This window comes from Rhizobium sp. 05L419 (assembly GCF_056397845.1).
This window is the reverse complement of record NZ_JBFTOF010000017.1, coordinates 1-57,671: the sequence shown is the minus strand read 5'-3', so window position 1 is coordinate 57,671 and position 57,671 is coordinate 1. Positions and strand designations below refer to the sequence as shown.

The following is a 57,671-nucleotide window of genomic DNA, read 5'->3' as shown; positions in this document are numbered from 1 at the left end:
CGGCTCGTCCATGAGCAGGATCTCAGGTTCGTTGATGAAGGTCTGCGCGAGCGAAACGCGCTTACGCATGCCGCCAGAGAGCTGGTGCGGATAGTGGTGGAGAAATTTCGACAAGCCGACGCGCGCAAGCCAATTCTTGGCGCTTGCTTCCGCCTCATTGTGGGTTTTGCCGCGGAACAGCGGGCCAGCCATGACGTTGTCGATAACATTCTTCCAAGGGAAAAGTGCATCCGTCTGGAAGACGAAGCCTACACGCGGGTCGATGCCGTTGACAGGTCCGCCCATCAGCCGAACCTCACCTGCGCTTGGTCGCGCCAAACCGGTCACCAGATTGAGCGTGGTAGATTTGCCGCAGCCTGTCGGGCCAACCACGGCGACAAACTCGCCACACTCGACCGACATTGTAAAGTCACGAAGTGCCGTCAGCGACTTTCCGGTTGGAGATACAAAGCGTCTGCTGACATTGAGAAGCTCGATTGCGGGCCCCTGAACGGATGTGTTTGACATTGGGTTTTCCTGACGCATGAAACTTGGCTTGCACGCAAAGCCGGAACGATGACCGCTTTCGGCGATCGCGCCGAAAGCGGGGCGCATGAGAGCTTACTTGGCGCTCTTCACGAATTCGGTCGTGTAGGTCTTGGACAGATCGATCTGCTTGCCCTCCATGTTCTTGGAGAATGCAGACAGAACTGCAAGAACCGTCTTCGGGCCATCGGCCGGCATTACACCGTCAGCCGTGAACATGGCCTTGCCGGCATCTAGTGCCTTGACGTACCCGTCTTTGTCGCCGACGTAGAAGTCCTTCGGCATCTTGTCAGCGATTTCAGCGCCGGTATGCGTGTTGATGTAGTGCAGGGTTTTGACAAACGCGTTTGCCAGCTTCTGCGTTTCTTCCTTATGCGCGTCGGCCCAACTCGTCTCCATGTAGAGAGAGGCGGCCGGATAGGTGCCGCCGAGAGCCTTGCGCGAGCCTTCCACCGTCCGCATATCGACGAGAACGGTCGCTTCCTTGGTTTTGAGGAGACGCGAAACCGTGGGTTCCGTCGTCATGCCGACCTGGATGGCATCCTGCTGCATGGCGGCAATGAACGTTGCGCCCGCACCCACTGGAACAGAGGTTACGTCGCCGCTCTTAAGTCCTGCCTTGGACACCATGTACTGCGTCAGGAAGTTGGTCGATGAACCGAGGCCCGTGACGCCTGCGTTGTGACCCTTGAAATCGGCAACTGACTTGATGTCCGGATACTTAGTCGACACCAGTTCCACTTCCCCCGGAGCCTGACTGAATTGAACGATCGACTCGACGAACTTGCCCTTGGCCTGGAGATCAACACAATGGTCATAGAAGCCGACGACACCCTGTACAGCGCCCGCCAGGAGCTGGTTCTCGGCGTCAACACCGGCAGGTTCGTTCAGGAGCTCGACGTCAAGGCCTTCGTCCTTGAAATAGCCGAGGCCTTCGGCAAGCTTGGCCGGCAGATAGATCTGCTTTTCGAAGCCGCCGACCATGAGTGTAATCTTGTCGGCGGCATGCGCTGCGTTTGTGCCCAACGACGAGCCAATGACGATTGCCGACAGTGCGACGGAATGAATAAGAGTGCGTGATGAGCGCATGTAGGTCTCCTCCATAAATTCTGTGCATTGCTTACCATCGTCCCTATGACGATGGCTCCTCCACAATGCACAGTGAACCTAGCGCATCGAAGCTTTCAACTGGCTTTCAGTGCAGGATGACGGCAATCGGTTTTTCGCTTGGCTGGCGCGGCCGTTCATCGGATGAGCTCCCACTCTGTCATCCGTTGGCCTTCCCTTCCATCATCTCTGTTCGCACCAACGCTAGGAACACCGGCGATACCTTCCACGACGGTGGCCCGGTATTGGAGGCGGTTCCGATCGTCCTCGCCTGCGTCGGGGCAAGGATGCAAATCTCCACCTGCATTTCAGGTTCCTGTCAGCGTCCTGCGGCATAGAGCTAGCCTCTTTGGTTTTTGCTTGGAGACGCGCGCGTGCAAGCATTGAAGCGATGTCGGGTGCGGCCAACGAGCACGGAGTCGTCATGCTTGGTCTCCGTCGTGACGAGCGGTGCCGCCCATCCGGCGAGGATGTTGGTCTCGTCCGTCAATGGATCGCAGAGGTGACACACCATCTCTAATTTCGATCGGCCTTCGCGGTGTAGCTATACAGCGTCCAGACGGTGCTCATTCTCATTCTAAGCGATGTATACGGATTTCGGCCTTAATCGCGGCGAAACACTCTTGATCGAAGCTCAAAACCGAAGGGATGGTAGTTTTGCGAATTCTTCTGGTGGAGGATGACGATATTCTTGGTTCGTCGCTAAAGAGGGCTCTAGAGAGACACGCTTATGGAGTGGACTGGTTCCGCGATGCGGAGTCCGCGCTAGAAGCGCTGCTAGTCAACGACTTTGCGTCGGTCGTTCTGGATGTCAATCTTCCCAAGGCAAGTGGTTTCGACGTCGTGCGTTCGGTTCGGGGGCGAGGGGACAATGTACCGATTCTAATGCTGACCGCGCTCGACGGTGTGCGGGATCGCGTCAACGGCCTGGACCAAGGGGCGGATGACTATCTTATCAAGCCGTTCGACCTCGACGAGTTGCTTGCGCGGCTCCGGGCCCTGGTTCGGCGGCGTCAGGGTCGCAATGAAAACATCATTCGGTGCGCCGATGTCGAGATTGATCCTGCGGCGATGGTCGCCCGTCGAAATGGTATCCCGGTCCACATGCCGGCGAAGGAATTCCACCTTCTACGCCTGCTGATGGAGCGAAGCGGGCGGTACGTCACGAAGAGTGATATTGAGTATGCGCTCTATGATACGGACGTTTCCGTCGAGAGCAACACGATCGAGGTGACCGTCTACAATCTGCGAAAGAAGCTTGGCACTGAATTCATCCGGTCGATCCGCGGCGTAGGCTACATGGTCGAGCGCCAGCTGTGACACTCAGCCAACGTCTGTTCCTTCGCATTTTGCCGACTCTGATCATCACGATCGCTGTCGTTGGCTTCCTCGCTTACCGCAGCGCGACGAGAGAGATCGACAACATTTACGATGCTCAACTGATCAACGATGCGAACGTGTTGTGGTCGGTGCTGAAGCACCCATTGACACAATCCGCGTCCAAGCCTACGATCAAGGTCCCCGACCTCGACTTCAATATGGACAATCAGCTTGCGCTGAACGAGGACGCCGATGACTACGCCGACGCGCATTCGTTTCGCGCTTGGAAGGGCGACGCACTTGCCATCGACAGTAGCAACGCTTTTCCCACCGAGATTAAACGCCTGAAAGCGGGCTTCTCCGACATAACCTATAGGAACGAGCTCTGGCGGGTTTACTCTCTTCCGATCCCGGACACCAACATCACCGTCGAGGTTGCCGAAAAAATCGTTCTTCGTGCAGGTCTCGTCCAAAATATCCTTCTCAACCTCGCCTTTCCGCTACTCGTTMTCGTTCCGGTCATCGCCATAATCATCTGGTTTGCCATCAGTAACGGCCTCGTCAATATCCGCGAACTCGTGTCGCAGATACGTGCGCGCACGCCGGATGATCTGTCGATGCTCGCGACGAATGAACTGCCGCGCGATCTCGCACCGCTTGTTCATGCGCTCAACAACCTGCTGCGAAAGCTCGGCCGTTCCCTGACGATGGAACGACGGTTTTCCGATCTTGCCGCCCATCAACTGCGTACGCCCCAGGCGGGTATCAAACTGCTACTGCAGCTATTCGACCGCACTGATTCCGAAGAGGATCGTCGAGCTTTGCTCAAGGACCTGGTGGTCAGCAACGATCGCGCGATGCATCTGATCGAGCAACTGCTCAGACTTGCGCGCGTGAGCCACCAGCCGCTTCGGTTTGACCGGCTACCACTGCGTGAAGTCGCGGCTTCTGCGTTGGCGGATTTCGGGGTCGTACTGAACAGCCGCGGCTTTGAGGTCGAGCTTGCGGGCGCGCGGGATGCCGACGTTCTAACCGACCCCGCCCTTCTACGCGTCATGATCGACAATCTCCTCGACAATGCGATCAAATATTCCCCTGACGGGGGTAAGATCGAGGTACGCATCGAGCCCAGTGCCCGGGGTTGGCGGCTCTCCATCATGGATAGCGGCCCAGGCATCGCTCCGGATCAACACGATGCGGCCTTCCAGCGCTTCAATCGTCTCGACGCTGACATACGCGGCGGGGCKGGATTGGGACTGCCGATCGTCGCCGATATCAGCAACCGGCTTGAGATAGGAATCACGCTCGGAACTCCCGCCTGGGGCCGCGGCCTGAAGGTTGATTTGGATATACCTCCAGCCTGAAACTGCGAATTCAGTTTCACTTAATTTTCATCTCATGTTGCCTTCAGGTCGCCGCGCTAAATGCTTCGACACAGTGCAGAAGGAGCATGCGATGCAGGTGTTTTGCGATTTCGACGGGACCATATCGAAGGAGGACGTGACCGATCTCGTCCTCGATCGGTTTGCGGCTCCAGAGTGGCGCGAGATAGAGGACCAATGGACAGGCGGCAAGATCACATCCGCTCAGTGCATGCAGCGCCAAGTCCGATTGATTCAGGCGAAGCGCGAAGAGCTGGACGCATTCCTCGACACGATCGAGATTGATAGCGCATTCGCAGCCTTCAAAGCTTTTTGCGAGGCCATGGGGCTTCGCCTCACCATCGTCAGCGATGGTGTCGATCACTTCATCAAACGCGTTCTTGCCAAGCATGGTTTGGCCGACATCCCCGTCGTCGCAAACAGGCTGGTCATCAGCCCTGGCGCTAGCGGGCCAGGCTTCGATCTCGTCTTTCCCCTCAAGAGCGGTACCTGCAGCGCTGGCTCCGGTGTCTGCAAATGCGGTGTGGTGAGGCCGTGCGGCGACCACATTTATGTCGGGGACGGCCGCAGCGACTTCTGCGTGTCACACGACGTTACGCTGCTCTTCGCCAAGTCGAAACTTGCCGACTATTGCGACGCACACCGCGTCCCTTTCATTCCCTATGACACCTTCGCCGACATCCAGGCGTCCGTCACAGACATCCTTGCCAACCCTTCGTGGCAGACGTTCGCGCTGCCCGTAGCCAAATCAGCATAAAAAGAGGACCTCATGCGTTCCAATCTGAAAATTGCCGACACGACGAATCCCGTCATTTCCGAAGGCGAGTTGCGCCTGTTGGAGGAGGCTTACTGCTCGCACGGCGACACCGTCCACTATACCGAGCATCCGAAATTCTTCGAATCGTGCGAGGGCTCCTTCGTGTACGATGCAGCCGAGACCCCGTTCCTCGATCTGCAGATGTGGTATTCGGCCGTTAATTTCGGTTATCGCAACGAGCGTCTGAACGACGTGGCCCATCGCCAGCTGGACCGCTTGCCGCAGGTCGCCTCGCAATATCTTCATCGCGAAAAGGTGGAACTCGCGGCTATGATCGCCAAGGATGCCGAAAGGAAATTCGGCTCCAAGGGCAGGGTTCACTTCAATGTCGGCGGTTCTCAGGCGGTCGAGGATTCGCTGAAACTTGTCCGCAACTATACCGGCGGTAAGAGCTTGATGTTTGCGTTTGAGGGTGGTTACCACGGGCGCACGCTTGGCGCGACCGCGATCACATCGAGCTATCGTTACCGGCGGCGCTACGGCCATTTTGGCGAGCGTGCCCAGTTCATCGAGTTTCCCTATCATTTTCGCGGCCCGAAGGGCATGTCGAAAGAGGAATATGGCCACCATTGCGTGCAGAAATTCGCCCGGCTCTTCGAGAGCGAATACAATGGCGTATGGGATCCGAAGGCCGGAAAATCCGAGTTCGCCGCCTTCTATATAGAGCCCATCCAGGGCACGGGCGGTTATGTAATCCCACCGATGAACTTCTTCGCGGAATTGAAGAAGGTGCTAGACGAACACGGAATCCTGCTTGTTGTCGACGAGATCCAGATGGGGGTCTACCGGACTGGCAAGCTCTGGTCGATCGAGCATTTCGGTGTGTCTCCCGACGTGTTGGTCTTCGGCAAGGCAATCACCAACGGCCTCAATCCGCTCTCCGGCATCTGGGCCAAGGAAGAAATGATCAACCCGACGATCTTCCCGCCCGGCTCCACCCATTCGACCTTTGCAAGCAATCCGATGGGTACCGCCGTTGCGCTTGAGGCCCTAAAGATGGCTGAGGAAGGGGATTTTGGCACGAGTGTCATGAAAAAGGGCGCACATTTCCTGGAGGGCCTTAAGGACCTGCAGTCGCAGCACGCCATCATCGGCGATGTCGATGGTCTCGGCCTTGCGCTGCGCATGGAGATCTGCAAACCGGACGGATACACCCCGGACAAGGCGACACTCGACTGGATGTCCGACGAAGGCATGAAGGGCGATCTAATCTTCGACGGCAGAAAATATGGGCTGGTGCTCGATGTCGGCGGCTACCACAAGAATGTCATCACGCTCGCCCCGAACCTGATGATCAGTCATGAGGAGATCGAGCTTGCGATCTCACTCCTCGGTCAGTTGCTAACCCGAGCGGAACGGAGATAGTTCCGTGCAACTCCTTCTCCTTCACCTTGACGATGCGTTGGAGTTGCAGCCGGACTTCGTGAACTCCTGCGTGATGGCGGGCGCGCACGAGCTCATCGACAACGAAGGTGGCCGCGCAATTAGGCTTTGGGGACGACGCAAGGCGCTCGACGCGGTCTGGCGAAACCTGGCAAAGGCGGAGCCGCGCTCCGGTGATGGATCGCGGCTCTGTTTCATGGGGTCGGGCGATTTCCATCATGTGACTGCGCTGCTGTTGTCCCTCGCCCTAGAACGCAACCGCCATCCGGTCACCGTCATCCACATCGACAACCATCCCGACTGGGTGCACTTCGACAACGGGATCCATTGCGGCTCCTGGGTCAACGAGGCACTCGAACAGCCTCTGGTCACGAAGGTGATAACGCTGGGCGTTTGCAGCCATGACCTCAGGTCGCCGGAGCGCAAGGGAGCAAACCTCGTGCCTTTATCCGACGGCCGCCTCGAGCTTTATCCCTATCAGCACCCGCCGAGCAAAGTGAAATCGGCCTACGGCTCTGGACCGAGCTTCAGCCAGGTGAACGGCATGTTGCATTGGCAAACGATATCGGAACTCGGTGAGTGCAATTTTCTCGACCGCTTGCTCGGGCGCATCCGGACCGAGGCGGTCTATGTCACCATCGACAAGGACGCGCTGTGCGACGCTGACGCCGTGACCAACTGGGATCAGGGCAGCATGCGACTGCCGTACCTACTTTGGCTCCTGAGCAAAATCGGCGAACGGCACCGCCTCATCGGCGCCGATGTCACCGGAGATTATTCGACGCCGCGCTACGGCGGCGATCTCTGCATGCAGGCGATGAAGAAAGCCGAGGTACTGATCGATCAGCCGCTCAGGCGCCGCGACCTCAAGGCGACCCGAAACATCAACAGTGCTGCAAATCACGCGTTGCTTGAGGTGCTGTCGGAGATGATGCCATGACGGGACTAAACGGATGGACGCTGGCCGTCATCCTTTTGTGTATTCTGGCAGAGACCGGGAGAGAGCTGTGCTTCAAGCACGGCGCGACGAGCGTGCTCTTCAAGACCCTGCAGCGACCGGTGATTTGGCTCGGCATTGCGTTCTGGGCTTTCGAACTGGTTATGTGGACGCGGGTGCTGGAGCACGTAGCGCTATCGGTTGCGTTTCCGCTTATGGCACTGAGCTATGCGTCCATCGCGTGCGCAGGTGCCGCCCTCTTCAAGGAAACTATCAATCCTCGCCACGCGCTCGGCATTCTTCTGGTGACGCTTGGTGTGGTCTGCGTTGGAGCGACAGGGCTATGAAAATCTTTGCGCATACGAAATGGGATATCGTGCCGGTCCTCGCCGCCACCGCACATCTGGCTTTCAACATCTATCTGATCGCAGGCTTTCAAAGCCGCCCGCTTTGGCTGTCCGCTATGCTCGGAGCGGTCTATGCCGTTTCGATATCGTGGAACATCAACAGCATATCCCACAACTTCATCCATACCCCGTATTTCAAGTCGAAGCGGATGAATTACGCATTCAGCCTGCTTGAGTCGGTGACGATCGGCTTCTCACAGGTCTATTATCACTGGATTCACATGCGTCATCATTCGGGCAATAGTGACCGCCCCAACGCGAGTGGCGACACGGTCGACCTTCTGTCGATTTACAGACACGGAAAGAACGGCGAGGCGGAGAATGTGTTTTCCTATACGTTCCTGAGCTTCTTCCGCGACGATATCGGCGATATCCACCAGGCGATTGCAAGCAAGAGGCCATTTGATGCCAAATGGGGGCGTATCGAGCTGATTTCTTTCGTGACCTTTGTGTTGTTGGCCCTTGTCTGGGACTGGAAGGCGGCGTTTTTCTTCCTGCCTTTCTACTATCTCGGCAACTGCCTCTCGTCTCTGAACGGTTACTATGAGCATTTGCACGGCGACCCCGATTTACCAATCGCATGGGGGGTCAGCAGCCACAACAGCCTCTACAACTCGCTGTGGTTCGCCAACGGCTATCATGCCGAACATCACTACCGGCCGAAGACGCACTGGACAAAGCTCAAGAATTTCCACGAGCAGATCAGGCAGGAGCAGGAGGACGCCGGCACCCATGTGATCAGCACGTGCCACGCCCTGGGCTTCATGGCAAAGGAAAATCGGCAGCAGGGAGAGATTCCGCATGCCGGCTAACGGGCTTTCTTTCTTCCTGGAGGGAACGAACGGGATGGGTGTCGTGCTCGTCCATGGATTAACAGGCGCTCCGAGCGAGATGCGGCTGGTGGCAAGACAATTCCATCGCCGTGGCTTCAGCGTGTTTGCACCGCTCCTTGCCGGACACGGTGAGGACGATGCGATGTTGCGCCGCTCGCGGTGGGAGGATTGGCTCGACAGCGTCGAGGCGGCAAGCGACTGGCTTTCGGAGCGCGCCGACGCCGTCTTTGCCGCCGGTATTTGTGTCGGCGGCAAGCTGGCGATGATGGCGGCAGACCGCAAGCCGCTGATCCGTGCGGTGGCCGTCTATTCGCCATGCTTCCACTATGATGGTTGGGATGTCCCGCGCTATTACTCGCTGTTCTCTCCGCATATTCGCTGGATCTCGCTCATTCCATTCATTGATCGTCTGAGTTTTCGCGAGACGGCCTCGCTCGGCATCAAGGACGAACGCATGCGCCGGTTGGTGGCCGGCATGATCGGGGAGGGCATGCTCGAGACCTTTCCGGGACGCGGCCTGATTGAGATGCACGAACTTGGTAGAAGGCTGAAAGCGCGCCTTCCGGAAATGCGGACTCCCACTTTGATTATGCATTCGCGCGAGGATGATCTCAGCGGCCCGGCGCATGCTCAGTATATTGCGGCTCATATTGGCGGGCGCAGCGAGCTCCGCTGGCTCGATGACAGCTATCACATGATCCACGTCGACCGGCAGCACCGGCAAGTTGCGGACAAGACAGCAGAATTCTTCGAGGCGGAATATGCAGCAGCAAGCGCTTGAAGTGCAGCCCCCCCAGGAGCTCGCGCCCGAGGCGGCAATTGTCCCGAGCATTCGCATGCTTGGCCGTGACGCCTGGAATGCATGCTTTCCCGAGGAGATAGAGACCTATGATTATCTGCTGGCCGTCGAGGAGGCCGGTATCCATGGGTTCGACTGGCGTTATGCAATCGTGCGCGAAGGCGCCGAGATTGTCGCCGCAATGCCGGCCTTCATCTGCCGTTATGCTTTGGAAACAACTTTGAAGGCCGGCCGCATCCGACGTGCCGTCGAAAGGACCCGCCGGCTTTTCGACGGATTTCTGACCGTCCGTCTCGCAAGCCTTGGCTCACCCTGCACTGAGACCGGCTCCGTCGGCTTTCTCCCGCAAATTGCGGAGGCCCGCCGCCCAGCGCTCTTTGCCCAGCTTCTGGACGTGTTCGAGGCGCATGCGCGCGCGGAAGGATGCTCGATCATGGCACTGAAGGACATCCCTGTGCTCGCCCCTTCAGGGATACAATTAATCCTGTCGTCCAAGGGTTACGCTGAGATCGAAAGCCTGCCGACCGCATCTCTCGACATCGGTTTCCGCACCATCGACGAGTATTTTGCGACCCTATCTTCGGGAACACGCAAGGATATGCGCCGGAAGTTGCGCGCCCAGGAAAAGGTGCGAGTGGAAAATCGTACCGAGTTCGGCGAGTTCGTGCCGCGCCTCCTGCAGCTCTATCTCGAGACCCGCTCGCGCAGTGAATGGCAGTTCGAAGAGCTTACGCCCGCCTATTTTGAGGGCATTCTCAAGGGCATGCCAGGGCACGCCTTCTGTACGATGTACTTCGTCGGCGACGAATTGCTGGCGGCCAATTTGCTGGTTCACGACGAGCATAGATTGATCGACAAATTCTTCTGCATGGACGCCGAAAAGGGCAGACCCTATAATCTCTATTTTCTCAGCTGGTTCAACAACCTCGAATATTGCCTGCGCCACGGCATCGCCCGCTATCAGAGCGGGCAGGCCTATTATTACAACAAGGTTCGCCTCGGCAGTCATCTGACTGCGAATGCGATGTATTTCCGCCATCGCAATCCGTTCTTCCAATTTGTCCTTAAAATGATATCGCCGCTGCTTGCTGCCGACGATGCGGCTGAGGGGGAGACATGAGAGCGATGCGGCCGATCTGGTTGGCGGTGCCGCTGCTTAACACGGCACAGCAGATACTCCTCAAGCGCGGTGCGGACGATGCCACCAATGCTGGCGGGGATTGGCTGATCCAGATCCTGTCCTCGCATTGGTTTGTAGCGGCGATCAGCGCGGAGATAGTCTGCTTTGCGATTTGGATGAGTGTGCTCTCCGAACTTGATCTCAGCCAAGCCTACCCACTCTCGGCTATCAGCTATGTCTTTATCATGGCTGCCGCATGGTTTTCCTTCGGCGAACCCTTGCCCATGCTTCAACTTGCCGGGAGTTTGCTGATCCTGATCGGGATCTGGTGCATCGCCACTGCCTCGAAGCATGCTACCTGAACGTCACCTTCGCGATTGATGAGTTTCGGTGGGCAGGAGGCAGATTAGTCTGCGTTGCCGGTACGGAGCGATACTGTGGGCGAGTAGCGGCGGGTGCTCGAAATCGTCACCGTTGCATGCAGATCGAACTCAGGTGCGCAACTTCCTTCGTGTGCGGAAAACTGGCGATTAGAAGCTGATATTAAACGATCTGCTGACAGAAATACCTATTACATTCTGATTTCTGCTCCCGAGAGCAGTGATCGGACTGTCGCCCGCATCGTTGACGAGGCGATCGAAGCGGTCGTAGACCTGAAATGTCCAGTCAGGCGTTAGGGAATAAGCAGCGGATACAAGGAACCCGATAGACGTTAGGCCACCGGATGCGTTGAAGGGGGCTATTGTGCCGCTGGTTGCGGACTCCCGAGCCGAAACTGAAAAATACTTGCCCATATAGCTGTCGCTGCCGAAGGACGCCCGCGGCCCTACCGTCCAGACCCAACGGTCGCCCACAGCCTGGAACCAGTCGGCACCCAGATCGGCGACGAGGCCGCTTCCGTTCGAGACTGCCTGGCGAATTTCGGCCCGAACCCTCATCTGGTTCGGAACGAACCAGTACTGCGCAAAAAGCCCGAGATCGACACCCCATTTGATCGATTCGAGGCCGCTAAGGCGGCTGTCGTCGGCCATCGACCGGCCGTCACGAAATCCAACGACCGGGCCAAGTTCCAGTCCACCGTAACTGAGCAATGCATAGTCCAGATTGTCGTCAGGGGCACCGTTCTCATCGGGTTCGCCGAAACGCCTGAAATCAAAGGACGGTATCGCGGAAAACCCACTACTTCCCGAACCGGGAAAGCGAGGCCCCCACTCGATGTTGGCTCCAAGCGTGACAATCCAATTGCTATCCTTCTCGGCGCCGTCTGTTTTCCCATCGGCGGCATCAGCCTGATGGGATGACAATGCCATTGACACTGCGATCATCGTCGCAGTCCGTGCAGACCAAACGTTTCCAAACCAAAGCTGAGAGAACAAGGGCAGACCAACTCGCGCCAAATCTGGAGCACTTTAGCCGGGAGCGACTTCAAGCTCAATCGCCATTGTAGGCTGGACGGTAGTTTGCGACGGCGCTCCCTTTGCAATGGCATTCGTTACTTTCGATAGGAGGCTCCAGACTTCATTCTCGCCTCATCTTGGCCTGCTAACTCATCAGGGCTGCGCGCCGCGATCTATCGTCGTGGCAGCATCAGTCATCGAGTTAAAAGACGAATACCGTACGGGGCGATCAATGGCAGATGCAATACCTCTCGGGCTGAGCGCGTCCCGTAGCAATTTAGTCGGCCGGTTTATCGTTGGATTCCTTTTTCTGGTAACGATGTCAGCGACTCTCGTTGAGAGCTACGCCTACAGATATTCGGGGTCTGCCCTTGCACTGATAGGCTTCATCCATTGGCTCAGGGCGCGACCAAGACCAGCGGTGGATTGGCAGAGTTGGCTTTGCCTGGGTTGGGGTTGCTACGTGATCATACGGTTTACCGGTCAGTATGCATTGGAACTCAACCATCCGATCGGCGATCGGGAGCTTCTCTTCAGCATGACACTGGCGTTTCCACTTATTGCCTCGGCATTGTTCCAAGCGTGGGACGATATCGAGCGCATAATCGCGAGCTACTTTGCGATTGCTTTGATCACGTTAATTGCGACCGCGCACTTCTCAGCGATCTTCGCAGGCGAAACCGTTCGTCCGCTTATCCAGCACAATCAGATTCACGGCGCGGTCAGCTGCGGCATCATAATGATTGCGGCTATATTCTGGGCAATCCACTACGCCACAACGAACTGTAAGAGCAGATTCCTAGCCGTATTCTCGTTTGTGGCCGCGCCTCTCATTGTGACGTTGTGTCTTGTGGCAATTTATGGCGCTAAGTCAAAGGGTGTATGGCTGGCACTCGCGCTGACTTTGCCGGTGATCGGAGCGGCAACGCTTAGGCACTTAATGCGGCGGAAAGCGATAGGCGCTGTCATTGTTTGTCTCCTCCTCCTTTTCTGTGCCCTGTATTCGGTTCGCGACAACATTTCGCGAACTGCTGGACCGACGCTTTTTTCGACCGTCTCGCTACTCGAGGCCATCAGCAATCGACAACCTCTCTGGCAGGCAGTCTCAGGAACGATCGGTGACAATGGCACGCCTCAGTCTATGAACGAGCGACTGCAACTTTGGCATGACGCAGCTGACATGATAGCTGCTGCGCCACTCATTGGTTGGGGGAATGATTGGCCACGACCGTGGAAGCAATCGACATACTCGCCGAAGTACATGCTGATGCACAACGGGTATCTCGAAATTCTCGTTCGCCATGGTACACTAGGGGCGATGCTTCTAGCGCTTATGTTGGTTTCGTTTGTGATCGCGGTATGTAAGGCATCATCTGAGTGTCTCGTTCCGCGAGCCGGCACGAATTGCTATGTCATCATATTATTTTACTTCTCACTGACCCTTCTTAGCAATTCAAACAATATTCTTGCGATCGGCGAAAGCCTGGCGACGTTGAGTGCTGTCTTTGCGTTGACCTGCAATCGGAAGACAACTCGACCGAAGCCCGCTTTTGTCTTAGCTGTCGGAGCCACCGATTCCCTTTCACCGTACTGATCCAAAGCTTCTCTTGGTGCACCGCTTCTGAGGACATCAGCAAGCGCCAATGACACCCCATCTAGCGTCATCAAAAGCATAGTGACAGCACTGTTTGTCGAGACGGGACGGTCGCGCTCGAAAGGGTATGAAAAGCGAGCGGAGGCTGGATTGATCGATTGATTAGCAGACGCTCCGAACCTGTTCTCAGGTTATTCTACGTAGGCATCCCGACGGGATTGGTTCTACTCGCCCGCGACAGCCCTCATCGGTTCGTTCGCCTGTCGTGCTGATGAAAGGATGCCATGAAATCCGGGATTATTGTCGGTTCAGTGATTTTTGTAGCCTTTGTATCGGCGCCGCTTTGTGCGGAGGACATAGTGGCGGTGCGACCGGCGGATATGAAGGCAATCACCGCCGTCACCAAATCCATCGCGGGAATGTTCAAGGTGCCTTCAACGTACTCTTCGCCGGAGTTCAAGCGGGCAGCCGAGCTTATTCGGGACAAGGCGGGCCAGACGCTGATCGACCATTTCGCGGTGGAAGCTGCATCCACGGCTTCGAAGGCGAAGCCCAATATCATCGAGGAACGCGAGCGTTTCGACCGTCTGGCGAATGACCTCAAGTCCTACGCGGCGGCGCTCGCTGTCGCCGCCGAGAAGAATCCGACGGCGATGACCGACAGCATGCGAATGAAACCCGGCGAGCCGACGGGCGGCGGGCCGCTCGGAACGCATGTCAAGAACGAGCCGCAGTTGTCCTCCATACCGGCCGAGCATGCCTTTCACCTTATGCTGCAAACCTGTACGACCTGCCATTCTCGATTCCGGATGGAATGAGAATGGCGGGGCGGGAAACAGCCGTCCTCAGAACCCAGGCGATGCCGGTTCATATGTCTCCCCGAACGGCCTGTTCAGCAGCTTAACCGCTTCTGGAGCGGTGAATATTCTGTTCCTGGCATAGCCAGTCTTCTCGACAAGTATACCGGTCTGAATAAGCCGTTCGACGGCTCCCGATGCCGCCGGAAAAGACACGCCCAACAGCTGTTCGAGCCTCCGTATCGTAAGCACGGGATACTCATGGAGAAGATTGAGGGTTGCCAATGCTGCCGAGCCAGCTCGGAAGCTGAACCTGGTCAGCCATTGGTCTCTGAGCGACTTTAGATCGCCTCTTAGGCGCTTGAACTCGTGAACGGTTTCGGTGACTGCGTCGGCAAGTAGGATCGTCAGGGGTGAATAGTCGCCAAGTGCCTGCGCCGCTTTCAGGGCGTCGTAGTATCGTTGCTTGCTTGCTTCGATGAACGGTGAAAGGTAGACCGGTTCATGGCCTTCGGCCGCCATCATGACGGCAAGCAGCAGTCTTCCCACACGCCCGTTACCATCTCGGAACGGATGGACGCCTTCAAAATGCGCATGGGCAATCGCCATGCGCGTAATGAAGTCTTGCGTCATCGCCTGCATGCCGTCAGCCTGCAGATAGGCAACATGTACCTGCATGCAGCTCTGGACGTATTGTGGCGCAGGCGGATTGTAGGTCGATTGAGCGATGTTCCCGTGTCCGATCCATACAACGCGTTTTCGGAACTCGCCCGGCACGTCCGGATACGCTTTGTCGGACTGCAAGGTGGCCGCATGAAGCTGAGAGATGAGGTCAAGAGTGAAGATTTCGCGCCCTTTCTTCCGGGCTAGTGGCAAAATTCTCTCAAGTGCGATTGCGTAGTCGCGGACCTGAGAGGCCGCATCAGTGGCATCGGCATCATCTTCTTCAACTTCGAGCAGTTCGTCCAAGGTACTGTTCGTGCCTTCGATAGAGGAACTGCTCAACGCTTCCATTCTCATCGGAATTCGGGAAAGGATGTATTGGTCTGGCAGCTCCCTCGCGAGTACCGATGCCTCCTTCAACGCCCCGTGGGCGTTCGCAAGCGGGACTGCGACCTTCTCAAGGGGGACGCTATCTTCAGGCGGCCTGGGGGGTAGAACGCCGTAATGTGCCTCGAACGGCGGATCAAAGCGGTGAAGCGACTGCCGGACAGATTCCGATAAATCATTCCTGTTCATCGCCTGGGCCCAACCTTTCATAAAACTCCCCAACACCGCGCCAAATTAAAGCTTACGGCTATAACCTTTAATAAGATAGCTACATGACGCGTCTTGTTAAAGGCTTTTAGGAGTTTGAGAGGTTGGATTGCGTACGACAACTAGCGCGATGTTTGCTCGGTTCTAAGGCCATTTACACCGAAGCGGGCGCTAATCGCGGGAAGTTCGCAGTCCGCATCCGCATTGGCGAATTCCTCGATGATCGGGCAAACTGGTCTGTCATCTMAGTGATTTGCAAGAAGTTTAAGCGTTTCGGTCATCGCTTGGATCGCGGCAGCCTTCCGCCCCAACGTGGAGATGGCCAGTATCACCGGGACGCTCGCCTGGAAAATCGACAAACCGTCCGTACATGCTCATGGGGTCGCGGCAGCGCGTGATTTTTCGGCGGTAGTCGTGCATCTCCTTGCGCTTGAGGTCGGCGCTGGTTCGTTGGAGCTCACGATCACCATCCATCAACGGAGATTGGAACGGCACGTTGATCCACGCATTGGCGCGAATATCCTATCAATCGGTGTTGAATAGGGGGCGCTCTTCCCTCCGTACGATATATTCACTCGTGGGGTCGACCCCGCCTGGAAGCCGGCTCGCAAGAGCGTCTATTCCGTTCTGATCCAGCATCGCTTCGTCCCAACGATCTTCGGGTGCGGACAATAGGAACCATGGCGTTGGATGCGCTGGGCCAGGTCGAAACCATTCCAGTCGATTTAGACAAGAGTTGCCAGCAATTCTAAATATGCTGGCTGCACCGTGGTGTCAGGGGCGCGACGTCGGTTGCCTCCGAAGTCATGCATCCTTGGGTCCTGAATCACAGACGCGCCTTGCCTCGGTATAACATTTTGGCCGTTCACCATTTTCGAGAACGGTGTGGGAGCTTGAGTGAGAGGCCGTTTCATGTCCCTAGTGCTGTTCGATGGTAACGCCCTGCTTTTGCGACTTGGGCTTCTTGCTCCACTACTTGGTTTATCCGCCTGCATCGCGCCGTCCGCCCGGGTTGCGATGACCGCGACCCAGCAAGAGACGGCGTATGCCGGTACCCCAAAGCTGGCTCGCTTCTGGGGCGACCAAGTGACACCGGAACTGCGGAGTGTCGTCGCCTTTCAGTTTCATCAGATTAGAGAGGCGGCGGCGAAAGACATAAGACCCGACTCCCTCAAGAAAGCCGACTATCTCGCTATTTCCGGCGGCGGCGGGAGCGGCGCTTTCGGGGCGGGTTATCTTAAGGGCTGGAGCGAGCGCGGCGATCGTCCTCAGTTTGAAGTCGTGACCGGCGTCAGCACGGGAGCCTTGGCGGCGCCGTTTGCATTTCTCGGTCAGAAGTATGATCAGCAACTTGAGGACATTTATACAAAGTATGGCGACAAGGACATCATGCGTAGCCGGGGCATCGCGGGTGTTCTAGGAGATTCTTTCTACGACAATTCGCCGCTCAAAGCGCTAATAACTAAATACGTCACTGACGAAACGCTGGCTGCCATCGCCAGGGAGTATCAAATCGGACGACGTCTGCTTGTTCAGACGACAAACATCGATGCCCAGCGACCGGCAATATGGGACGTCTCGGCCATCAGTGCGAGTCAACGTCCGGACCGTCGGGAGCTAGTTATCAATATCCTGCTCGCGTCGGCTTCAATCCCAGCGATGTTTCCGCCGGTACGGCTTCCTGTCCAAGCCAGTGACGGAAAGATCTATCAAGAATTGCATGTCGATGGCGGCGTGGCGGCACAAGCGTTCTTCGCACCACCGGAAATAGGCCTCGACGCGTTTGAACGAAAGGAATTTTCGCATACGCGGGCGAGAAGCCTTTATGTCATTCGCAATGGCCAGCTCCACACTACCTACGAACCTGCCGGGACCACGGTGATACCCCTTGCCCAAAGGGCAATTGACACAATGATCAAATATCAAGGCGTGGCGGACCTCAACCGATTGGAGGCGCTAACGAAGAAAGGCCACGCGCGGCTATTCTACACTTCGATCCCGAAAGACTTCGCTGACAAGAAGGAAACTCAATTCGATCCCGAATACATGCGGAGCTTGTTCAAAACTGGCTTCAGGGCGGGTGTCGCTGGACAGTGGCTTCAGGAAACACCTGACACGCCGGTCCTTGCTGTGAACTGAATCATTCGAACGCACAACACCACCGAATTCCTAACGCTTACCGGATGAAAGTGAGATTGGTACAATGGAACGTAGCAGCTTGATGGGTTTGATCGCTCCCGTGTTGGAGCCCTTGGCATCCCTCCTGGAGATTTTCGGTGTCGTGGTCATTGTGATAGGCGTCATATTGGCGACCATCCGCTACATTCGGGACGCTACGTTGCGCCGTCGCGAAGTTGCCTACGCACGGTATCGCGCCAATCTCGGTCGCGGAATCCTTTTGGGTCTCGAGATACTGATTGGAGCGGACATTATCGCCACGATCATTTCTCCGTTGACATGGGAGAGTGTCGGTTTGCTGGGGCTCATAGTTTTAATTCGTACATTCCTGAGTTTCTCGCTTGAAGCCGAAATCGATGGAGAGTGGCCCTGGAGAAAACAAGAGCGGCGCAAGCAGGCAGAATAGAATGGCGCGATAAGTCAGAGGCGGCGTCAACGTTACCTATTCCCATCGTTGACACTGACCCAATCGACCGCTTTCCCGCGATACTGTGAAGGCACGCTTGCGTTTGACTTGATCAGGAGGCCCGCCGGCAAGTGGATCGCACCCCGCTCAGCCAGGCTTTCCAGCCGTGCGGCGATGTAATACGGTTTCGTAAGATATTTACTCTCCCAACGGAACGGCGCCACAGGGTATGCCAAGCAACGCCGGAGCAGCATGCGACTGAATGGATGCTAACCGCGGCCGCCGTCCCCGTGGTCTGCATAGCTGGATTCTCCTGGCCCGGATAGCTCATGGGGGCATCCCAACATAGTAGTAGCTGACATTCGTACGCTCGGCATCGACATGACGGGCAACCTCTCGGCGCCGTTTAGCGTTGCATCTGGAAATCCGTATCAGACCTTCCGCATCGCCTGCGCGCCTCAGCCGGTTAGTAAAAAAAAGCAGGCCATTCAGGTAGGCGTCAGCTTTCAGTGGCCTTTTCGTGGTATATAAGTCGGACGTGTCAATAATAACGTTGACAGGGCCTTCTTTTTTATGGCTTGGGGGAATTCATGGCCGACAGCCCGACACGATTGGTCCTGCGCAAGGATCAAAAAGACGAAGTGTTTGCGAACAGCCAGGGTCCGGTTGGTGACTTCGCGTTCAATGCAACCGTTGCAAACGCTTTCGACGATATGGTCAGCCGGTCGGTGCCGTACTACGAAGAGATGCAGCGAATGGTCTGCGAATTGGCGCAAGACTTCGCGCAGCGGAACACCAACCTGTACGACATTGGCTGCTCTACTGCCACGACGCTGCTCACGCTCGACAATATGATAGCGTCGGACGTGCAGTTCATCGGCATCGACAATGCGCCTGACATGCTGGACAAGGCAGCGCAGAAGATCAAAGAATCTGGAACCAACCGCTCGATCGACCTTCAGGTTGTCGACCTGCATCGAGGGCTGGCGATCGAGAATGCAAGCGTGGTGACGATGTTGCTGACGCTACAGTTCGTTCGTCCGCTTTTTCGCGAACGCATCATGAAGGCGATCTATTCAGGACTGAACGATCATGGCTGCCTTTTGATGATCGAGAAGCTGACCAGCGAGGACACGACCTTCAACCGCCTCTTCATCGAGCACTATTACGATTTCAAGCGCCGCAACGGCTATTCTGAAATCGAGATATCCAAGAAACGCGAGGCGCTCGAAAACGTGCTGATCCCCTACCGGCTGGACGAGAACGTTCAGCTCTTGAAGGAGACCGGCTTCCGTAGCGTCGAGGTGTTTTTCCGCTGGTACAATTTCTGCGGCATCATTGCCGTTAAGTAAGCCGAGGGGCACATGAAGTCGACAATGATAAAGATCGGAAACTTCTTCTTCCGTTTCCGCAACCAGGTATTCCCGCTGCTGATCGTGCTACTATTCCTGCTCGCTCCTCCTCCACTGGAGGTCATGGGAAGTGCTACGACCGAGCGTGCCAAGGACCTTCTGGCGTTGCTTGTCATCATGTGCGGCCTGGCGTTGCGGGCAACCGTTATCGGCTTTGCCTATATCAAGCGCGGCGGTCTCAACAAGCGGGTGTATGCCAAGGATCTCGTGACCGAGGGGATGTTCGGCGTGTGCCGCAATCCCCTCTATGTCGGCAACATGCTCGTCTACATCGGGATATTCCTCCTCCACGGCGATCCGCTGGTCGCCGTGGCCGGCATCGCGCTCTTCGCCTTCATTTATCAGTGCATCGTCTACGCCGAGGAAGCATTTCTGGAGGCGAAGTTCGCCGACGCCTACAGGGCATACTGCCGCGACGTTCCGCGCTGGGGGCTGCGCCTTAGCCGATTTGCTGAGTCGACCCAGGGGATGACGTTCAACATCAGGCGTGTGATCGGAAAGGATTATTCGACCGTCGCGTCAACCTGCATCGCTGTCCTTGTGACCGAGATCTATCGGTTCGCCCCGATGGCTGATCAGATCGAGTATGTCCACTACCTGATTGTCCTGGGGCTGTTGATGGCATGTGTCGGAATTGCCACCGCCGTTGTCAGCCACCTCAAGAAACGTGGTGCCTTTCATGAACGCAGCGCTCTTCACTGATTGCAAAGAGTGGGCCTATAGGCGCTGCTTTTAAGACGACTTGTCACTCTTCCGGCGAACGGTAGCGCGCCAGACGGCCGCTTTCTCCAAGTCCGTTGGGTGAGATTTTTGATTTCGTGCTCTCAACCCCGGGAAATCCTAGCGAGGTCACGAAGCGGGAGTTAGACATCATCTGGACGGACCACGTAGTGAGACGAACAACTCTTTTAGCCCGGCCGAGAATTGGTAGCGTTACGCTATCTGTTCTCGTTTCTCTTTATCTTGTCATATTCGCCAACGCGACATTTTGGGCAAAGGCGGCGGCTCACCTAGCGCCCCATCCCAGCGCTATAGTGGCGCTCTATATCGCGATCACGATGTTATTCATCGCCGTAGCCACGAGTTTTTCAGCGAAGTACATCATCAAGCCATTTCTGATTTTCCTCGTGATGGCCGCATCGTTGGCTGCGTGGTTCACGGACACCTTCGGCGTCATCGTTGACAGCGATATGATCAGAAATGCGATGGAGACCACGCCTGCCGAGGCGCAGCATCTGATAACGGCCGGCTTTGTCGTTCACTTGCTACTGTTTGGCCTTGTCCCCGTCTTGCTGATCGCGTGGGTAAGGGTGGTCCACCGTACGTTCCTTCGAAAGCTACTCTGGAACAGCGTTACGGTATTCGCGTGCCTGGCGGTCTTCTCCCTTTCAGCGGTTGTTTTTTCGAAGGAGTATACGACGGCGATCAGGCAACACCGGGATATTGTTAAAAGCTTGAATCCGGTCACTCCAATCGTCAGCACTGCCAAATATTTCCTGCAAGCCGGCGCCGAGGCAAAGCTGGTCGTGCAATCCGTCGGTCTCGATGCGAAAATATTGCCTGCCCTGGGCGGCCTCCACAAACCGCGCGTAACAATCATTGTCGCGGGTGAGACCGCGCGAGCGATGAACTTTTCGCTCGGAGGATATCAGCGCGACACGAACCCGGAGCTTGCCAAACAGGACGTCGTATACTTTCCGAATACGACGAGCTGCGGGACAGCGACGGCCGCTTCGATTCCGTGCATGTTTTCCCAATTCACCCGGGCGACCTACACCCACAGCAAGGGCCTCGCGAATGAAGGTCTTTTGGACGTGCTCGCCCATGCCGGTGTCGATGTCGCCTGGTTCGACAACAACACGGGGAGCAAAGGGGCGGCGGCGCGGGTAAAATATGTCGATCTCGCGAAATCCGTAGACCCACGCTATTGCAAAGATGGAGAGTGCCAAGACGGCATATTCCTTGACAAGCTCGATGAATGGTTGGACGGCGTCAAACAGGACAGTGTCTTGGTGCTTCACCAGATGGGCAGTCACGGTCCTGCCTACTACTTGCGTTACCCTGATGCCTTCCGCAAATTTGAGCCCGAGTGCCAGACGGCAGAACTCGGAAATTGCAAAGATGCCGAGATTCTTAACGCTTACGACAATTCCATCCTCTATACAGATCATTTCCTCTCAGTGGTCATCGACAAACTCAAGCGCCGAAGCGGGAAGTTCGCTGCCGGATTGATCTATATGTCTGACCACGGAGAATCGCTCGGTGAGAATGGCCTATATCTCCACGGGGCACCCTATATGCTCGCCCCTGACGAACAGACACATGTTCCATTCCTCGTCTGGCTCGACGCGGATTTTTCAACATCGATGGGACTTCAGAAGGACTGCCTCGCTCAATCTACCGCACGGCCGACTTCGCATGACAATCTCTTTCCAAGCGTCCTAAGCATGATGAACGTCGCGACGTCGGTCTACGATGCAAAACTCGATGTATTCAGCGGATGCATCGCCGGCCGACCGTCCTAGGCTTTGAGAAGTTTGGACGCAGCCAAAACGAAGAAGCCCTTGCCGTGTCGTTTTGCAGTTAACCGTAAGACTCTCACGTCAATATTTTCAATAAGATAGCGGGGCACTTAATTTGATGCGAGCAGTTAACATGAGACTGTTATACGGGTTTTGGCACTTAGTATGAAAATCAGCCGCCGACGAAATCGACGATGTTCTTCAAATACTTCCCGATGACCCACGCGCGAGAATAGAGATTGCTTTGGCAGCATTTTCAACGACACCGAGGCCCGCGCAAGCCAATCGCGGGCGTCTCGGTAAAGGCATTTAATTTGAGATTCTCTTCGTCGCGAATCTCAAGTTATCTGCCAAACTAAATCCAAACAGCCGCATTCTTGCGATTTCGGCCCTGAGCTGAAAGGCCCCACAACCTCCCGCCCATTTGGTAAGACTGCTGAATTGAAAGATTAGCGGAGGGGTCGATGCGAGACTTGTCGCTCATAGGGGCCTCTAGACGAAAACAACTTGTTGCTGATCGCTTAAGTGTCCGCAGATCCTTGGTCGGCTTCACGCTCTGCCGCGGTCATTGCTGGCTCAATCGTCATGGCAGGCGATGCCTATCACCGCCTCCGGCGATAGGCACCTTATCCGTCTTGACGGGCATTAGATTGCCGAACTCCATCGGAAAGGGGAACAAGATCGTTGTGCTCTTCTCGCTGGCGATGACGTTCAAAGTGCTTAAATAACGAAGTTGCATGGCCTCTGGCTGCCTGGCTAGAATTTCGGCTGCTTCGAGCAGCTTCGCTGCGGCCTGCTGCTCGCCCTCGGCGTTGATGATTTTGGCTCGGCGCTCGCGTTCGGCCTCCGCCTGGCGCGCAATTGCGCGGATCATCGATTCGTTGATGTCGACATGTTTGATCTCGACAGTGGCGACTTTGATGCCCCACGCATCCGTTTGAGCGTCTAGGATCTCCTGAATATCCGAGTTGAGCTTGTCACGCTCCGCCAGCATCTCATCGAGGTCGTGCTTGCCAAGGACCGAGCGCAATGTCGTCTGGGCAAGCTGGCTTGTCGCCATCATGAAGTCCTCGACCTGTATCGTCGACTTCTCGGGATCTATGACCCTGAAATAAATCACTGCGCTGACGCGGACCGAGACATTGTCATGCGAAATGACGTCCTGGCTGGGGACATCGAGTACGCGCGTGCGCAAGTCGACCCGTACCATCTGCTGGACGTAGGGGATGAGGAGGAACAAGCCGGGTCCCTTGACGCCGGTAAAGCGGCCGAGTGTAAAAACGACACCGCGTTCATATTCCCGCAGGATCTTGACTGCGGATGCGATGAAAGCGAGCAAAATGACAATGGCCACAAGATAAAAGGCGAGATCTGCAAACATACCCATGACTTTTTCTCCTGCTTTCTCAAATCCGTTAGGTCTCTTTCGAGCTGGGGGCCACTTCGAGCGTCAGCCCATTCCTGCCGGTCACCCTGACGCCCTCGCCAGCAGTAAGCGGCTCAACGGAAACCGCCTTCCAGCGTTCGCCATGTGCTATGACGTAGCCCGTAGCCMCCACCCAGCTCTCAACCTGGCCCGAAATCCCGATCATCTGCTCTGCACCCGTGGCGACTTTGCGCCAGCGCGAACCAAATGCGAGGCGAGCAACGACAAGGCTGAAAGCAAGGCTCGCAAAAGCGATTGCGCCCAGTACAGGACGCGAGACTTCCAGGCCTGGTATATCCGTATCGAACAGAATGGTTGCGCCCAGGATCACGGCTACCCCGCCGCCAATGCCCAGGGCGCCGAAGCTTGGCGAATGCACCTCCGCCACCGTCAATCCCACGCCGAGGAAAATAAGCCCAACGCCGGCAAAAGTGACCGGAAGCAATGCCAGGGCATAGAGACCAAGAAGCAGGCAGATGCCGCCGATCGTGCCGGGAAGCATTGTCCCAGGTGCGAGAAATTCGAAGATCAGGCCATAGATACCGACCATCATCAGGATGATTGCGATGTTCGGATCGGTAATCACGGAAAGCAGCCGCGTACGCCAATCCGGCTCGAATTCCTGGACGACTAAACCGGTGGTAGAGAGCCGGACGTCCGCTTGACCGACCCGCACGATTCGCCCCTGTGCCTGGGCCAAGAGATCGCTGATATCAGCTGCCGCGAAATCGATGACATGTTCGCGCACGGCAGCAGTTGACGAAAGGCTTGCGGCTTCGCGCACGGCCCGCTCTGCCCAATCGGCGTTGCGGTTGCGCAATTCCGCAAGCCCGCGAATGTAAGCCACGGCGTCATTGACAATTTTTGCTTCGCTGGCGTTGCCTGGAGCCTCTGCCGGCTTGCCACCCGGTTCGCTCGGCTTTTTTTCGGGTTCCGTATCGCCGAAAGGCTTTACGCCGATCGCGATCGGTGTCGCAGCGCCTAGATTGGTGCCCGGCGCCATCGCGGCGATGTGGCTTGCGTAGAGAATATAGGTGCCGGCGCTGGCAGCCCGTGCCCCGCTCGGTGCGACGAAGGCCGCGACAGGTACGGGCGAGGCAAGGATCCCACGAATGATTTCCCGCATGGAGGTATCAAGGCCGCCTGGCGTGTCCATCTGCAGGATTATTAAGCCCGCTCCACCTTCGCCAGCACGCTGAAGGCCTCGTACCACGTAGTCCGCTGTCGCGGGTCCGATGGCGCCGTTCACTTTTAAGACGACGGCCGCGCGGTTGGATTCCGACGCCGATAGCGTGACGAAACCCAGAGCGGAGAGGAGCGAAAACAACGAGATCAGGATTGGCGGTAGCCACCGCCAATACCTTAATTCCCGCGCTCCAATCTGCGGAATGTGCATAATATCTAATGTATGTCGGAAATCTCAAAGAGAAAGGAATGCTCAAGAGGATACGGCCCAAAGCCGATCGCCAAGCTCATGGTTTTGCTTGAAGCGTCGGTTTAACCTTCGAGGATGCAACGCTTCAAGACTTCGCTGGGCTCTGGAGCGCAATGCTGAAGATTGCCGTTGCGCCTTCGTCGGACAAAGCCTTAGAAGCCGGAGAAGCCACCCCTGAACTCCGCTGATTGCAGGACAAGGATCCTTAAAATGCAAATATAATCGCTCTATATATTGCTCCCGTTGTGATAGAATTTGTGCCTCGCTCGAGGATGAGATGCCGGGCGACGTTTCGACTTTCCGCAGAGTGGTTTGGGTATCGAGGTAGCGTTTCCGCTGTGCCGGAAAGGGTGAGACCCCCGATGGAGAAGGCCTCGGGATAACATCTCGGAATGGGAGGTGTACAATGCTTCGCAGATTGTTTCTCACCTTGGCCATTGCGACGTCCGCGCTCGCGATCAATGGAGCCGCATGGGCCGACATCACGATCCTCGTACCATCTGGTAGCGAGGGCGACGGCCTTAGGGCCGCGGCCGCCGACTACGGAAAGCTGAAGGGCACGAAGGTCGAGGCCGTCCAGGCGCCCTATGCCAACGTGTTCGAGCAGGGCGCCAATGCCGGCGCGACCAAGTCCGGCGTCTTCGACATTATCCTCATGGACGATCCGTGGATTCCGTTTTTCGCCGAGAACGGACATCTGGAGGATCTGACAGCCTACTTCAAGAAGGCCGGCATGGAGGGACCGGATAGTGATTTCCTTTCGAAGTCGCTGGCAGTCTGCCGCAACCCCTACAATACCGGACCCTATGTGTGCCTGCCTTATGTGGGCAATGCGCAGATGTTCTTCTATGATGCGGCCAAGTACAAGGAAGCTGGCGTAGACGCCCCGAAGACCTGGGATGATGTGCTCAAGGCGAGCAAGATGCTGACCGAAAGCGGAGGCGGCCGTTATTTCGGCTACGTCTTCCGAGGCGGCCAGGGAAATCCGGTGGTTGCCGATTTCATGCCGATCTTCTGGTCCTATGGCGCTGATATGTTCAATGCCGACCGAACCAAGGTAACGATCGACACGCCGGAAGGGGCCGCTGCCATGAAGACATTCATGGCGCTGCGCGATGTCTCGCCGAAGGGCGTGGAGAGCTACAATGCCAATGAGGTTGGTACGGCGCTAGCCGCCGGTACGGCGGCTTCATCGATCAACTGGCCGAACTGGGTTGCGACCTTTGAAGATCCGACCCAATCGAAGATGGTCGGCAAGATCTCCTTCAGTCCCATTCCTGCTGGAACGAAACCGGGCAGTTCGGAGATCGGCCACTGGACCATGGGCATCATGTCGGCTTCCAAGAACAAGCAGGAAGCCTTCGACTTCATGCTCTGGGCGACGTCTCCTGAACAGATCAAGATTTCTGCCCAGCGCGGCAATCCGCCTGTCCGGACCTCAGTTTTCACCGACCCCGAACTGACCTCGCAAGAGAAGTTCCGGCACTATCCGGTGTTGATGGAGGCGATCCAAGCTTCTACGCCCCGTCCTCGTCATCCGAAGTGGCCGGAGATCGAGAACGCCTTTGGCATCGAGCTTTCCAAGGCGGTGGCGGGCACGATCACGCCTGAGGAGGCCTTGAAGAACTCGCAGGAGGCGGTCTCAAAGATTACGAACCTTTACTAGGCACGGCTATTGGGGGCGGCGTTTTCGGACGCCGCTCCTTTACGGTGAAGGCAATCGCACTCGGTGAGCTTGAAACCGACAATTCAGGCGCCGGGGCAGGGCTTCGCAGGAGAGGCTAATGGTCACGTCGCAAAGCGGCACTGCAGCCGCATCGCTTCGACCGGGTCGCGGTCTGGAGCGATGGACCGAGCTGCATTTGCGCTTTCTCATGCTTGCTCCGACAGTGCTCATACTGCTCGGGTTGACGATCTTTCCCAGCATCTACATGTTTTACGCGGCGGTTCACAAAATCAGCCCGAACCCCGATCTGCCCTGGACGTTCGTTGGCGCCGGTAATTTCGTGCGGCTTTTTTCCGACGCGCAATTTCACGTCGCGCTCTGGAACACCTCCGTATTTACGGTCGTGGCGGTGACGGCAGAATTCCTCCTCGGTCTTGGTCTGGCGTTGCTCCTCGACAAATTCATTCGCAGGTTGACCTTTCTGAAGACCGTCTTGATGATCCCCATGATGCTGCCGCCGATTGCGGTCGCGATCACATGGAAGCTCATTTACGAGCCCCAGTTCGGCGTTCTGAACGAAATCATGTTCCGCCTCGGTCTGCCATTGCAGGCATGGGCCGGCGACGTGCACCTTGCGATGTTCTCGATCATCGTGGCCGATGTCTGGCAATGGACACCATTCATATTCCTTCTGATGTTGGCGGGGTTGGCCAGCCTGCCGGTCGAGCCCTACGAGGCTGCTGCGCTCGACGGTGCCTCGTCCTGGCAGCAGTTCCGGGACCTGACATTGCCGTTCCTTAAGCCGGTTATTGCTATTGCGCTTCTCCTGCGTGTCATGGATGCGCTGCGTCTGTTCGATCTGGTCTTCATACTGACGGGAGGTGGGCCTGCTGACCGGACCAAGGTGTTGAGCCTCTACATTTATCAGGTCGCCTACCGCTTCGCCGATCCGGGCTACGCGGCGGCGATGTCGCTTTTCGTGTTGTTCGTAACGATCGTTCTGAGCACCTGGTTCATGAAACGCATGCAATTGGCGGATTGACGATGAGGATTGGAAAAACGATACGCACGCGCAGCCGCACCCGAGAGGTGCTCATCGACCTGTTGGCCTATCTCACGATCCTTGTAGCGCTCGTTGTCACGCTTTTTCCGATCTATTGGATCGCGACCAACTCGTTCAAATTTGATATCGACATTTTCGCAGTGCCGCCGGAGTGGTTGCCCCGCAACCCGACGCTAAAACACTATAACGAAGCGTTTATCCAGCGTCCGTTCCTGCGTTACGCGCTAAACAGCTTTCTCGTCGCCGCAGGAACGACCATCGTTTCCGTAACCTTCGGCACCATGGCTGGCTATGCCTTGGCGCGGTTCAGCTATCCCTGGCAATGGCGCAAGCAGATTTCGTTCTGGATCCTGTCAACGCGCATGATGCCGCCCATCGTCAGCATCATTCCGCTCTACCTATTCTTCAATTATTTCGACATGCTCAACACCAAGTCGGCCCTCGTTGTCGCTTACACCGCCTTCAATCTGCCCTTCGCGACGTGGATGATGAAGAGCTATTTCCAGGATCTTCCAATCGAGCTCGAGGAGGCGGCGATCGTCGACGGCGACACGCGGTGGGGCGCTTTCCTTCATGTGGCATTGCCTCTCGCCCGGCCCGGGCTTGCGGCCACCGCCATCTTCTGTCTGATCATCTCGTGGAACGAATTTCTGCTTTCCCTGATCATCACGCTCACCGAGCAGTCACAAACGCTGCCGATCGGTATTGCCGGGCGCGTCACGCAGTACAACACCTATTGGGGTGAAATCAGTGCGGCGGGTTTCATGGCGTGCGTGCCAATCGTCATCTTCGCCTTCATAGTCCAGAAACATCTCGTCCGGGGATTGTCCCTGGGGGCCGTCAAAGGTTGAGACCTATGGCATCCGTCACATTCAAGAATGTCTGCAAGAAGTTCGGCGAATTCGTTGCCGTTGACGATTTCAACCTCGAGATCAGGGACAAGGAGTTTCTCGTTCTGCTCGGACCTTCCGGTTGTGGCAAGACAACGACCATGCGGATGGTCGCGGGTCTCGAGGAGGCGACGTTCGGCGGCATCTACATCGATGAGGACCGCGTTAACGGTGTCCTTCCCAAGTATCGCGACGTTGCAATGGTGTTCCAGTCATATGCTTTGTATCCGCATCTCACCGTCGAGGATAATATCGGCTACCCGCTGAAGATCCGAAAAGTCGAGCCGGCTGAACGCAAGCGACGAATAGTCGAGGTCGCACGACGTGTGGAACTCGACACCATGTTGTCGCGACTGCCGAAGGAACTTTCCGGCGGCCAGCGCCAGCGCGTAGCACTTGCCCGAGCGATCGTGCGCACACCACGCGTCTTTCTGATGGACGAGCCGCTATCCAATCTCGATGCCAAGCTTCGCACACAGATGCGCGCCGAGCTGAAGCACCTGCAGCATGAGCTGCAGGTCACGACGATCTATGTCACTCACGACCAGATAGAAGCGATGACGCTTGCCCACCGCGTGGCCGTGATGAACAAGGGCGTGATCGAGCAGCTTGGGACGCCCCGGGAAATCTACAACGATCCGCGCACCCTTTTCGTTGCCGGATTTATCGGCTCGCCACCGATGAACCTCGTTCCGGGAGAAGTGAGAGACGGCGTGTTCGTTAGCGCCGGCCTCAGGGTCGGAGGTATCGGCCGGGCAAACCTCTCTCGAGCTGTCCTCGGCGTCCGCCCGGAGGACGTCCATCCGGCCAATCCCAGTGATGCAGATGTCAACCTCGTCGCGCCGATTTATTCGGTGGAACTTACCGGCGAGAATACGCTTGTGAGCCTGCGGTTGGGCGGTCAACTGATGACCTTGCGCGCCGACAAGAATTTCACCGGTCAGATCGACCAACAGATCGGCGTCAAAGTCGCGATTGATCGCGTCTTTCTGTTCAACGACGAGACGCAAGATCGTGTTGACTTCTAGCGTTTGGGCCGCAGTGATGGTTATCACCTTTGCAGTCCGTGTGGCTGCTGCCGATGGCGGCCCCATCGCCGGAAATCCGCTGATCGAAATTCCTGCGGGGACATTCATCTTCGGCCGCGACGACGGCCCCGAAAACGAACGCCCGCGGCGCGTGCTGGAGGGGCGGGCATTTGCGATCAACCGCACCGAGATTACAAACCGACAGTATGGGCTCTTCGTCAAGGAGACCGGTCATCGTCCGGGCTTCTACGCCAATCACCCAATCCTGGGATTGGACGACCGGCCGGTCGTCGGGGTGAGTTGGGCAGATGCCGATGCCTTTTGCAGCCACTATGGGTTAATCCTTCCCTCGGAACAAGAATACGAGCGCGCGGCGCGCGGAACAAAGGGCGACGCGTTTCCATGGGGTGAGAGGCCGCCGGACGAATTGCGGGCAAATTCGGGAGCGGATGTCTGTTGTTCAGGGGACGCGCGCGACGGCTACCCGATGACCGCACCAGCGGGGTCATTTGCCGATGGCGCAAGCAAAGAGGGTGTCCTCAATCTCGTCGGAAATGTCTGGGAGTGGACCCGCGACTTCTACGCGCCGTATGAAGGTGAGACCGTGGGAGGGAGCGCCGGACTGTACCGCGTGCTTCGCGGTGGCTCCTGGAACAGCGATCCAAATCACCTGACGACGACCTATCGCCTAGCTTATGATCCGGAATTCCGATTCTCAGCCAATGGTGGCTTCCGATGCGTCCGTTCTACGCCGTGATGATCGTCACCGGCCTTCTGCTTACGGCAGCCGGTGCCGGCGCTGAGCCGATAGCTGCGCCAGACTATACGCTTGCGACCTTCCACACGCCGGGTGCCGCCTTCGCCGGCCTTTCCCTGGACGCCGGAGGCTTGCTCGTGAGCGATCTTGCCAGCGGCAGGCTCTACCGGCGCGACGCGGACGGCAAGCTTGTTGCGTTCGGTCCGGTTTTTCCCCATGGCCTCGACGTGATCGGCGATCCAACGGGTCCCTACCGTGTCATTCGCGCCGGCGATAGCTTTGTCGTTGCCCAGGGATGGACTCCGGTCGATTCAGACGAGGGGCCGTTCGACCACGCCCTCGTTGTGCTCGACGCCGCCGGCAAGCTTCGCGTCATCACGAACGATTTCTGGAATCCGTTCGACTTCATCGTGGCAGGCGGAACCTACTACGTGATCGACTCCGCTCGAAATAGTGTCGAGCGCGTGCAGCCCGATGGCCGAAAAACAACGCTCCTGACATTCGGCCGCATGTGGCAGGCAGCCACGGCGCTGCGCGGCCTTTCACCGACAGAGTTCGCGGAGGGCAACAGCTATGAAACCGATGCGGTACCGACCGGCATCGCCCTTTACGGCGGGCGCCTCTATGTAGCGTTGTTCGGCGGATTTCCCTTTCTAGCCGGCGCCGGAAAGATCGTTTCGATCCCCGACGTCGGTGATCAGTCAACGCCGCAGGTTGACGTCGAAGCACTCAATGCGCCGGTGAGTATTGCCTTCGACGATGATGGAGCGATGCTTGTCCTTGAACACGGCCTCTACAGTCAGAAGGAAGGTTTCTTGAAGGGGAGCGGGCGATTGCTCAAGTTCAATAAAATAACACACGAACGAACGGTTATTCTCGACGGCCTGACCCGCCCAGTGTCGGTGCTCGTCTGGGGCGGGCGGCGGCCCGTCGTTTCCGACCTGGGCGGCAACCTTCATGTTCTGACACCGGAATCTGGTCGCTGACGGTGGTCCCGTCCGCTTTTGATCTTGTCGGAGTAGTAGATTGCCTGACCATGGGTCAGCGCGAGCACGAAGCCGCGACCGATGAAAAGCATCGTTTGCGTCGCGATGAAGGCCGGCACTTTCAAGAAGGTGACGAGCACGCCGTTGAGCAGGCCGATCACCGTGCCCAACAGCATGCAGAGGATCACCGACGGGATGACGCCGAAGTCGAGAAAGCTCGGGGCAAAAAGCCTAGCAATCTCGACCGAGCACCTTGGTGTAGACGCAAAGCTTGCCAGAGGGGTCATAGCCGTTGGCCCGGTAGTAGTCGGCGACACCCCCGGCCCGCTGCGACACCAACCATATGTGCACGTAGCCCAGCCTGAGGGCTTCATCTTCGATGCAACGGAGCAGGCCAGAGCCAATGCCTTGTCGCTGATATCGGGGTCGGATGGCGATTTCCGCTACGTGCAAACCACGGCCGGCGGCCGATGTGTGCGGCAAGCCAAAGGCATATCCGACAAGCTCGTGCTCGTCGAACGCGGCAAACGCGAGAAAGCCCGGCGTCGCCGTGAGTTCGTCAAGGCGTGACGTCGCAGTCTCGACACTCCACTCCTCGTGCCATGGAGGCTCAGCATAGGCCTCGACAATGATGCTTGCCCTGCGCAAGGCTTCGGAACGACTGACTCTCCTCAAGCAAACTGGCATGCGAACCTGCTGTAAACGCGACACTAGCTGGAAACGTTTGCGACACGCCATCAGATCCGATTTGTCTCAGCGCGCCCAGAGGGAGTTAAGCACACAATTGCGCGCAGATGCCGTGACTTCGTCGTGACACGCGTTTTGCGGGAGATCCAACGGACCTCCCGATCGCATTCGTTGCCGGCATGATCTTGATGCATTTGGAAATGAAGGTGTCTGGGTTCCGGTCAGAGCGAGCTCTGATGTCAGCCTTTTGTTTGCAGTTGGGGATACATTTCACGACGATGAATAATCTAATTGCTTCGAATCGCTGTCGGGACGGCGCCTCATCTCTCGAGCGGCCTAATAGCTGCAAGAGCGGCCATTGCTCGGCCTGAAACCGTCCGAACAGGCTCGATTCATCGAATCTCCCGGCTGATAGCCTGATGCGGAGCCCATTGAATTCGGGGGGGTCGCGCATGCCGCAAGGAACGAAAGACTGATCAGCGCTCCGCCTGCTACCAATGCCCGAAATTTGTTCATCTGGCTTCTCCTGCGTGTGTGTTCTGGCAGCAATCTATCACGCCGAAACAATAACATGCCAGCGTATCACACGCACTTGAGGGCATCGCGTTGAAAGCAGGTCGAATAACACCAAGGGCAACAAAAGGTGATTTTGCTGGGCGCGTGTTTTGAAGTGTGCCTTGGGCTGCTCGCAATCTGGGCGGCCTCACGCCGGGAGCGCGCATTAGCGGATTTCTGCAGGCCGTGCCGCCACAGAAACCCGCCATTTCGCCGGGCCCGCTTGCGCGTTGGCGCGGATTACATCGCATTCGGCCCGAGCTTCACCGTCAGCTTGTTGATCTTGCCGGTGAAGGGGAACGGCACCTGGTAGTCCTTGTCGTCGACCGACGTACCGGTGTCGATGCCCACGTTGAAGGTCTCGTCCCATGCGATAGCGATCGGCAGGCTCTTTGGCATGGGATGACTGTCGGCGACTTCTCCATCCACCTTCAGCGTGCCCGTTCCGCCCTTGCCGAGACCCGGACCGTCATACTTCCAGTCAAACTCCAGCGTGTGCTTGCCCGCTGTGAGCCCCGTCTTGCCCTTCCACTTGACGCGCTCAAGGTTAATCAAATCCCAGGTCAGCACCGGTACGCCCTTGAGCAGATAGAAGCCGTATCCGGCAAAACGGCCGCCGTCGGTCATCAGCATGCCTTCGCCGCCGCCTTCGGGTACCTCGATCTCGGCGGTGATCGTGTAGGACTTGTTGAGCAGGCTCGGCGCCGAGCCTGTTTCGGGGAACGGCACGTTCATGACCGTGCCCGAATAGGTGAATTCGGTGCGGCCAGGCGCGTAGCTCGGCTTTTCCGAGATGAACCTCGTCAGGCGCGTGTCATCGAGCGGGAACACGTGGTACTTGGCTGCCTCCATCGAAAACAGTTGCTGCATGTCGCGCAGCTTGTCCGGCATCTCGGCGGCCAGGTTGTGCGCCTGCGTCCAGTCCTTGTTGGTGTCATAAAGCTCCCACTTGAAGCCATTCATGACATCCTCTGGCGGCTTTTCCAGTGTAAGGATCCAGGGCGCACCGATCGGAGGCGCGCCGCCAATCCAGCCGTTGTTGTAGATGGCGCGAGAGCCGAACATCTCGAAATACTGGGTCGTATGACGGTCCGCCGCCTTGGCGTCGTCCCAGCTATAGGCCATCGAAACACCTTCGATCGGCCGCTGAGCGACACCGTTCACAGAAACGGGCTGCGGAAGGCCCGCCGCTTCGAGAATTGTCGGCACAATGTCGATCACGTGACTGAACTGGTTGCGGATGCCGCCCTTGTCCTTGATGCGGGCGGGCCAGGCCATGGCCATGCCGTTTCGTGTGCCGCCGAAGTGGGAGGCCACCTGCTTGGTCCATTGATAGGGCGTGTCCAAGGCCCAGGCCCAGCCCACAGCATAGTGCGGATAGGTCTGGTCGGTGCCCCAGGCGTCGTAGAACTTCATGTTCATTTCGACGGTTGGGCTCACGGCATTGGCGATGGCGAATTCGTTGAACAGGCCGTTGAGCGTACCCTCAGGGCTCGCGCCATTGTCGCCGCTGATATAGATGATCAGCGTGTCGTCGAGCTTGCCTTCGTCCTGGATCTCCTGGATCACGCGGCCGATCTCATGGTCCGTGTAGGCCAGATAGGCCGCATAGACATCGGCCTGGCGGATATAGAGCTTCTTGGCCTCGGGCGAGAGCGTATCCCGCTTCGGGATGGTGTCAGGCCAGGGTGTGATCTCGGCATCCTGTGGAATCACGCCAAGTTTCTTCTGGTTGGCGAAGATCTTGTCGCGGAGCTTGTTCCAGCCATCATCGAAGAGATGCATCGCGCTGATCTTGTCAACCCATTGCTTCGTTGGGTGATGCGGCGAGTGCGTTCCGCCGGGAGCGTAGTAGATCATGAACGACCGATCAGGCTGCACAGCGCTCAGCGTCTTGATGTGCTGGATGGCGTCATCGGCCATGGCGGTGATCAGGTTCCAGCCGGGCTTGCCGAGGTAAGGCTCGATCGGCGTCGTATTGCGGAACAGGTTGTTCGACTGCCACTGGCTGGTGTCGTCGCCGATGAAGCCGTAATAGTAATCAAAGCCCTTGACGGGCCCGGTCGGCCAATTGGTGAAGGGCCCCGCCTGGCTCGCCTCCCACTGCGGCACGTTGTGGTCCTTGCCGAACCACGACGTGTCATAGCCGTTCTGCCGGAGGATTTCGCCGATGGCGACTGCGTCGCGCGGGATGACGCTGTTGTAACCGGGGTAGCCGGTCGCCTGATCGACGACGACGCCGGTGCCCACAGAGTGGTGGTTGTGGCCTGTGAGGAGCGCGGCCCGCGTCGGCGAGCAGAGGGCCGTGGTGGGGAACCTTGTATAGCGCAGCCCTTCGGCGGCGACGCGATCGAGGGCGGGAGTGGGGATCACGCCGCCAAAGGTCGACGGTGCCGCAAAGCCCACGTCGTCGGTCATGATCAACAGGATATTCGGCGCGCCCTTGGGCGGCACGGTAATCGCCGGCCAATAGGGCTTCGATTGCGCAGCGTTAGGGTCAATCTCGCCGCCGAACGCCGCGGGCGGGTTGGGAAGATAGCCCCGTCGATCGTCGCCTTGGCGCCCGGCGAGCCGGGCTCGCCCGAGACTACCCCTTGTGCTGCCGACAGCGTCACGCCGGACAGGAGGGTCGCGAGGGACGCGACGATCCCAAGTGTTACTTTCCGAGTCGTTCTGCACAGGTCCATTTTCTCCTCCCGTGTGATTGCGAAATAGGGTGCGAGGTCAACCGCTCTGTCCTAATAGCAGGGCGGAGATGGGGAGTAGCCGCAGGCCGGCGGCGGGTATGGCGGGCGATAGTAAGGGGCAGCTCCGTAAGCGGCGCCCGCAGCCGCACCCGCATATCGGGCGCCGCGCCAGGCGGTGCGGCGGGCGACCCCGGAGAAAGAGCGCGGTGTGCGTGGCAGTCCGATGATGTCGATGAAGACTGATGCCGGGCCGTCGGCTTTCTCAATGTTACTTTCAAGAACCTCGACGGTGAAGTTGAGCTTGTTGCCTGAGCGCTTCGGGTCCTTGAGGACCTCGACCGCATCTTCAACGGCCGACGCCTCCTTGTCGAAGGCCGAAACCGTTGCGTTCGGCGGATCCTTCTCAAAACCGCCGCCCTGCGCCCATTCTTCCAAATGATGAGCGGTCGACGCGCGACCAGTCGACCGCACCGGACGATCGGAAAACATGATCGAGTTGGGCGAAATGCCGTCGAGTGCCGGCGTCGTTCCCGTCAGGTTTGCGCCATCGGAGTTCATCACGATCAAGGATGGAACGATCTCCCGCTTGGCCGTACCGATCGATTTCAGGGCAGGCGCCTTGATGGCATCTTCGCCAAGGGCCGAACCAGTCGGACCGAGCAAAAGGGCAATGGCCAGAACCGATGCAAATCGCAAAAGGGCTCTGATAGCCACCCGCGCGGCAATCGTTTCTCCGGTGATGTAGGTCAGGAAATTGCGAACCCTCTCGGGCACGACGAAATCGCGGCTCGCCACGATGCGACCACGTAGTGCGCACATGTCGGCCGAGGCGGGCAAAGTTGGCCCGTTCACCGACACTATCTTCTGGGTCGCACGGGTATGGAGCATGCCGTCCCCCCCCCCCAATCAAGCCACGGCAATCCTCAGTCGCCACGCRCTCCTTTACTTCCGAATAGCTTAGTCCCTGGCTTAGATCTGGGGCAATTCAGTAAAAATACGTAGCAATTGACTGGAGCCGTTTCGATGCCCATTCGAATCCCTGAAGGTCCCGTTCGGCCGAGGAGTTGCCTATGCGATCCGGTCATGCGGCGGGAGGCGGCGGGCTGCATGCGGCAGCACTTCGATATCCGGCACGTTGCAAAGATCAGGGAGCTGCTGGCCAGGGAGGAAAGCTCTCGAGGCATGTGCGAGGAACGTGCAGCGGCGGAACAGGCTCTCGGCACAGTCGATCAGCTACCGGTTCTGGTCCCGGGAGGAGCGCGGCACCGAGGGGCTCGTGACGGAGATCGAACAGGCGCTATGCCGGCCGGCTGATCCCTAGCCGGCGCATTTCCGAAAAACCGTGGAGCACCCAAGGCCGAGCTGTTTTGCCGCTTCCTGGAAAATCCTGCCCTGCGCCATCGCTGCCAAGGGGGCCTCAACAAAAGCGAGCAGCGCCATGCCCCCACACAGGCTATCTGCACATTCCGCCAGGACGGATCGTCGGTCGTAGTTAGGAGGCCCAGTAGTATCGGGCCTTCGCCGTCAATCTCGTCAACGCCCGCAATCGTCGTGGCGAAGTCATTGCGCATTTGCGTTCAGCCGCAAATAGCGTGACCGACGATCTCATGGCGCACACGTCTTCGTCGGCTGGGAGCACATTGCATTCTCGGGCGATTTCCTGTGGGATCGGGCCGCGCAAACAAAGGCGCGCAAATCACTCATCCTGCCGCGCAAGCCCCGAACCGCGCAGGATGTTCTCCCGCCGTTCGCCCTTGTTCCAACGCTATGGCCTCCACTTGACCGCTTTCATTTGACTGACCTCGCTTCCCACCCGTCGGAAGCATCCGACGGCCAAGGAAACAGTCGTCTCCACCGGGCAATCGCGGACATATGGCAGGCCCGATGGCGCAGACTGGAACGAGCAGCGGTCTCCTTGTCGCCCCGCACATGACGGAGGAGCGGATGTCATCGTAAGTGGGTCAATCTCGACCCGTCAAACTAGAGGTTGACATCCGGAGGCAAGATAAACTATAGATGGTCTATCGATATTTGCTTGCTGAGCTTTGGTTACCGCGCGATTTGCACCGCGCCCTGAACGAACCTTCCTTTCAAAAATCGCTATCATCCGCTCCTGCGCTGACGCGTGGGCGGTCCTTCAATATGCTATGAAAGGGTTCATCATGACCACTGGCACCGTTAAATGGTTCAATTCCACCAAGGGCTTCGGCTTTATTCAGCCTGACAACGGCGGCACCGACGCCTTCGTTCACATCTCCGCCGTCGAGCGCGCCGGAATGCGCGAAATCGTCGAAGGCCAGAAGATCGGCTACGAGCTCGAGCGCGACAGCAAGTCGGGCAAGATGTCCGCCTGCAACTTGCAAGCCATCTAATCGGTAACTGCTTTCCTTTGACCACGGATGTACTGGCACTGTCGAAAGCACAATTACCAAGCGAGGTCAGGCAGAACTGCCTGGCCTTTTTTTATCCCGTGCGACGCGCAACGCTGACGTAGCGCCACTCGCACCCGCGCGATCGTCGAGACTGACGGCAGGGCGCCACGAGCTCCAAGCTGCTGAAACCTGATCGCTTATACCCAAGCTGCTCGGCCTCGCCAGCGACCGACGCCAGAACTCCTCCCAAAAGATTGATGACCACAAGTCCGGCCGCGGCGCGACTGCGCGCGGCGACATCGAGCTGCCCGAGCAGTAAAGCGACGGTTATGGGGATGGCGGCGGCGGTCAGCCTGTCGCTCGTCAGGCAAGCCACGATGGCAGGGAGGATTGCTTTATTTGCCAAGGCTCGGAGCAGGGCCGGGGGCGCTCCTCGGCCGACACGGCTTCAATCTCCTGCGAAACCGGTTCAGGAAAATCGCGTGGGAAAGCCATTGTCGGAAACCGGCCGGACAACACGCCTGTGGCGAGGATGGAGAGAATGGAATTGGCGAGATCCCTGTTCAGGATGCTGAGCAGCGGCACGATGATCGCGACGACCAGCACCAGAAAAACCGCCGCCCGCCCTTACCGGTCGACTGGGCCGCAAAGGAACGGCGCAGCCAATCGCCGGGAAAATCCGTCAACACCATCATTGCGACGGCAACCAACATCACCGCCCGCCGCCGGGTGGGGAGATGGCATGACTTGCGATTGCATCTGATGGATCGCGTTGGAGGCTCGATCCGCACGGTCTGCGCAGAGGCGCAACCTAGGAGCCATGCCTCGGCCGGCGGATGGCTCTCACCTTTCCGCTGCTGGTGTCTCCGCAGAAGAGTTGATCGCCGCCGTCCGACTCAAGGCCCGAGACCCCCACACCTGGTGGCATTGCGAGCCGCTCCAGGACTTCCGCAGTTTGAGGATCGACCCGTCTCACCTCGCTCTCGTCGCCCTCCCAGGTGCCGTGCCAGAGTTCACCATCGACCCAGGTGACACCGGTGACGAAGCGGTTTGTTTCGATGGAACGAAGGATGTCTCCTGTATCGGGATCGATCTGGTGAATTTTCCGATCCCTGTAGTGCCCCACCCAGAGCGTCCCTTCGGCCCACGCAAGGCCCGAGTCGCCACCGCGGCCGGGAGCCGGGATCGTCGAGACAACGCTGCCGCTCTCCGGATCGATTTTCTGGATGCGATCTTCGGCGATCTGAAACAGGTACCGACCGTCGAAGGCCGTTCCTGCGTCGGCGGCAACTTCGATCGAGCGCACTGTTGCTCCGCTTACCGGATCGAAAGCGTTCAGCTTGTCTCCAGAGGCAAACCAGACATGCTGGCCGTCGAAGCTGACGCCATGCACGCGATCGATACCGGGGAATGGCCCGTATTCGCGCAGAATTTGAGCTGCAGATCTCTTCATCACTTCATCCTATCCTTTGATGCGTCCATCCTAGTCACCCGGCAGCGGTCCGGGGAGTAACAAGGTTGTCGGGAAACCCGGCACGAGCGGGGTCATCCAGCGACGCGCTCGCCCGCGGCCGAACGAATGCACTTTGCCGTCGGCTGCCAGTTGCAAGAGCGCCCGCTGCACCGTGCGTGGGCCTGCTCCCAGCGCAATCGCCAAGGCCGAGCTTGACCAGGATTCGCCGTCTGCAAGAAAGGCAAGCACCGCCGCGTACGGCTCCTCGACAGGCGGCGCCAGCACGACGACCTCGCGGGAATGGCCCGGCACCAGCGCGAAGCCTTGCTTCGTCGCCTTCACCTCGGCCACCTTCCGAAGCTCCGCGCGAAGACGTCCGATCTCGACCCGAAGCCGGGCGCGATGCGATTCATCGACATGCTTGGCCCTAAAGGCACGGGCAAGAAGCGTGATCCTTGGCACGTCCACGGGCCAGGCTTCGCCTAGCGCGCGGACAAGCGCGAACAAGACCGGACGCGTCGCAAGCGGCACCACCACGTTTCCATCCCGCACGACGTTGCGACATGCATCGACAACGAGTGCCCCTGACAGGAGGAGTGCCTCGACCTCTTCGAGCAGGATGAGGCGCGCCCCGCTCCGGCCAATCAGGCGGGCCGCGGGTGTCTTCAGCACGACGAATGCGTTTTCCACCTCCGTCGTCAGTGCGGGGATCCCCGCTTCGCGCGCGGCTATCGCGGCCCGTGTGAGGGCAGCGTCGGCCGCCTTCGTTTGCAAGCGCCGAATGGCGATCCCGGCTGCGACGAGTTCATGAGCGGTCTTCAATGCAGGCGGAAGCGGAGCAGGGGGGAGCTCGCAGAGCAGGCGCTCGGCCTCGTCAATCCGGCCAATCAGAAGCAGGCGCCGGAGCTCGAGAATGCGTGCATGGGCCGCGTTGACGTGGTCGCCATGGGCGTCAAGCGTTACCCGCGCCGCCTCGAGCGCCTTTGCGGGCCAGGTAAGGTCACGGCAGACGAGTGCTATTTCTGCCTCGGCGACGATACAGCGCGCGCGCGGCACGGCCTCTCTTGTGCCAAATGCACGCGCGGCACTTTTGAGGAGAGCCTTTGCCCGGACGAACTCGCCGAGTTGCGCCATGGCGATGCCCCGAAGTGCAAGAGCGGGTGCATCGTTCCGCAGCGCGACCCGTTTCAGTGCGCCGAGAGGATCACCCGCTGCCAGGGCGCGTGCCGCAGCTGTTATGAGAGAGTCCATCGAAATCCCGTCACACTTGTAACTCCCACCATCTCCAGGTCCGCCCTAGTCTGTTGTCGGTCGCCAAGCAAACGGCTCGCATCAAGCTTGATACGACAACAGGTCGCCAAAGGAGAAGATATTATGACGGCACATGCAACCGGGACGCGCCAGGAATGGTTGGCAGCACGGCTCGATCTACTCGAAGAGGAGAAGGAACTGACGCGGCAGAGCGACAATCTGGCACTGCGTCGCCAGGACCTTCCCTGGGTCGCCATCGAAAAGGACTATCGGTTCGAGACCGATCAAGGAAGCGCGTCCCTGGCAGACCTCTTCAAAGGACGCTCGCAGCTCCTCGTCTACCATTTCATGTTCGGTCCCGATTATACGGCAGGCTGCCCGTCCTGCTCATCGATCGCCGACGGGTTTAACGGCATCGTCGTTCATCTCGAAAACCACGACGTCGCCTTTACGGCTGTATCGCGGGCGCCGCTTCCAAAGCTGCAGGCGTTCAAGCGGCAGATGGGGTGGACCTTTCCCTGGGCGTCCTCCTTCAACAATGACTTTAACACCGACTTCAGTGTCTGGTTTAGCAAAGAGCAGCAACGTAATGGAAGTATTGATTATAATTTCCGTCGCGAGAGGCCGGCACCCGAGCCACTCGCAGGCAAGGCCGTTCAGGAATGGCAGCTGCGCGGCAGCGAAGGACCGGTCGCACAAATCGCGGCGATGACGGGAACCGATGTTCCCACATATACACGCGACCGGCCGGGGCTCAGCGCCTTCGTGCTTCAGGACGGTACCGTCTATCACAGCTATTCGAGCTATGCCCGCGGATTGGACGCGGTTTGGGGCATGTATCAATGGCTCGACCGCGCGCCGCTCGGGCGCAACGAAGACGGTGTCTGGTGGCGTCGCCACGACGAGTATGGCCGAGGGTGACATTGCAATGTCGCTTCACTCCAAGGCCCCTGTGAAGATGTCGACGCTCGGCAATCGATCCGGCGGCACTCCGACAGGCAGGCGTCTCCTTGGCGCTGCCGATCGGCTGCCTCTTGTTGCCGCGCCGACCTTCGCACTCATGGCGCTGCTTTCGGCTACCGACGGCGGCGTAGAGATGCTCTGCGCTTCCATGCAGGATGTCTCGCCGCTGAGTGGTATGGCCACGATGTACGCACTCATGAGTGTTTTTCACCTAGCACCTTGGCTGCAACTGATCTGCGGCCGCAAGCCCGGCTCCGGCCGGTCTTGATTGCCAACGTCGATCTGCCCGACCCCAGCCAGGGGCGTGCCGAAAGGGTGGACGCCAATGGTCCCTTGTTGAGGACGCGCGTTCCCCTAGATGCTGACATTGCGAGGCGAGGGCTGATGCACAACACGCCCCGCCCTCCCTCAGAAGCCGCGCCGGAGCAACCATAGGAGAGACAGATGCCAGAGCCCAACGTCGTCCGCCGCGAGATGCACGTCGCGGCGCCACCCGCCGCGGTGTTCGCCCTCCTGACCGATCCCGACAAGATTTTGCGCTGGATGGGAACGGAAGCGCAGGTCGAGCCGCAGCCCGGAGGGCTTTATCTCGTCAACGTCACCGGCGCACGATTTGCGCGCGGTTCCTTTCGCGAGGTGGTGCCGGTACACCGCCTGGCCTACAACTTTGGCTGGGACGGCAGCGAAGTGGTGCCCCCCGGATCAAGCCTGGTCGAGATCGACTTGATCGAGCAGCCGGATGGGACACTTTTGCGCCTCACCCACACCGGCCTGCCCGATGCGGCGCAATGTGACAGCCATGCGGAAGGTTGGGCACACTACCTCGGCCGTTTGAGCGAGGCCGCAGCCGGACGTGATCCCGGTCCCGACCCTTGGCATGGCCGAACCTGACTGCTTGCCCTTCCGAAATCTGCAGAACCTTTTGCGGGCTTGCGAGCGTGCCGGACTACCGTCAGGCGCATGGGCGGTGGAACGCATGTCGGTATGGACTGGATCGCCGCCATCCCCGGCTCGGATGACAGCTTGCGACCGCCGTGGCATGATCCAGTGATGGATCTGCCCGTCTCCCTCGCCTGGTTGATTGACGAGGCCTGTGTCTCGTCCAGCCCCGAATCGTTTCTGGCCGAGCTTGGCCGCCGCCTGCTGGCCGATGGCCTGCCGCTTGCTGGCGGATCACTGATGCTCGCGGTGCCGCACCCGATCATCGCCCGCCGCACCTGGCTGTGGCAGGCGCAGACGGGGACGGTAATCGAGGCGCTCGGCTTTGCCGGCCTTGCCGGTGGTGGCATTGCCGGCGGTGGGTCCAACCAGGCCGGGCACGACTGGCTGGCCGGACTTGGCCCGGTACACGATATCTCAGTCGGTTCGGCGCCTGACGGACCGGTGCTGGGCTGGGCCGGGGAGCGGGCGTTCGAGCCGAACGAAATCGCCAGCCTGCAGCTGGCGGCGCGTTTCGCCGCCGCGCCCTTGGCCGCCCTGGCCTCGCGAGTCACACTGACTGCGCTGCTTGAAGCCTATCTCGGCCGGCGCAGTGCCGCGCAGGTGCAGGCCGGCGCGCTGCGCCGCGGCACTGGCGAAACCATTCGGGCCGCACTCCTATACGCGGACCTGCGCGACTTCACCGCTCAGTCCGAAGTGGTGGAACCCGCAGCGATGATCGCAGCGCTCGACGCCTGGTTCGAGCGCGTCGCCGGCGCGGTGCATGCCTTTGGAGGCGAGGTGTTGAAGTTCATCGGTGACGGTTTGCTGGCGATTTTCCCGGTCACAGGCATAGTCACCGGCACAGTCACCGGCACACCAGGCGAAGCCTGCGAAGCGGCCCTGAGAGCGGTCGGCGCTGCCCGCGCCGGCATGGCTCATCTCGATGCCGTGCGACAGACCCAGGGGCTGCCGCCGCTGCCCTTCGGCATGGCGGTACATTTCGGCGAGATCCTCTGGGGAAATATCGGCGCTGCCGACCGGCTGGACTTCACCGCGATCGGTCCAGCGGTCAATCTGGTCAGCCGGCTCGAAGGGCTGTGCAAGCCGCTTGCATGCAGCGTGCTGATATCGGGTGAGGTCGCGGCGGAAACGACAACGGCGTTGATATCCATGGGTGAGCACATGCTGCGCGGCATCGCCAATCCCTGCACGGCCTTCACTCTGCCGGACAATTGATCCTCGGGGCAGGACAAGGCGGGCTTCTCCCTTTTTTGGGGGAAGAAAGTCCCGCGACGGCGCATTGATGCCCTCTTGTGACGCTTTTGCCTATCGAAGGTGTATCCATTTTGGGTGATGATCTTCGCTTCTCACCAATGGTGTCATCGATGGCCTCTCGCGATCCCTTACTTCAACCGTTCCAGCTGAAGCACCTGACGCTGAAGAACCGTATCATGTCGACAGCCCATGAGCCGGCCTATTCCGAGAACGGAATGCCGACGGATCGGTATCGTCTCTATCACCTGGAAAAGGCAAAGGGTGGCATCGCGCTGACGATGACCGCGGGCTCGGCGGTCGTGTCAGTGGACTCGCCTCCGGCCTTCGGCAATCTGCACGCCTATCGCGACGAGATCGTACCGTGGATGCGCAAGCTCACGGACGACTGTCATGAATACGGCACTGCCGTGATGATCCAGCTCACCCACCTTGGGCGACGAACCGGGTGGAACAAAGGCGACTGGTTGCCGGTGCTGGCACCCAGTCCAATTCGCGAAACCGCGCATCGAGCCTTTCCCAAGGAGGCCGAAGAGTGGGACATCGCGAGGATCGTCGACGACTACGTTTCGGCCGCCCAGCGCATGCAGGCGGCGGGCCTCGACGGCATTGAATTCGAAGCCTACGGACATCTGATGGACGGATTCTGGTCGCCGGCGACAAACACCCGCGACGATGAATTCGGCGGTGGGTTGGAAAACCGCATGCGATTTTCGATGATGGTCACGCAGGCGGTTCGCAAGGCTGTTGGACCGGACTTTATCGTCGGCATACGGATGGTTGCCGATGAGGATTGGGAAAAGGGCCTCACGCGCGAGGATGGCGTCGAGATCGCGCGCCGGCTGGTCGCTTCAGGAACGATCGATTTTCTGAACATCATCCGCGGCCATATCGATAGCGACGCGGCCCTCAACAATGTGATCCCGATCCAGGGCATGGCGTCGGCGCCACATCTCGATTTTGCCGGCGAGATCAGGGCGGCGACCAGGTTTCCCGTGTTTCACGCGGCCCGCATTGCAGATGTCGCCACGGCGCGCCATGCAATTGCCGAGGGCAAGCTTGATATGGTCGGGATGACACGCCCGCATATTGCCGATCCCCACATCGTTCGTAAGGTGGAAGCCGGCGAGGAGGCGCGCATTCGCCCCTGTGTCGGCGCCACCTACTGTCTTGATCGCATCTACGAAGGCGGCGAGGCATTGTGCATCCACAACGCTGCGACCGGCCGTGAGGGCGAGCTATCACATGTCGTCGAGAAGGCGCCGACGCCAAGGCGAGCGGTTGTCGTCGGCGCAGGGCCGGCAGGCCTGGAGGCCGCCCGCGTCCTGGCGGAGCGCGGACACAAGGTCGACCTCCTCGAGGCCAGTGGCAAGGCCGGCGGGCAGATAAACCTGTTGGTCCGCAATCCGCGTCGCAGAGAAATGATCGGCATCGTCGATTGGCGTCTCGATGAACTGGAGCGCCTCGGCGTGGCAATCCACTACAATGCCTATGCAGGGTTGGACGACGTCCTGGCCTTCGAGCCGGACCTGGTTGTCATTGCAACAGGCGGCATGGCTCAATCGCCCGTGCTCGACGCCGGAGACGACCTCGTCACCTCGTCCTGGGACATTCTTGCAGGGTCAGCGAAGCCTGAGAGGAACGTGCTGCTTTTCGACGACAATGGTGCTCACCCGGGAATGTCGGCAGCCGAGGTGATCGCCAATAGTGGCGCAGAGCTGGAGGTGGTCTCGCCGGAGCGTTTCTTTGCTCCCGAAATGGGCGGAATGAACCACGTGCCATACGCCAAGGTGTTCGCCGAAAGGGGCGTCAAGGTGACGATCAATACCCGCCTGAAGGCCGTCCGGCGGGATGGCAATCACCTCGTGGCAGTGCTCGGATCCGACTATGCGGAGAAGGCGCAATCGGAGCGTCGAGTATCCCAGGTCGTGGTGGAGCACGGGACGATGGCCAATGCCGACCTCTATTTCGAACTCAAGCCGCTTTCGCGCAATCTGGGAGCCGTCGATTATAGAGCATTGATCGCGCGGCGATCACCCCTTCCGATACGAAGTGCCGCCAGTCAATTTGACGTTTTCCGGATCGGAGACGCCGTTGCAAGCCGTAATATCCACGCAGCAATCTACGAGGCGTTGCGCATCTGCTCACTTCTGTAAAGCCATATCGCGACGGATCATCCGGATCGCGACTTGGTATCGACAAGGGCATTGAAAGAAAGCGCCTATGCGCCAGTTTTTGACGTAAACGGAATGGCGCGTGCCGGATCAATGACGGCTCAATGGGTATGCCGGCCGACGCGGTGCTGCCGGCGCCCGGGTTCACGTACACCGCGACCAGAGGGAACAAGAAAATGAAAGTGCTTTTGGCTTCCACCGTTCTTGCTGTCGGGCTTCTTGGTCTCGGCGGCGCCGCGTCCGCCGCTGAGTGCGGCGATGTCACGATTGCCAACATGAACTGGCAGTCCGCCGAAGTCGCCGCCAATATCGACAAATTGGTCCTCGAGACGGGCTACGGCTGCCACGCAGAGCTGGTCGTCGGCGACACGGTTCCGACCTTGACCTCCATGGCGGAAAAAGGCCAGCCGGACATCGCTCCGGAGGCATGGGTCAGCTTGCAGCCGGAAATCGTCAACCGCGGGCTATCCGACGGCAAATTCGTCAAGGCCGCAAAGATACTGTCGGACGGTGCCATCCAAGGCTGGTGGATCCCGAAGTATATTGCGGACGCGCATCCAGACATCAAGACGATCCCCGATCTCTTGAAACACCCGGAGCTCTTCCCGGCCCCTGAAGACAAGAGCAAGGGTGCCGTCTTCAACGGTCCGCAGGGTTGGGGCGGTACAGTGGTGACCGCGCAGCTCTTCAAGGCCTATGGTGGCGAGAAGGCGGGCTTCACACTGGTCGACACCGGCTCGGCTGCAGGTCTCGACGGCTCCATCGCCAAGGCTTACGAAGCCAAGCAGCCCTGGGTAGGCTACTATTGGGCACCGACCGCCCTGCTCGGCAAATACGAGATGGTCAAACTCGGCTACGGCGCTGAATACAACGCCGACGAATGGAAGCGCTGCACGTCAGTTGCAGACTGCGCCGACCCGAAGGAAAATGCCTGGCCGTCGGACAATGTCGAGACGCTTGTCACCAAGACATTTGCCGATCGCGCAGGTCCAGAGGCAATGGGCTATCTCAACAAGCGCGCCTGGACAAACGACACCGTCAACAAGCTGATCGCGTGGATGTCCGACAATCAGGCGAGCGGCGAGGAGGGGGCGAAGTACTTCCTCAAGAACAACGCCGACCTGTGGACGAAATGGGTGTCGCCCGAGGTTGCTGAAAAGATCAAGGCCTCCCTCTGACACCTGTGTAGAATGCGGGCGGTGATGCCGCCCGCCAACAACCCCGGCGCGACGGCCAAAAACAACAACGGCCGCCGCCGATTTTGCCATGGGGAACTGACATGGATTGGCTCTGGAAATTTCCGTCGATGAACGACGACACGCTGCGCGCCTTGAAAAAGAGCGTAGACGAAGGCTTTCGCGCCTTCACGCGCGGCTATGGCAGTAGCATCGAGACGTTGTTCAGCCCGCTGCAAGGCTTTCTGATCTGGGCCGAGCGCCTGCTGACGGGCGCGCCTTGGCCGCTGGTCATCGCCATCATCGGCCTGATCGCCTGGTTTGCAACCCGCAGCTGGCGGATCGTGGTCGGCTGCATGATGACGCTGCTCCTCATCGGCTATTTCGACATGTGGGAAGACACGATGAAGACCGTGTCGATGATTTTCGTCTGCACGGTGCTTTCGATTGCGATCGGCATTCCGATCGGCATCGCCATGTCCCGTTCGGACCGCCTGCAGAGTACGGTCAACCCTGTGCTCGACGTCATGCAGACGATGCCGAGCTTCGTCTACCTCATTCCCGTCGTCATGCTCCTCGGTATCGGTCGTGTCCCGGGCGTCATCGCCGTCGTGATCTATGCTTTGCCGCCGATGATCCGGCTCACAAACCTTGGAATCCGGATGGTCGACCGAGATGTGCTCGAGGCTGCCGATGCCTACGGTTCGTCAAGCTGGCAAAAACTGAGAAACGTTCAGCTTCCCCTGGCGTTGCCGACGATCATGGCGGGCATCAACCAGACCATCATGATGGCGCTTGCCATGGTGGTGATCGCATCGATGATCGGCGTTCAAGGTCTGGGTCAACCCGTACTGAAGGCGATCGCCAATCAGTATTTCACGCTCGGCGTATTCAATGGCCTCGCCATCGTCGGCATCGCCATCATCTTCGACCGCATCAGCCAGGCCTATGGACTGCGGCTGCAGAAGCACCGGGAGGTCATCCATGGGTAGCCGATCGATCGAGATCCGCCATCTCTACAAGATCTTCGGACCACGGGGCCGCGATTTCGTCGAGCCGGTGATGAAGGGGATGTCGAAGACCGAACTCAACCGTGAACACGGGCATGTCCTTGGGCTCAAGGACATCAACATCACGATACCGGGCGGCGGCATCACTGTCATCATGGGCTTGTCGGGGTCTGGAAAGTCCACGCTGATCAGGCACATAAACCGGCTGATCGATCCGACATCGGGGGAAGTGCTCTACGGAGCGGCCGATGTCTGCAGAATGGACCGGGAGCAACTGCGTCAGTTCCGGCAACAGAAGACCGCGATGGTATTCCAGAAATTCGGCCTTCTGCCTCACCGCGACGTGCTGCAGAACACCGTCTACGGCCTCGAAATCCAAGGTGTTGCAAAGGGCGAACGCGAGGAGCGTGCGCAGCACTGGATCAGACGCGTCGGCCTCGATGGCTTTGCCGCCCACTATCCCAACCAGCTGTCGGGCGGGATGCAACAGCGCGTCGGTCTTGCCCGTGCATTGACCAACGACGCTGAAATTCTACTGATGGACGAAGCCTATTCGGCGCTTGATCCATTGATCCGGGTCGATATGCAGACGGTCCTGCTCGATCTGCAAAAGGAGCTCAAGAAGACGGTGGTCTTCATCACCCACGACCTCGATGAGGCGCTCCGGCTCGGTGACCGCATTGCAATCCTCAGGGATGGGGAAGTCATCCAGCAAGGCACGCCTGCCGACATCGTCCTCAAGCCGGCGGACGACTACATCGCCGCCTTCGTCAAGGAGGTGAACCGCGGTCGGGTCATTCAGGTGGAAGCGGTCATGACCTCTCAGAAGAACGGGGCGGTCAAACAGGGGCTTCGCATCCCGGCAGGCACGAGCGTCGAAGCGGCGTTGCGGGAGATGTCGATTGGCAATGTGAGCGCGGCCACAGTCGTATCCTTGGATGGAGCCGAGGTCGGACGCGTATCCACAGACGACCTGATCCGCTGTCTGGTCGGTGAGGAGGCGGCGAAAGACGCGCGGTCTGACCCAGCGGCGGCCGCGGCCGTTTCGGCAGTTCCTTGAGGAGGCTCCCGGCCTAGGCGGATTCCCGCAGTTGCAGCTCCGCTGTCAGGACAATTCGGCCATCCGGCGGAAAATCGACCCGCCGGCCCTCGTCCTCGCCGAGCTTGTGAAGCAGGAGTTCGATCGCGAGGCGGCCAATATCGTTGTAGTTCTGGGCAACGGTTGTGATCGGCGGACAGGCGTAACGTGAAAGCGGATGGTCGTCGTGACCCGCCACACGAAGATCGCAACCCGGTGCATGGCCGACCTTCAGACCCACTTGGTAGGCGGCTGAGATGACGCCGAATGCAACGCGATCGTTCGCACAAAGCACGGTGCGCGTTGGAAATCCGCCGCTGCGCAGGATCCGTTGCGTCTGCTCGTAGCCGAACCGCTCGAAGTCCCAGGTGCGCTGCTTGTCGAGCGTCACAATGATCGGATCGAGTTTCAGCTGCGCCATGGATTCGCTATAGGCGCGCGCTCGCGTCACTGCATTGTTGTTGACCGACGGCATGGCAAAATAGCACGGCTGCTCGCCGGATCGAGACAGATAGTCAACGATCAGCTGGAAACTCTGCTGGTTGTCGGTACCGACGAAGGACGAGGTCGCATCCAACGGCGAATCGACATAGACGAGCGGAATGCTGTCGCCCAGGGCCGCCAGCGTCTCATGGTGACTATCGACCCCCAGCGGCGCGATGATTGCGCCAGCGACATTCAGCGATTTGAAGGTCTCGATCGCGCGGTCTTCCATCTCCGGCTTGCCGTCGGACGACAGCACGAAAGCAAGGAACCCGGCCTGGTTTGCGATCAACTCGATGCGCCGCGTCAGTGCCATGTAAAACGGGTCGGTCGAATTCGGGATGATCACGCCCAGAATGTTGGTTCGACGCCGGTTGAGATTGACGGCGAAAATGTTGGGACGAAATCCGGATTGCTTGATTGCGACTTCGATCAGGTCGCGGGTTTTGCCTCGCACGGATTTTGGATCGTTGAAGTATTTCGAAACCGTCGGCCGGGAGAGGCCGACGAATTCCGCGAAATCTTCCATCGTCTTGATTGGTTTATCCAATTCCATGTTCCCCGTGCTTCAGTCATATCCGTTGAAAACCGTCTCGACTGTCAACTGAAAAGAAGACACGATCCCCAACGGCGAGGATGTCGGGCCGGCCTAGCCACGGCATGCCTCGAAGTAGTCCTCGAGCACGACATCGATCGCTGCAATCGTCAGTCCCTTGGCGGTTGGAGACGCGGTTCGCGCGCGCACCCGCGGGTAAAGCCCCTGCAGATACTGGCTGATCAACGTCTCGGGAATTTCGGTATCACCGAAGAGCCCAAACAGGCTTTCGACGGCATCAGCGATGTCCTCCTCCGGCCAATAGTAGCGAATGCGGTCGCTATAGGAGAAGTGACGCTGCAAGTGCTGCTCGTCCGCAGTGCCGTGATAATACTTCCTCCAATTACCCGGTTCCCTGGTCATCACGCTTTCTGTGACCGCCATCAGGGTACCGGACCGGCTGCCGGGAAACAGAAATGCTGCAATCTGGTCGAGGCCATACAGCGCCTCGCGAAGCGCAAAGGTGAGGCCGGGGCCGACCTTGAGGATTGCAAAGCCGTCCATAACAAGCGCGCGGAGTGCGTCACGGGCTTGATAGTCAGTCGAATGGGCTTCAAACACGAGGCCCGGCAGGCGTTCCAAAGTGGCACTGAGCGCACTCGCCTTCGCGCGATCGTATGCGATGACGTTGTGGTTGCCGAATTCGACGCCCGGCTGCACGACCACGCCGACGACGCGCCCGAAGGCGTCTGCAGCGCCGGCTGCATCAAAGGCCTCTGCGTGGACGCTGACCGTCTCGAGCGCGGCTTCAGGCCGGGTGACCTCAAGGACGTCAAGCTCTTCCATCGCGCCGCCGGGGATCGGAACCTCCGTCCMGATGATGTAGACCGGTTTGACGATCGCGGTGCTTTCGATCTCATCTTCGGCGGCAGCGGCAAGCCGTGCCGCACGCGCCGCTGTGACATCGTCTGCAAGCGCCACCGGCTCGCCGGCACAGCCCATGCTGGTATCAAGGTGCAACTTGGTGAAGCCAGCCCGGGCATAGGCGCGGATCATTACCTCTGCCCTGTCCATGGCATCCACGGCATCAAGCCCCCTCCAGGGGTTTGGCCCAAGGTGGTCGCCGCCAAGGATCACCTTTTCCATCGGAAAGCCCGTCTGAACGGCGATTTTCTCGACGAAGGTGCGGAAGTCGGCCGGGGTCATGCCGGTATAGCCGCCATCCTGGTTTACCTGGTTGCAGGTCGCTTCGATGAGAAGCGGCGCATGCGCCCTCAGCGCGTGCAGCATGGCTGCCTCGATGACGAGTGGATGGGCAGAGCAGATGGAGGGGATGCCTTTGAAGCCGCTGCTTTGGTCGCGCCAGCTTGCGATGTCGAGGAGGTCGTTCTGCGTCATGTGTGTCGTCTCTCTATCGGGCTCGTTATCGGGCAAGCAAAGCATCGAGTTCGGCGCGGGTGGATGCACCTTCCATGGGACCGATCCGGGTGACCGCAAGCGCACCGGCGGCGTTGGCGTAACGCAACGCAACCTCGGGCGTAGCCCCCTCCAGCCAGAAGGCGACGAAGGTGGCACCGAAGCAGTCGCCTGCGCCCGTCGGGTCAATTTCCTCGACCGCAATGCTGGGCAGCGTCAGCGTCCGTTCGGCGTCATGATAGGTCGCGCCCGCCGAGCCATGCTTGAGCACGACCGCCTTGATGCCCTTCGCGAGCAGCTCCTTGACCGCCTCGGTTGCTGTCTTCGCCTGCGTGAAGAGGTAGAGTTCGTCGCCGCTCGGCAGGAAAAGATCGGTCTCTTCAATCACCTCCTGGAGCGCTTCGCGCATGCCGGGGCTGTTCAAGATCTCCGGCCGCAGGTTCGGATCGAAGGAAATGGTTCCGCCTTTTTCCTTGATCGAACGCATGGCTGAAAGAACCGTCTCGATGACGCTCGGCGCATAAAGCGATGTCCCCATCACGTGCAGATGGCTTGCCTCGTTCACGAGACGGGCCGCTTCGCCGGAAAGGTCGATCGTGCCGCAGGCGCTATGGCGAATGTTGAAGACAAAGGCTCTGCTGCCGTCATCGCGATAGCGCACGAAGGCGCTGCCGGTCGTTCCATTGGCGTCGATCCTGATGCCGGACACGTCCACGCCGTCGGCCCTCAGCCGGTCGAGATTGACGTGGCCGAAATCGTCATCGCCCACAGCCGAGATCATCGCGCAGTCATGGCCGAGCTTGCCAACCTGATCGATGAAGATGGCCGGTGCGCCGGAGGGAAATGGTCCGATCAAAGGGACGGCGGAACGGAAGCCGTCGCCGCGTTCGGTGGCTATGATCTCGACCAGAATTTCGCCGATCGTCAGAATCTTCTTCATGGCTATGCTCACCGGTCCCTAGCGTTTCGCCTGTTTGGCCCGCACATCGAGCCAGACTGCCACGAGTATCACGAGACCCTTGACAATCAGCTGGTAGAAGTACGGCACCGACAGCATGTTCATGCCGTTGTTCATCACGCCGATGATGAGGGCACCAATCAGCGTGCCGACCATCGTGCCCACGCCGCCAGCAAGGCTGGTGCCACCGAGAACGGCTGCTGCGATGGCGTCGAGTTCGTAGCTCGTGCCGGCATTGGTCTGCGCAGAAAAAAGGCGTGCCGAAAGCAGGACGCCGGATATCGCCGCCATCACGCCTGAAATGACGAATATGGTGATCTTCAACCGGTCAACTTTGATACCGGAATAAAGCGCTGCCTCACGATTGCCGCCTGTCAAATAGGCACGGCGGCCGAAGGTCGTCTTGCCAAGCAGGACCTGGTTGAAGACGAAGAGCACCAGCACGATCCAGATGATGATCGGAAGCCTGAGGAAGCTTTCAGTGCCGATCGCGGTCCATGTCTCGTTCATGATCATCGCCGGGGCACCGTTCGTCGGCAGACTGACCAGACCGCGATAGATACCCATTGTGGCGACCGTGACGATGAAGGACGGCAGCAGGAGTTTTGCTGTCAGCACTCCATTGATAAGCCCCATCAGCGCGCCGGCCAGAAGCGTCAGGAGGAGTGCCGGTGCAAAGCCCAATCCATAGGCGAAACACTGGGCTCCGACCATGCCGGCGACAGCGATGATGGAGCCGATCGACAGGTCAATCTCGCCAAGCAGGATGACCCAGGTCATCCCGAAGGCGGCAATTGCGATAACGGCAACCTGCTGCAGCACATTCATGAAGTTGGCGATCGACATGAAGCGCGGGTTCATGACCGAGAAGATCACGCACAGAATGATGAGGGAGAGAAAAATGCCGCCATACTGCTTGAAGATCTTCATCAGCAGGGCGTTGGAAGCCTGGTTCTGGCTCATGATGTCAAACCTGTCGCAAAAGCCATGATCTTTTCTGGGGTGAGGTCGGTTCCGGCTGCAATCGCGCCGAGGTCGCCTTCGTGCATGACGGCGACACGGTCGCTCATGCCAAGGACTTCAGGCAGTTCCGACGAGATCAGGAGGATGGCTGTGCCCTCCGCCGCCAGCTGGCGGATGATCTTGTAAATCTCGAATTTGGCGCCGACGTCGACGCCGCGTGTCGGCTCGTCGAGGATCAGCACCTTGGGCTTCGTCAAAAGCCATTTGGCAAGCACGATTTTCTGCTGGTTGCCGCCGGACAGTGCGCCGGCGGGGGTATCAAGCGATCGCGTCTTGATGGCCAGCCGTGAGGCTTCAGCCACGGCTGCCATTCGCTCGGAGCGACGACGCAGAAAGCCCAGCCTGCCGGCAAAGTCGTTGAGTGCCACCATCGAGATATTGCTCTCGACGCTGTGGCTGAGTACAAGCCCCTCTTCCTTGCGGTTTTCGGTCACGAAACCGAGACCGCTCGCAATCGCTTTGGCGGGCTTATCGATATGGACGGCCTTGCCGTTCAGCCGAACGGTGCCTCCAGCTTTTCGCATTCCAAAGAGCGTGTTCATGATCTCCGAACGGCCGGAGCCGATCAGGCCGAAGAAGCCGAGGATCTCGCCGGGCCTGACGTCGAAGGAGACGTCCGCGAACTCGCCGGGGCGTGTCAGGTTCTCGACCGACAGAACCGGTTTAACGGCGGGGCCTGGTGCAGGCACTGTACGGCGCGGGTAAATCTCGTCCATCTTGCGGCCGACCATCAGAGCGATCAGCTCGTCGATGGTGGCCGTTTCGCGCTGCCGCGTGCCAATGTACTCACCGTCCCGGATGACCGTGATGTCATCGCTCAATCGCATGATTTCTTCCATGCGATGCGAGATATAGATGACTGCCGTGCCTCGCTCTTTCAGACGATCGATGATCCGGAACAGGATTTCGGCCTCGCTGTCGCTGAGAGATGAAGTCGGCTCGTCCAGGATCACGACCTTGGCGTCCACGCTCAATCCCTTGGCGATCTCGACCAGCTGGCGCTGGGCAATCGAGAGGTTGCCGACCTTTTCCTCGACGCAGACCGGCAAGCCGAGCGCCTTGACGATATCGGCGGCCTTTCTTGTCAGTTTTCTGTCGTTGATGAAGCCAGCCGTTGCCGGTTCACGGGTGGCAAGGATGTTCTCACCGACCGTCATATTGTTGCAAAGGCTGAGTTCCTGGAAGACGATGGTCAACCCAAGTGCTGCCGCCTGCTGCGGGTTCGCCGGATGGTAGGGTTGTCCATCGAGCATGATGTCGCCGGATGTGGGCTGGTGGACGCCAGCCAGGATCTTCATCAACGTCGATTTTCCAGCACCGTTCTCGCCGAGCAGCGTGTGTACCCGCCCGCGCCTGACGTCGAGGTGCATGTTCTTTAGCGCCGCAACGGTTCCGAAAGTCTTGGAGATATCGTTGATTGCAAGAATGGTATCTGCGATGGGCGCATCCATGGCCGCCTCCTTGTCGGTCTTCGTCGGTGGCTCCGCGCATGGTCGCGCGCGGAACCACCTGACTTCAGCGGCCTCGCCTGAAGCGGCGAACCGTCTTGGGAGCAGACTACTTCTTGATGTAGACACCAGGCACGATCGGCTGTTCGGCCGGGACGTCTTCGCCGGCGATGACCTTGACGGCCGTGTCGACGGCAGCCTTGCCCATCTGGTCGGGGAACTGCTGGATCACGCCGATCATGACCGGGTTGTTGTCGACAGCCTTGCGAGCTTCTTCCATGCCATCAAAGCCGATGACCTTGACCTGCGACTCAAGGCCCGCTGCCTTGACGGCGACAGCTGCAGCAAGCGCTGCGTCGTCACCGAAGCCGAAGATGCCTGTAATGTCGGGGTTTGCCTGCAGCATGTTCTGGGCCGCAGCCAGAGCCTCGGCGCGGGTAATGCCGGTCTGTTGTGCAACGATCTTGATTTCCGGGTGGCCGGCGATCGACTTCTTGAAGCCCTCGATGCGGTTTACTACCGATTGCACTGTCGGGTAGTCGATGATCGCAACATTGCCCTTGTCGCCAATTTCCTTGGCCATTAGGTCGCCGGCCTTGACACCGCCGGTAAAGTTGTCGGTGCCGATATGCGACGTAACCTTTGCGCCTGCGGCCGGTACGTCGACCGTAATGACCTTGATGCCGGCCTTTTCGGCCTTGGCGATCGCCGCAACGACGCCCTGGCTGTCAACCGGCGAAATGACGATGACGCTCACTCCCTTGACGATGAAATCCTCAACGTCGGCGAGCTGCTTGTTCAGATCCTGGTTGGCGATCGACACCTCGAGCGCGACGTTCTTTGCCTTCGCTTCCGCCTTCATGGCGTTCGCAAGCTCGATGTAGAAGGGGTGCTGCTGGGTCAAAAGCGAGGCGCCGATACCATCGGCATAGGCCGCAGCAGCCGACAGGGAAAATGTGGCGGCGAGCGCAACCGATGCAATCAACTTCGTAATGGTCATGTTTCCTCCCGAGCTTTACTCGGCTTGGGCCTGCGTTGCGTTGGATCGATCGAGTAGGCCTCCCGAGCTCAATCGACGGCACCGATAAATCATTGTTGTTTACACGCGTCAAGTTTAAAGATTGTGTGCGACCATTAATTTGATACGCACGAAAACAATGGCCGATCCATGCCACAGACAAAGCGATAGCTTGTGAAGTGCCGATTTTCGTCCAGCACCGCGACGGCGAGCCCCCTGCATTCCAGGCGGACATATGTTCGGCGGCGACAAGTTGCGCGCAATCGATGCGATCCGAAATGAGTGGAGATACCACGTGTGGCAGCGTTTGACCGGCACGTCCGCCACTGCGGACACTCACACGTTAGACCGCGGGCATGTTGTCCCGGGAAAACCCTGCGAACGAGGACGCGGGAAGAGGGCCAGCCGTCATCAGGGTAAAATCGAAAGCCGAGCGAAGGTCCGAGCCGAGAACATACTGCCGATGCACGCGCAGGAAATCTCGCCTGATTTTCCGGTAGTGCTGCGGGGTCAGCATATGCCGCATGCGGATTGCGGTCACATGGGCCTGTGGCGCATCTGCGTGTCCTGCCAATGCGACGACACGAGACTTGTAGAAGTGAATGACATCCGTCAGGCAGTGCACCTCCAGCCAGAATACCTCCTTTGCGCGTGCTATCCTGCCGACGTGCGCCCGCATGGTGACTGCCGGTTTCAGCAAAGCGCACTGAAGAACCGCGCCGCCGAGCGTTGTGAACACGACGCGCTTTCCTTCAAACGCGCCCGGCTCCTCTTCCAAAAGCATGCCGATGACGTGGGTGGCGACGCTGGAGCCCATGCTGTGCGAACTGATAAGATACTCGTCGGCATCTTCGTTGATCGCCGTTCGAACAGCATCCTTGCAGCGATCGAGCCATCGGGTGACATCAGCGTCGTCAAGGTTCGCCATGGCGACCGCCAGCTCCCAATCGGCAAACAGATGCAACGTATGCAGCTTTTTCGAGAATGGGAGAAAGAGGCCGTTGAAGAAATAAGTCGCGAGCGGCACGCTCCCCAGAAATCCCCAGGGGGAAAGGCCGAGCAAGCTGGGCGAGGCCGCGATGACAAGGCTTGCCGCAGCTGCCAGCAAGACCAATAGGAATGGAAAGACGAAGAAGAGCCCGAACCGCCAGGCATGCCTGAAGTAAGCAGAACCGCCGCCCTGCCAAATCACCTGCGCAGCGCTATGGAAGCCGGAGAACAACCTCTGCGGCAGCGGTCTCCTGATCAACCGCTGGACGAGCTGGTTGTGATCAAGGATGAAAATTCGGCTGGATGTTTGCCCACTCGGCGCGCTGCAATCGATGTCGAAGGAGGATGCCATCTCGTTTTGACAAAGCGGGCCGATCTGCAGAGCGAGACCCCACACCTTCGCACTTTGATGTGCTGAACGAACATATCGCGCATAGTGCGCTTTCGCGTCCAACGGTTCGAAACCGGGAAAATGCAGAACGACTCTCGTTGCCACCCGGTTGGTCGCAGTCTCTTTACACAATTCTTGAAGGCCTCAAAAAGGGATAGAATCAAAATTCGATTCGAAAAATCGGCGGGGCGTTGAGTTGGATTCCCCTTCGTCTGCGGGATCGTGCCCCGCCGAGTGGTGTAGGTTCTGAGGAGTAAGGTGGCCATCAGTGTTTTCCGCTAGGGTCGGGTTGTTGAAGACCAACCTGACGGAAAGACCACCGATGACCAATGACATGATGGACGTGCGCTCGCTTGTTGAGAAGAGC

50 protein-coding genes and 3 pseudogenes (1 of these 53 running past the window's edge) are annotated in these 57,671 nt (G+C 58.7%); 32 read left to right on the top strand and 21 right to left on the bottom strand.

Annotated elements, in window-relative coordinates; all coding sequences use genetic code 11:
* Positions 1-507: the 5' portion of an ABC transporter ATP-binding protein gene (locus AC1DMK_RS20310; RefSeq protein ID WP_477861446.1), read on the bottom strand. 312 nt of this gene lie to the left of the window's left edge; 507 of the gene's 819 nt are visible here — the first part of the coding sequence; the start codon lies at positions 505-507; its stop codon lies beyond the left edge, outside the window.
* A 93-nt stretch (positions 508-600) separates the two neighbouring features.
* Positions 601-1,614, bottom strand: a complete 1,014-nt coding sequence (locus tag AC1DMK_RS20305) for an ABC transporter substrate-binding protein (RefSeq protein ID WP_477861444.1) — start codon at positions 1,612-1,614, stop codon at positions 601-603.
* Between the two features lie 675 nt (positions 1,615-2,289).
* On the opposite strand from AC1DMK_RS20305, the gene AC1DMK_RS20300 reads away from it, so the two are divergent.
* The 10 genes from AC1DMK_RS20300 to AC1DMK_RS20255 all read left to right on the top strand — a co-directional run bounded on the left by AC1DMK_RS20300 (position 2,290) and on the right by AC1DMK_RS20255 (position 10,992).
* Positions 2,290-2,952: a response regulator transcription factor gene (locus AC1DMK_RS20300; protein WP_477861442.1), complete on the top strand. Its 663-nt coding sequence runs from the start codon at positions 2,290-2,292 to the stop codon at positions 2,950-2,952.
* Positions 2,949-4,316: a sensor histidine kinase gene (locus AC1DMK_RS20295; protein WP_477861440.1), complete on the top strand. Its 1,368-nt coding sequence runs from the start codon at positions 2,949-2,951 to the stop codon at positions 4,314-4,316. Before AC1DMK_RS20300 ends, AC1DMK_RS20295 begins: the two co-directional genes overlap by 4 nt.
* Positions 4,317-4,407: 91 nt before the next feature.
* Positions 4,408-5,091 (top strand): MtnX-like HAD-IB family phosphatase, encoded by a 684-nt coding sequence (locus tag AC1DMK_RS20290; RefSeq protein WP_477861438.1) that lies wholly within the window; start codon positions 4,408-4,410, stop codon positions 5,089-5,091.
* A 12-nt stretch (positions 5,092-5,103) separates the two neighbouring features.
* Positions 5,104-6,516, top strand: coding sequence for an aspartate aminotransferase family protein (locus AC1DMK_RS20285; protein ID WP_477861436.1), 1,413 nt, complete (start codon positions 5,104-5,106; stop codon positions 6,514-6,516).
* 4 nt (positions 6,517-6,520) lie between these two features.
* Positions 6,521-7,474, top strand: coding sequence for an arginase (locus AC1DMK_RS20280; RefSeq protein ID WP_477861434.1), 954 nt, complete (start codon positions 6,521-6,523; stop codon positions 7,472-7,474).
* A complete protein-coding gene (locus AC1DMK_RS20275; protein ID WP_477861432.1) occupies positions 7,471-7,818 on the top strand; it encodes a DMT family transporter in 348 nt (115 codons plus the stop codon). The genes AC1DMK_RS20280 and AC1DMK_RS20275 overlap by 4 nt, the downstream gene beginning before the upstream one ends.
* Positions 7,815-8,690, top strand: a complete 876-nt coding sequence (locus AC1DMK_RS20270) for a fatty acid desaturase family protein (RefSeq protein ID WP_477861430.1) — start codon at positions 7,815-7,817, stop codon at positions 8,688-8,690. The genes AC1DMK_RS20275 and AC1DMK_RS20270 overlap by 4 nt, the downstream gene beginning before the upstream one ends.
* Positions 8,680-9,492 carry an alpha/beta hydrolase gene (locus tag AC1DMK_RS20265; protein WP_477861428.1) on the top strand — a complete coding sequence of 271 codons (813 nt, stop codon included), beginning with the start codon at positions 8,680-8,682 and terminating at the stop codon, positions 9,490-9,492. The genes AC1DMK_RS20270 and AC1DMK_RS20265 overlap by 11 nt, the downstream gene beginning before the upstream one ends.
* On the top strand, positions 9,473-10,630 hold the full coding sequence (locus AC1DMK_RS20260; protein WP_477861426.1) for a GNAT family N-acetyltransferase: 1,158 nt from the start codon (positions 9,473-9,475) through the stop codon (positions 10,628-10,630). Before AC1DMK_RS20265 ends, AC1DMK_RS20260 begins: the two co-directional genes overlap by 20 nt.
* Positions 10,627-10,992: an EamA family transporter gene (locus AC1DMK_RS20255; RefSeq protein WP_477861424.1), complete on the top strand. Its 366-nt coding sequence runs from the start codon at positions 10,627-10,629 to the stop codon at positions 10,990-10,992. Before AC1DMK_RS20260 ends, AC1DMK_RS20255 begins: the two co-directional genes overlap by 4 nt.
* 168 nt (positions 10,993-11,160) lie before the next feature.
* Here the strand turns inward: AC1DMK_RS20255 and AC1DMK_RS20250 are convergent, their stop codons facing one another.
* Positions 11,161-11,955 (bottom strand): MipA/OmpV family protein, encoded by a 795-nt coding sequence (locus AC1DMK_RS20250; protein ID WP_477861422.1) that lies wholly within the window; start codon positions 11,953-11,955, stop codon positions 11,161-11,163.
* A 535-nt stretch (positions 11,956-12,490) separates the two neighbouring features.
* On the opposite strand from AC1DMK_RS20250, the gene AC1DMK_RS20245 reads away from it, so the two are divergent.
* Together AC1DMK_RS20245 and AC1DMK_RS20240 are read left to right on the top strand one after the other, a co-directional pair.
* Positions 12,491-13,621, top strand: a complete 1,131-nt coding sequence (locus AC1DMK_RS20245) for an O-antigen ligase family protein (protein ID WP_477861420.1) — start codon at positions 12,491-12,493, stop codon at positions 13,619-13,621.
* Between the two features lie 284 nt (positions 13,622-13,905).
* On the top strand, positions 13,906-14,439 hold the full coding sequence (locus AC1DMK_RS20240) for a cytochrome c (RefSeq protein WP_477861418.1): 534 nt from the start codon (positions 13,906-13,908) through the stop codon (positions 14,437-14,439).
* A 27-nt stretch (positions 14,440-14,466) separates the two neighbouring features.
* Here the strand turns inward: AC1DMK_RS20240 and AC1DMK_RS20235 are convergent, their stop codons facing one another.
* A complete protein-coding gene (locus AC1DMK_RS20235) occupies positions 14,467-15,657 on the bottom strand; it encodes a Fic family protein (RefSeq protein ID WP_477861574.1) in 1,191 nt (396 codons plus the stop codon).
* Positions 15,658-16,587: 930 nt separating this feature from the next.
* On the opposite strand from AC1DMK_RS20235, the gene AC1DMK_RS20230 reads away from it, so the two are divergent.
* From AC1DMK_RS20230 to AC1DMK_RS20210, 5 genes are all read left to right on the top strand, one after another.
* Positions 16,588-17,814, top strand: a complete 1,227-nt coding sequence (locus AC1DMK_RS20230) for a patatin-like phospholipase family protein (protein ID WP_477861416.1) — start codon at positions 16,588-16,590, stop codon at positions 17,812-17,814.
* A 64-nt stretch (positions 17,815-17,878) separates the two neighbouring features.
* Positions 17,879-18,259 carry a DUF1622 domain-containing protein gene (locus AC1DMK_RS20225; protein ID WP_477861414.1) on the top strand — a complete coding sequence of 127 codons (381 nt, stop codon included), beginning with the start codon at positions 17,879-17,881 and terminating at the stop codon, positions 18,257-18,259.
* Between the two features lie 590 nt (positions 18,260-18,849).
* Positions 18,850-19,611 (top strand): carboxy-S-adenosyl-L-methionine synthase CmoA, encoded by a 762-nt coding sequence (gene cmoA, locus AC1DMK_RS20220; protein ID WP_477861412.1) that lies wholly within the window; start codon positions 18,850-18,852, stop codon positions 19,609-19,611.
* 24 nt (positions 19,612-19,635) lie between these two features.
* Entirely contained in the window at positions 19,636-20,373 is a 738-nt protein-coding gene (locus AC1DMK_RS20215) for a methyltransferase family protein (RefSeq protein WP_477861410.1), read from the top strand.
* A gap of 188 nt (positions 20,374-20,561) precedes the next feature.
* A complete protein-coding gene (locus tag AC1DMK_RS20210) occupies positions 20,562-22,196 on the top strand; it encodes a phosphoethanolamine transferase (protein WP_477861408.1) in 1,635 nt (544 codons plus the stop codon).
* Between the two features lie 580 nt (positions 22,197-22,776).
* Here AC1DMK_RS20210 and AC1DMK_RS20205 read toward each other — a convergent pair.
* Together AC1DMK_RS20205 and AC1DMK_RS20200 are read right to left on the bottom strand one after the other, a co-directional pair.
* On the bottom strand, positions 22,777-23,580 hold the full coding sequence (locus AC1DMK_RS20205; protein WP_477861406.1) for a slipin family protein: 804 nt from the start codon (positions 23,578-23,580) through the stop codon (positions 22,777-22,779).
* A 28-nt stretch (positions 23,581-23,608) separates the two neighbouring features.
* The gene (locus AC1DMK_RS20200; protein ID WP_477861404.1) at positions 23,609-25,015 is read right to left on the bottom strand and encodes an NfeD family protein; all 1,407 of its coding nucleotides are present in this window, start codon (positions 25,013-25,015) and stop codon (positions 23,609-23,611) included.
* Between the two features lie 445 nt (positions 25,016-25,460).
* On the opposite strand from AC1DMK_RS20200, the gene AC1DMK_RS20195 reads away from it, so the two are divergent.
* The 6 genes from AC1DMK_RS20195 to AC1DMK_RS20170 all read left to right on the top strand — a co-directional run bounded on the left by AC1DMK_RS20195 (position 25,461) and on the right by AC1DMK_RS20170 (position 31,444).
* On the top strand, positions 25,461-26,720 hold the full coding sequence (locus AC1DMK_RS20195; RefSeq protein ID WP_477861402.1) for an ABC transporter substrate-binding protein: 1,260 nt from the start codon (positions 25,461-25,463) through the stop codon (positions 26,718-26,720).
* Between the two features lie 118 nt (positions 26,721-26,838).
* Positions 26,839-27,762, top strand: coding sequence for a carbohydrate ABC transporter permease (locus AC1DMK_RS20190; protein WP_477861400.1), 924 nt, complete (start codon positions 26,839-26,841; stop codon positions 27,760-27,762).
* A gap of 2 nt (positions 27,763-27,764) precedes the next feature.
* Entirely contained in the window at positions 27,765-28,634 is an 870-nt protein-coding gene (locus AC1DMK_RS20185; RefSeq protein ID WP_477861398.1) for a carbohydrate ABC transporter permease, read from the top strand.
* A 5-nt stretch (positions 28,635-28,639) separates the two neighbouring features.
* A complete protein-coding gene (locus tag AC1DMK_RS20180) occupies positions 28,640-29,701 on the top strand; it encodes an ABC transporter ATP-binding protein (RefSeq protein WP_477861396.1) in 1,062 nt (353 codons plus the stop codon).
* A gap of 16 nt (positions 29,702-29,717) precedes the next feature.
* On the top strand, positions 29,718-30,458 hold the full coding sequence (locus tag AC1DMK_RS20175; RefSeq protein ID WP_477861394.1) for a formylglycine-generating enzyme family protein: 741 nt from the start codon (positions 29,718-29,720) through the stop codon (positions 30,456-30,458).
* Positions 30,437-31,444 (top strand): ScyD/ScyE family protein, encoded by a 1,008-nt coding sequence (locus tag AC1DMK_RS20170; RefSeq protein ID WP_477861392.1) that lies wholly within the window; start codon positions 30,437-30,439, stop codon positions 31,442-31,444. Before AC1DMK_RS20175 ends, AC1DMK_RS20170 begins: the two co-directional genes overlap by 22 nt.
* Positions 31,445-31,461: 17 nt before the next feature.
* Here the strand turns inward: AC1DMK_RS20170 and AC1DMK_RS20165 are convergent.
* The 5 genes and pseudogenes from AC1DMK_RS20165 to AC1DMK_RS20145 form a co-directional block, all read right to left on the bottom strand.
* Positions 31,462-31,692, bottom strand: a pseudogene (locus tag AC1DMK_RS20165) (ABC transporter permease subunit); the annotation flags it as partial.
* Complete coding sequence (locus AC1DMK_RS20160) at positions 31,676-32,131, bottom strand: GNAT family N-acetyltransferase (RefSeq protein ID WP_477861391.1); 456 nt, start codon at positions 32,129-32,131, stop codon at positions 31,676-31,678. The pseudogene AC1DMK_RS20165 and the gene AC1DMK_RS20160, both read right to left, overlap by 17 nt.
* A 336-nt stretch (positions 32,132-32,467) precedes the next feature.
* Entirely contained in the window at positions 32,468-32,647 is a 180-nt protein-coding gene (locus tag AC1DMK_RS20155) for a hypothetical protein (RefSeq protein ID WP_477861389.1), read from the bottom strand.
* 279 nt (positions 32,648-32,926) lie between these two features.
* A pseudogene (locus AC1DMK_RS20150) lies at positions 32,927-35,373 on the bottom strand (arylsulfatase).
* A gap of 51 nt (positions 35,374-35,424) precedes the next feature.
* Positions 35,425-36,261, bottom strand: a complete 837-nt coding sequence (locus AC1DMK_RS20145; RefSeq protein WP_477861387.1) for a hypothetical protein — start codon at positions 36,259-36,261, stop codon at positions 35,425-35,427.
* 1,274 nt (positions 36,262-37,535) lie between these two features.
* Between AC1DMK_RS20145 and AC1DMK_RS20140 the strand changes: the two genes are divergently transcribed.
* On the top strand, positions 37,536-37,745 hold the full coding sequence (locus tag AC1DMK_RS20140) for a cold-shock protein (protein WP_037066731.1): 210 nt from the start codon (positions 37,536-37,538) through the stop codon (positions 37,743-37,745).
* A gap of 205 nt (positions 37,746-37,950) precedes the next feature.
* Here AC1DMK_RS20140 and AC1DMK_RS20135 read toward each other — a convergent pair.
* The 3 genes and pseudogenes from AC1DMK_RS20135 to AC1DMK_RS20125 all read right to left on the bottom strand — a co-directional run.
* Positions 37,951-38,461 (bottom strand): annotated as a pseudogene (locus AC1DMK_RS20135) (DUF2955 domain-containing protein); the annotation flags it as partial.
* A 95-nt stretch (positions 38,462-38,556) separates the two neighbouring features.
* Complete coding sequence (locus AC1DMK_RS20130) at positions 38,557-39,198, bottom strand: Vgb family protein (protein ID WP_477861385.1); 642 nt, start codon at positions 39,196-39,198, stop codon at positions 38,557-38,559.
* 30 nt (positions 39,199-39,228) lie between these two features.
* A complete protein-coding gene (locus AC1DMK_RS20125; protein WP_477861383.1) occupies positions 39,229-40,449 on the bottom strand; it encodes a helix-turn-helix domain-containing protein in 1,221 nt (406 codons plus the stop codon).
* Positions 40,450-40,572: 123 nt separating this feature from the next.
* Between AC1DMK_RS20125 and AC1DMK_RS20120 the strand changes: the two genes are divergently transcribed.
* The 8 genes from AC1DMK_RS20120 to AC1DMK_RS20085 all read left to right on the top strand — a co-directional run bounded on the left by AC1DMK_RS20120 (position 40,573) and on the right by AC1DMK_RS20085 (position 49,024).
* A complete protein-coding gene (locus tag AC1DMK_RS20120; RefSeq protein ID WP_477861381.1) occupies positions 40,573-41,370 on the top strand; it encodes a DUF899 domain-containing protein in 798 nt (265 codons plus the stop codon).
* 7 nt (positions 41,371-41,377) lie between these two features.
* Positions 41,378-41,680: a hypothetical protein gene (locus AC1DMK_RS20115; RefSeq protein ID WP_477861379.1), complete on the top strand. Its 303-nt coding sequence runs from the start codon at positions 41,378-41,380 to the stop codon at positions 41,678-41,680.
* A 176-nt stretch (positions 41,681-41,856) separates the two neighbouring features.
* Positions 41,857-42,303 (top strand): SRPBCC family protein, encoded by a 447-nt coding sequence (locus tag AC1DMK_RS20110; RefSeq protein WP_477861377.1) that lies wholly within the window; start codon positions 41,857-41,859, stop codon positions 42,301-42,303.
* 159 nt (positions 42,304-42,462) lie between these two features.
* Complete coding sequence (locus AC1DMK_RS20105; RefSeq protein WP_477861572.1) at positions 42,463-43,569, top strand: adenylate/guanylate cyclase domain-containing protein; 1,107 nt, start codon at positions 42,463-42,465, stop codon at positions 43,567-43,569.
* Positions 43,570-43,718: 149 nt separating this feature from the next.
* Positions 43,719-45,761, top strand: coding sequence for an oxidoreductase (locus AC1DMK_RS20100; protein WP_477861375.1), 2,043 nt, complete (start codon positions 43,719-43,721; stop codon positions 45,759-45,761).
* Between the two features lie 194 nt (positions 45,762-45,955).
* Positions 45,956-46,957 (top strand): ABC transporter substrate-binding protein, encoded by a 1,002-nt coding sequence (locus tag AC1DMK_RS20095; protein WP_477861373.1) that lies wholly within the window; start codon positions 45,956-45,958, stop codon positions 46,955-46,957.
* Positions 46,958-47,058: 101 nt separating this feature from the next.
* Positions 47,059-47,946: an ABC transporter permease gene (locus tag AC1DMK_RS20090; protein WP_037066642.1), complete on the top strand. Its 888-nt coding sequence runs from the start codon at positions 47,059-47,061 to the stop codon at positions 47,944-47,946.
* Complete coding sequence (locus tag AC1DMK_RS20085; protein ID WP_477861371.1) at positions 47,939-49,024, top strand: quaternary amine ABC transporter ATP-binding protein; 1,086 nt, start codon at positions 47,939-47,941, stop codon at positions 49,022-49,024. Before AC1DMK_RS20090 ends, AC1DMK_RS20085 begins: the two co-directional genes overlap by 8 nt.
* Before the next feature lie 13 nt (positions 49,025-49,037).
* Here AC1DMK_RS20085 and AC1DMK_RS20080 read toward each other — a convergent pair whose 3' ends face one another.
* The 7 genes from AC1DMK_RS20080 to AC1DMK_RS20050 all read right to left on the bottom strand — a co-directional run bounded on the left by AC1DMK_RS20080 (position 49,038) and on the right by AC1DMK_RS20050 (position 57,265).
* Positions 49,038-50,054: a LacI family DNA-binding transcriptional regulator gene (locus tag AC1DMK_RS20080; protein ID WP_477861570.1), complete on the bottom strand. Its 1,017-nt coding sequence runs from the start codon at positions 50,052-50,054 to the stop codon at positions 49,038-49,040.
* A 120-nt stretch (positions 50,055-50,174) separates the two neighbouring features.
* Entirely contained in the window at positions 50,175-51,458 is a 1,284-nt protein-coding gene (locus AC1DMK_RS20075) for a D-tagatose-bisphosphate aldolase, class II, non-catalytic subunit (RefSeq protein ID WP_477861369.1), read from the bottom strand.
* Between the two features lie 25 nt (positions 51,459-51,483).
* Positions 51,484-52,416 carry a tagatose kinase gene (locus AC1DMK_RS20070; RefSeq protein ID WP_477861367.1) on the bottom strand — a complete coding sequence of 311 codons (933 nt, stop codon included), beginning with the start codon at positions 52,414-52,416 and terminating at the stop codon, positions 51,484-51,486.
* An 18-nt stretch (positions 52,417-52,434) separates the two neighbouring features.
* Entirely contained in the window at positions 52,435-53,397 is a 963-nt protein-coding gene (locus AC1DMK_RS20065; RefSeq protein WP_477861365.1) for an ABC transporter permease, read from the bottom strand.
* Positions 53,394-54,908, bottom strand: a complete 1,515-nt coding sequence (locus AC1DMK_RS20060; protein WP_477861363.1) for a sugar ABC transporter ATP-binding protein — start codon at positions 54,906-54,908, stop codon at positions 53,394-53,396. Before AC1DMK_RS20060 ends, AC1DMK_RS20065 begins: the two co-directional genes overlap by 4 nt.
* Before the next feature lie 106 nt (positions 54,909-55,014).
* Complete coding sequence (locus AC1DMK_RS20055; protein ID WP_477861361.1) at positions 55,015-55,905, bottom strand: substrate-binding domain-containing protein; 891 nt, start codon at positions 55,903-55,905, stop codon at positions 55,015-55,017.
* 361 nt (positions 55,906-56,266) lie between these two features.
* Positions 56,267-57,265: a hypothetical protein gene (locus tag AC1DMK_RS20050; protein ID WP_477861359.1), complete on the bottom strand. Its 999-nt coding sequence runs from the start codon at positions 57,263-57,265 to the stop codon at positions 56,267-56,269.
* Positions 57,266-57,671 lie beyond the last annotated feature (406 nt).

Coding starts and splice junctions, on each gene's coding strand:
- AC1DMK_RS20305 (WP_477861444.1), bottom strand. CDS start 1,614: ATGCGCTCATCACGCACTCTTATTCATTCCGTCGCACTGTCGGCAATC.
- AC1DMK_RS20290 (WP_477861438.1), top strand. CDS start 4,408: ATGCAGGTGTTTTGCGATTTCGACGGGACCATATCGAAGGAGGACGTG.
- AC1DMK_RS20285 (WP_477861436.1), top strand. CDS start 5,104: ATGCGTTCCAATCTGAAAATTGCCGACACGACGAATCCCGTCATTTCC.
- AC1DMK_RS20275 (WP_477861432.1), top strand. CDS start 7,471: ATGACGGGACTAAACGGATGGACGCTGGCCGTCATCCTTTTGTGTATT.
- AC1DMK_RS20270 (WP_477861430.1), top strand. CDS start 7,815: ATGAAAATCTTTGCGCATACGAAATGGGATATCGTGCCGGTCCTCGCC.
- AC1DMK_RS20265 (WP_477861428.1), top strand. CDS start 8,680: ATGCCGGCTAACGGGCTTTCTTTCTTCCTGGAGGGAACGAACGGGATG.
- AC1DMK_RS20260 (WP_477861426.1), top strand. CDS start 9,473: ATGCAGCAGCAAGCGCTTGAAGTGCAGCCCCCCCAGGAGCTCGCGCCC.
- AC1DMK_RS20255 (WP_477861424.1), top strand. CDS start 10,627: ATGAGAGCGATGCGGCCGATCTGGTTGGCGGTGCCGCTGCTTAACACG.
- AC1DMK_RS20250 (WP_477861422.1), bottom strand. CDS start 11,955: ATGATCGCAGTGTCAATGGCATTGTCATCCCATCAGGCTGATGCCGCC.
- AC1DMK_RS20240 (WP_477861418.1), top strand. CDS start 13,906: ATGAAATCCGGGATTATTGTCGGTTCAGTGATTTTTGTAGCCTTTGTA.
- AC1DMK_RS20235 (WP_477861574.1), bottom strand. CDS start 15,657: ATGAACAGGAATGATTTATCGGAATCTGTCCGGCAGTCGCTTCACCGC.
- AC1DMK_RS20230 (WP_477861416.1), top strand. CDS start 16,588: ATGTCCCTAGTGCTGTTCGATGGTAACGCCCTGCTTTTGCGACTTGGG.
- AC1DMK_RS20225 (WP_477861414.1), top strand. CDS start 17,879: ATGGAACGTAGCAGCTTGATGGGTTTGATCGCTCCCGTGTTGGAGCCC.
- cmoA (WP_477861412.1), top strand. CDS start 18,850: ATGGCCGACAGCCCGACACGATTGGTCCTGCGCAAGGATCAAAAAGAC.
- AC1DMK_RS20215 (WP_477861410.1), top strand. CDS start 19,636: ATGATAAAGATCGGAAACTTCTTCTTCCGTTTCCGCAACCAGGTATTC.
- AC1DMK_RS20205 (WP_477861406.1), bottom strand. CDS start 23,580: ATGGGTATGTTTGCAGATCTCGCCTTTTATCTTGTGGCCATTGTCATT.
- AC1DMK_RS20195 (WP_477861402.1), top strand. CDS start 25,461: ATGCTTCGCAGATTGTTTCTCACCTTGGCCATTGCGACGTCCGCGCTC.
- AC1DMK_RS20190 (WP_477861400.1), top strand. CDS start 26,839: ATGGTCACGTCGCAAAGCGGCACTGCAGCCGCATCGCTTCGACCGGGT.
- AC1DMK_RS20185 (WP_477861398.1), top strand. CDS start 27,765: ATGAGGATTGGAAAAACGATACGCACGCGCAGCCGCACCCGAGAGGTG.
- AC1DMK_RS20180 (WP_477861396.1), top strand. CDS start 28,640: ATGGCATCCGTCACATTCAAGAATGTCTGCAAGAAGTTCGGCGAATTC.
- AC1DMK_RS20175 (WP_477861394.1), top strand. CDS start 29,718: ATGGTTATCACCTTTGCAGTCCGTGTGGCTGCTGCCGATGGCGGCCCC.
- AC1DMK_RS20170 (WP_477861392.1), top strand. CDS start 30,437: ATGCGTCCGTTCTACGCCGTGATGATCGTCACCGGCCTTCTGCTTACG.
- AC1DMK_RS20160 (WP_477861391.1), bottom strand. CDS start 32,131: ATGCCAGTTTGCTTGAGGAGAGTCAGTCGTTCCGAAGCCTTGCGCAGG.
- AC1DMK_RS20155 (WP_477861389.1), bottom strand. CDS start 32,647: ATGAACAAATTTCGGGCATTGGTAGCAGGCGGAGCGCTGATCAGTCTT.
- AC1DMK_RS20145 (WP_477861387.1), bottom strand. CDS start 36,261: ATGCTCCATACCCGTGCGACCCAGAAGATAGTGTCGGTGAACGGGCCA.
- AC1DMK_RS20140 (WP_037066731.1), top strand. CDS start 37,536: ATGACCACTGGCACCGTTAAATGGTTCAATTCCACCAAGGGCTTCGGC.
- AC1DMK_RS20130 (WP_477861385.1), bottom strand. CDS start 39,198: ATGAAGAGATCTGCAGCTCAAATTCTGCGCGAATACGGGCCATTCCCC.
- AC1DMK_RS20125 (WP_477861383.1), bottom strand. CDS start 40,449: ATGGACTCTCTCATAACAGCTGCGGCACGCGCCCTGGCAGCGGGTGAT.
- AC1DMK_RS20120 (WP_477861381.1), top strand. CDS start 40,573: ATGACGGCACATGCAACCGGGACGCGCCAGGAATGGTTGGCAGCACGG.
- AC1DMK_RS20115 (WP_477861379.1), top strand. CDS start 41,378: ATGTCGCTTCACTCCAAGGCCCCTGTGAAGATGTCGACGCTCGGCAAT.
- AC1DMK_RS20110 (WP_477861377.1), top strand. CDS start 41,857: ATGCCAGAGCCCAACGTCGTCCGCCGCGAGATGCACGTCGCGGCGCCA.
- AC1DMK_RS20105 (WP_477861572.1), top strand. CDS start 42,463: ATGGATCTGCCCGTCTCCCTCGCCTGGTTGATTGACGAGGCCTGTGTC.
- AC1DMK_RS20100 (WP_477861375.1), top strand. CDS start 43,719: ATGGCCTCTCGCGATCCCTTACTTCAACCGTTCCAGCTGAAGCACCTG.
- AC1DMK_RS20095 (WP_477861373.1), top strand. CDS start 45,956: ATGAAAGTGCTTTTGGCTTCCACCGTTCTTGCTGTCGGGCTTCTTGGT.
- AC1DMK_RS20090 (WP_037066642.1), top strand. CDS start 47,059: ATGGATTGGCTCTGGAAATTTCCGTCGATGAACGACGACACGCTGCGC.
- AC1DMK_RS20085 (WP_477861371.1), top strand. CDS start 47,939: ATGGGTAGCCGATCGATCGAGATCCGCCATCTCTACAAGATCTTCGGA.
- AC1DMK_RS20080 (WP_477861570.1), bottom strand. CDS start 50,054: ATGGAAGATTTCGCGGAATTCGTCGGCCTCTCCCGGCCGACGGTTTCG.
- AC1DMK_RS20070 (WP_477861367.1), bottom strand. CDS start 52,416: ATGAAGAAGATTCTGACGATCGGCGAAATTCTGGTCGAGATCATAGCC.
- AC1DMK_RS20065 (WP_477861365.1), bottom strand. CDS start 53,397: ATGAGCCAGAACCAGGCTTCCAACGCCCTGCTGATGAAGATCTTCAAG.
- AC1DMK_RS20060 (WP_477861363.1), bottom strand. CDS start 54,908: ATGGATGCGCCCATCGCAGATACCATTCTTGCAATCAACGATATCTCC.
- AC1DMK_RS20055 (WP_477861361.1), bottom strand. CDS start 55,905: ATGACCATTACGAAGTTGATTGCATCGGTTGCGCTCGCCGCCACATTT.
- AC1DMK_RS20050 (WP_477861359.1), bottom strand. CDS start 57,265: ATGGCATCCTCCTTCGACATCGATTGCAGCGCGCCGAGTGGGCAAACA.